Genomic DNA, 54,447 nt, shown 5'->3' on the forward strand with positions numbered 1-54,447 from the left:
AGCTCTACGCCGCGCCGGGTCTTGGCACATGAAGCTCAGCCCGCGCGAGGCTGAGGGGTATTTTGCCCGACCAGACGCCGACAAGGCCGGGCTGCTGATCTACGGCGCGGATGCGATGCGCGTGGCGCTGAAACGGCAACAGGTTCTGGCCGCCCTGCTGGGACCCAACGCCGAAGAGGAAATGCGCCTGACCCGTATGCCGGGCGCGGATTTGCGCGGTGATCCGGCCCTTTTGTTGGACGCGGTCAAGGCGGTCGGATTCTTCCCCGGGCCGCGTGCCGTTTTTGTCGAGGACACCACAGATGTGGCCGCCGCTGCGATTCTCGCTGCGTTCGAAGACTGGGCTCCGGGTGATGCCCAGATCATCGTCACTGCCGGGCAACTGAAGCCCAGCTCGAAAATTCGCAAGGCGTTCGAGGCGCATCCGGCGGCCCATGCGGTCGGCATCTATGATGATCCCCCTTCGCGCGGTGAGATCGAGCGGATTCTGACCGAGGCCGGGTTACAGAGCATTCCCCGTGATTCGATGTCAGCACTTGCAGAGCTGGCCACAGGGATCAGCCCTGGAGATTTCGCGCAAACCATTGAAAAACTGTCCCTCTACAAACGCGGTGACAATTCGGAACTGACCATGGAGGATATCGAAGCCTGTGCCCCCCGCTCGACCGAGGCGGGGTTGGACGATGTTCTGAACGTGGTCGCCGAAGGCCGTGCGGGCGAGATCGGTCCGCTGATCCGGCGTCTGCAGTCGCAGGGCACCAACGCGGTCAGCCTGTGTATCGGTGCGACCCGGCATTTTCGGACTTTATACGCCTGTGCTTCCGACCCGGGCGGGGCAGCGCAGGGCATCGGCAAGCTGCGACCGCCGGTCTATGGCAAACGCCGCGACCGCATTTTGCGGCAGGCGCAGGGTTGGGGCGCACCGAAACTGCAAACCGCTCTGACCGTTCTTACCGATACCGACCTGTCGCTGCGGTCGGCGGGCCAAACCGCCCCCGCAATGGCACTGGTCGAACGCGCCATGATCCGCCTGGCGATGCTGGCGCGGTCACGTTAACCGGCGCGGTTCAGCCAGTCTGCGGCGGAGCGCCCGGCCCATTTCCCGGTCGCCATGCAAGCGGTCAGCAGATACCCACCGGTCGGGGCTTCCCAGTCCAGCATCTCCCCGGCGCAGAACACTCCGGGCAAAGCGGTCAGCATCAGCCCGTCGTCCAATGCGGATCGCCTGACACCGCCTGCCGTTGAAATTGCTTCATCCATCGGACGAAGACCCGCGTGGCGGATCGGAAGATGCTTTAGTGCATCACCCCAGTGCGCTTGAGGCAAAGCACTAGCCTTGGCCATCTCGTGAAACAGCGCAACTTTTTGCGGCGGCAGACGGAGCGACTTTTTCAACCATTGCGACAGCGTGGTTTTTGAACTTTTCGCAGCCAATCGTTCTTGCAAAGATGACGCGTCCAGATCAGGCACCAAATCAACGAAGAAATCAACGCCATCACGCAGGGCCGGCGTTAGAGAGTACAGCCCGCCCCCCTCAAGCCCGGTCGCCGATATCGTGGCTTCACCGCGACTGTCCAGTTCCCCGGCCATCCACCGCACCGATTTCAGCGCCGCACCGAAATGAAGCTGCATGTGAGGGCTCCAATCGACGGACAGGGCCGAGTTCGAAGGCGCAAACGGTTCGAGCTCCACACCTTTTTCTTGCAAGATTTGCGCCCACTGGCCATCAGACCCCAGCCGCGCCCAGCTGGCCCCACCCAGCGCAAGCACGGTGACATCCGGTGTGATCGCCTGCCGTCCTTCCACTGTCTCGAACAACAGCGCATCGCTGTCCCAACCCTGCCAACGCCAGCGGCTTCTGATCTGTACGCCTGCACCTTCAAGCCTCCTCAGCCACGCGCGTAACAAAGGCGAGGCTTTCATCACCGTGGGAAACACCCGCCCTGTCGAACCGGTAAACACGTCCTGCCCCAGCCCCCGCGCCCAGCCCTGCACACCGGCGGCGTCGAACGTGGCAATAATCGGACGCAACCAGTCCGACGCCGCACCATAGGCCTGAAGAAAGATCTCGAACGGCTCATCTTTGGTCAGGTTCAGTCCCGACTTCCCGGCCATCAGAAACTTGCGAGCGACCGAAGGTTTGGCCTCGGCCACCAGCACATCATGACCCGCAGCGGCCAGTTCCTCTGCCGCCATCAGGCCCGCGGGCCCGGCCCCAATTACCACTGCCTGCGCCATTGCCGTCCTCTTGCCTTCCACGCCATCTGGCGCAAATTAGTCCCTGCCATGCCGACCAGTGATCCAATCTGCCCACTTTGTGACCGCCCCATCCCGGATGGGGGTGGCAGCCTGCACCATCTGATCCCAAAACTCAAAGGGGGCAAGGGCGGACCTACGGTTTTGCTGCACATTATCTGCCACAAAGAGGTGCACGCCACCTTGTCTGAGGCCGAACTGGCACGCGAGTTCAATTCGGTTGAGTCCCTGCGCGCCCACCCACGGCTTGAGAAATTTCTGAACTGGGTCCGAAAACGCCCACCCGGGTTTCGGTCGAAAGTGCCGGGTAAGCGGCGCGGTCGGTGATCAGCCGGGCCGCACCGGGTCACCAAAGGCATCGCGGAGAGAACTCGTCAGACCCTGCACCTCCAACCCTCGATAATCCGGTGCCGGAGCAAACTGCGCGCCCGCAAGATGTTGAAATTCCAACGTGGTATAGGGACGTTTCCACAGCCATTCCCGGTTTTCAACCGACCAGAGATCTGCATTCGGCGGCACCTCATCGGTGAAGGCATAGAAATGCAGGTCAAAACCGTACTGGTCCACATCCTGCACCGACAAAAGGCGCATTCCCAGCGCGCGGCAGAACGCATCCTCGGCGGCGATATCGCCGGTGCGCAAGGTGATCTGGCCGATACAGGCTTTGGCGAAAGGCTTGCCCGGGTCGGCGACATTTTCGGGGCGGTTGCCCTTGAAATCATGTTGCAACAGCTCGATCACAAAGCCCTCGGGGTCTTTCAGGTGGCACATATACCCGATGTCGAGGAATTGTTTCGGGTTCGAGACTTCAACTCCTTTTTGGTGCAGATACGCGGTGGCCAGATCGACATCCGGCACGGTGATACCGATCTTCCAATACCTCTGCCCGCCGTCATGGGTATAGCCCCCCCCGCCTGGCATCAGCAGCAGGTCGGCGTCCTGCCCGCCATAGCCAACGCGGCTGTTTGACCCCTGCGCCCGCCCCGTCATACCCAGAACGTCCGCGTAAAACGCGGTCAGCCGGTCCGGATCAGCGACACGTAGCAGCACAGCAGACAATCTCATCGGCACATCCTTGCAATACCGGTGGCAATCCGGGGGTTGGCGGCCAGACTGTCCACCACCAGTTCATGCGCCGTTGGCATCAGCCTGTCAGGCTCAACCACGCGGTCGACCAGACCAAAGGCATAGGCCTCATCCGCGCCTATCTTCTGCCCGCCCATCAAAACCATCTTGGTCCGCGCCGGGCCGATCAATGCGGCCATGCGCACCGGGTCCGACGGTTGCGGCAGAAAACCCAGCTTCATGACCGGATAGAAGAACTTTGCCTGCGGAACCGCGATCCGAATGTCACAGGCCAGCACCATCCCATTAGCCCCGCCCGCAAGCGTTCCGTTCAGGGCTGCGACCGTCAGACACGGCAGGGCGGCGATGGCACCCGAAAGCCTCTCCCACACGTCCGAGGTTGCTAGACCAGCGCGCGCCTCGTCCAAATCGGCCCCGGCGCTGAATACATTGCCCGCACCGGTCAGGATCAAGGCGCGCGCCTCGGTCGCGGACTCGGCAATCTCGGCCAGTTCGGTCAGCATCGCTTCGGTCAAGGCGTTGGCCTTTTGCGGATTGTTGAGCGTGACGGTCCATAACCCGCCTTCCTTGGTCAGTTCGATCACGTCAGCCCAACCCTTTGCCGGATATCCTCGCGCCGAAGCGAGATTTCGGTGCCCAGGAAATCGTCCGCATCCGCCGAGCACATCCACAACAGCGCCCGCGCGGGCCAATCGACGGGGATGTGATCGCTCCAGTCCAGTTGGCTGACCGCGTTGATACCGCTGGCCTTGATGACACGCTGCATATCCGTGGCCACGGTGCCCGGCGACAGCCCCATGGCGCGGATGCCGTGAATAGATTCCTCAAGATGCAGGCATTCGGTTAGCATCTTGGCGCCTGCTTTTGAGGCGCAGTAATGGCTCCACGCCTCAATCGGGTTGGACGCTGCGCCCGAGGACACGGTGATCACTGTGCCCCCACCTGCGGCGCGCATGACGGGCAAGGCCGCGCGCATCCCGTAGAAAACGCCCTTGAGGTTGATGTCGATGGCCGCGCTCCAGGCCGCGACATCGGCGTTGGACAAATGGAAGATCGGATCGATGACGCCTGCATTTCCAATCAGAACGTCCAGCCCGTCGAACCGGTCGACACAATCGGCAACTGCCTGTTCGACCTGCACGAAATCGCTGACATCACATTGCAGCGCGATGGCGTTTTCGCCCAGCGCGTCCGCCAGCGCCCCGATCTGATCCCGGTTCCGCGCCACCAAAGCAACATTTGCCCCGGCTGCGGCAAATACGCGCCCCGCCTCGGCTCCAATGCCGCGGCTGGCCCCTGTTATCAGTACGGTTTTCCCCTGCATACGATCCCTGTAGCTCCGTTGTTTTGAGATTGTGTGAATCTCTACCGCGCCAAAGGGGAACGGGTCCAGCCCTTGCCCCTTGACGCCCGGCCCCACAGACACGACGATGCCCGCAAAATTGATCAAGAAGGGTTCTCAAATGTCCGTTTTCGTTCGCCGCAGCTGCGGCGCAGTCTTGGCTTATGCCATTGTCACTCAGGGCGCGCTTGCCGATGTCACCGCGCAGCAGGTCTGGGATGATTGGAAGGCCTATATGACCCAGATGGGATACACGGTTTCTGCAGAACAATCCGTGTCGGGTAACGTAACCACCATCACTGATATGAAAATGGTAGTGGAAGTTCCGGATACCGAAGGTGGTTTCCAGATGACCATTCCCCAAATGACGCTGACTGAGAACGGCGATGGTACGGTCAATATCGGCGTGCCTGAAAGCTTCCCTATGACTTTCTCCGGCGATGAAGAAGACAGCTCGTTCTCTGTCGATGTCGAATACTATCATGATGGGTTGGAGATGGTCGTTTCGGGTGACCCGAAAGACATGACCTATGATTATTCCGCACCCACTTTGGGCGTGAAGCTGGCGAATCTGACAGTCGATGGCGACACCATGCCAAGTGACGTTCTGGCTTTGGATGTCAAACTGACCGAAGTCGCAGGTAGCTCGCAGATGAAAACTGGCGAAAACCGCGAGGTCGATCAGAAATTCACCGCCGCAGGATTGGTATACGATCTGGCGTTCAAAGACCCGGAAGGATCGGATGACGGCAAAATCGACGGTTCGATGAACGATCTGGCCTTTGAAGGCACCAGCGTGATCCCCTCGGATTTCGATGGCGCTGACCCCGCGAGCTTTTTCCAGGGTGACACATCATTCTCGGGCCTGTTTACCTATGGTTCGGGCAACACGGCCATTGAAGGGACCAGCGAAGGCGAAGCGTTCTCGATGGGTAGTGAATCCCAAGGCGGGCGTTTTGGGGCCAGCCTGGATGAACAGCGCCTTGCTTATGACATTGAGCAGAACAGCGCAAAACTGGCGGTGACTACGGCTGACCTGCCGTTCCCGATCGAAATCGCCATGGCCAAGTCCGGTCTGAGCTTTGAATTTCCGCTGAAGCAATCCGAAGAAGAGCAGCCCTTCGGGTTCGCGTTGAACCTAACGGATTTCACCATGTCGGACGTGTTGTGGAGCATTTTCGACCCGGCCGGTGAATTGCCGCGTGATCCTGCGACCATCGCGCTGGACACCACCGGCACAGCCAAGGTGTTGACCAACTTCTTCGACCCTGCCTCGATCGAAGCGATGGAGGAATCCGGTGAAGCGCCGGGTGAGCTGAACTCGCTGAAGATCAACGAGTTGCTGGTATCTCTGGTCGGCGCGAAACTGACCGGCGACGCAGACTTTACCTTCGACAATTCGAACACGGAAGAGTTTGATGGAATGCCCGCACCGGCGGGCGTGGCGAACCTGAAGCTGGTCGGCGCCAATGCGCTGATCGACAAACTGATCGGTATGGGCCTGGTCGAGGAAAGCGACGCGATGGGCGCCCGGATGATGATGGGTCTGATGGCGGTACCGGGGGATGAGCCTGACACGCTGAACTCGAAAATTGAGTTCACCGAAGACGGTCAGATCTTGGCCAATGGGCAACGCATCAAATAAAACCGGTCGGGAAGGCGGTTTGACTGCCTTCCCACCAAACAAACCTATCGGCGGCCAATGCGGCGGAACAGAACGGACCCGCCCCGGCTGACACGTTGATCATAGGCAAATCCCAGCGCCGACAAATGATCAAAACAGGCTTTTATCCCTCGAAGGCCGATTTTACGTGTGTGGACTTCTAGGTAAACTTTCTGAACCCGCGCCAGGTTGGCCCCATCGAACAGGTTTTTTTCACCACCTTCGATGTCGACGATCAGAACGTTGGCGTCAAACTCGTCCAGTATTTCTGAAAGGTGCCGCTCGGGCACACTGACCTCTTTGACATAATCTGGCTTGGGGTCCAGGGACGAGGACCAGAAGGGGTCTCGAACGTAAAAGGTAGACATGCCCGGGGTCCGGGAATCGCTCAATGCAACCGCATTCAGCACTTCGACGTTTGATATCCCGTTTGCTGCATGCGCGCGCGAAATGAAATCGCACAGGTTGGGGTTCGCCTCCACACACATGACAGATCGAACACCCAATTGAGTGGCTAGAAAGGAGGAGATAAAGCCTATCCCGGCGCCGAGTTCAACCACGCGGTCGTCTGATTCAATAAACTTGGGAAGGCCTTCAACTTCGTCTTTTTCATAGCGTTGCGCCAGAATGGATCGTTTCACCTGTGGCGTGATGATGCGCGGATCATCCGGAAGTTTGACGCCCCGCAGTAAGTGAAAATCATTCATAAAGTATCCTGCCCGTGTACCCCGAAAACCAGCTTTAAGATTATCGCCTTGCAGGGCAACTTAGATCAAGGTTGCAACCACTGCAGTAGGTTTGATTGGAAATCGGCATTTTTTTCCTCGGCAGTGTGTGTTCGACTTAGGCAAAACAGTCGCAGGTCTTGCGGGTCGGGCAGTCCAAGGCTAGGTCCAATGCATAAAGACCGGAGGCCGCATGACCCAAATACCCGAAGAGATCAGCCAATCCCTGTTGGATGCGGCCCGCGCAGCCGGGGCGGATGCGGCGGATGCCATCGTGATCGACGGCTCTTCGGTCTCGGTCGAGGTACGGGGCGGCGCGCTGGAACATGCCGAGCGTTCGGAAGGGACCGACCTGGGCCTGCGGGTGTTTCTGGGCCAGCGGCAGGCGATCGTGTCCAGTTCGGACAGTCGCCCGGAAACCCTGACCGCGATGGCCGAACGCGCCGTGGCCATGGCGCGAGAAGCGCCAGAGGACCCATTTACCGGGTTGGCCGGCGCGGAACAGCTGGCCAAGGGCTGGGACTTGGCCGCGCTGGAATTGTTCGATCCCTCACCGGAACCGGCAGCCGAGGACCTGTTGCACGATGCACTGGCCGCCGAGGCCGCAGCGCTGTCGGTACAGGGGGTCTCGCAGGTTTCCGACGCGGCGGCGGGTTATGGCACGCATCGCGTCCATCTGGCGGCGACCAACGGGTTTTCCGGCGGCTACGTCCGCAGCAGCCGCTCGACCTCTTGCGTGGCGATCTCAGGCCAAGGCACCGGGATGGAGCGCGATTATGACGGTGACAGCCGTACTTTCCAGAACGACCTGCGCAACCCCGAAGAGATTGGCCGTACTGCAGGCAAACGTGCCGTGTCGCTGGTGGGCGCGCAAAAACCCGCTACCGGCACCTTTCCAGTGCTGTTTGACGAACGCATCTCATCCTCGCTGATCGGCCACCTGCTGGCGGCCAGCAACGGGGCCGCCATTGCGCGGGGCGCTTCTTGGCTGAAGGATTGTCTGGGCGAACAGGTCCTGCCCGAGCATCTGTCGCTGATCGAAGACCCGCACCGTCCGCGTATTGCAGGCTCACGTCCTTTCGATGCCGAGGGGCTGGCGACCCGGCGTCGTGCGATTGTTGAAAACGGCATTCTAACCAGCTGGACTTTGGACCTGTCCAGCGCACGCAAGCTGGACATGACATCAACCGGCAATGCAGCACGCGGCGTGTCCGGGCCGCCTTCACCCAGCAACTGGAATCTGAGCCTGACACAAGGCACCCAATCCCGCGAAGACCTGCTGCGTGACATGGGTACCGGGCTGCTGGTGACCTCGATGATCGGTTCTACCATCAACCCCAACACGGGTGACTATTCGCGCGGCGCCTCGGGGTTCTGGGTGGAAAACGGAGAGATCACCCATCCAGTGAATGAATGCACCATCGCCGGGAACCTGCGCGATATGCTGAAACGGATCATCCCGGCAAACGATGCGCGGCCCTACCTGTCGCGAGTAGTGCCCTCGGTGCTGATCGAAGGAATGACACTTGCCGGCAGCTGACCTGCACCTTCTGATCGACGCCGCACTTGAGGCTGGAAAAATCGCCACCCGATTCTCGGGCACTACGGCGCAGCGTTGGGACAAGCCCGGTGGAGCAGGTCCGGTGACCGAGGCCGATCTGGCCGTCAACGCCATGCTGGAACAGCGCCTGCCCTCGGCCCGACCCGGCTATGGCTGGCTGAGCGAAGAGACAGAGGATTCCTCGGATCGGCTGACGCGAGACCGGGTGTTCATCATCGACCCGATCGACGGCACGCGCAGCTTTGCCGAAGGGTCCCGCACCTGGGCACATTCGCTTGCCGTCGCCGAAGGGGGCGAAGTCACTGCCGCAGTGATTTACCTACCGAAGCGTGACCTTCTTTATGCCGCGGCCAAAGGCGAAGGGGCCACCCTGAACGGCGCATCGATCCGGGTGTCCAGAGTCTCGAAAATAGAAACGGCCGAGGTTCTGGCCGCCAAACCCAATCTGGACCCGCGCCATTGGCTGCACGGTCAGGCGCCTGAATTCAAACGGGTCTATCGCCCTTCGCTGGCTTATCGCATGGCCGTTGTCGGCCAAGGGCGGTTTGATGGGATGCTGACGCTCAGACCCAGCTGGGAATGGGATATTGCCGCCGGAGACCTGATCATCCGCGAGGCGGGCGGCATCTGTACGGATCAACTGGGCCAGCCCTTGCGGTTCAACAACGCGCACCCGCGCCTGAACGGCGTAATCGCGGCAGGCCCGGCGCTTCATGATGCCTTGCGGGCTCGGCTAGACCGGGACAGCACTGGTATCCGCCCATGAGCAAGCCGCGCTCTCTTAGCCTGGCTGCGTATCGGGTCCTGTCCTGGGGCGTGCCGAACACGGCAAGCCACCCCGACCTGCCCCGCCCCGAAGGCGAGCTGATCTGGGTCCATATCAGCGTACAGAACCGCCAGCGTGCGGTGATTGATTTCTGCCGCAGACTGCAACAGGCCCGCCCCACGCTGAATGTGTTATTGACGGCACCGCCCGAGGCCGATCTGCAGCGCTGGGATCAGGGTGACTACCCGCTTGTGAACCTGCCTCTGGAACAGACCGGCGCCGCGCGCGCATTTCTGGAACACTGGAATCCCGATATCGGCCTCTGGGTCGGGGGTGGGCTGATGCCCAACGTCATCACCCGCGCCGAGGAACACGGCATTCCCCTGATCCTGATTGAGGCGCAGATCGACATCAAGGTCGCGCGTGGGGCACGATGGCTGCCTGATATCACCCGCTATACGCTGGATTGTTTCCAATCGATCCTTACCAAAACCTCCGAAACAGCCCGAACGATCCGCCGCCTTGGTGTCGCCTCGGACAAGGTCGGTGAGTCCCCGCCCCTGCATGTCAGCCCAAACCCGAGACCCTGGCCCGAAGACGAGTTGATCGAAACAAACCATGCCCTGGCAGGGCGACTGGTTTGGCTTGCGGCCAACGTATTGGACAAGGAATTCATATCGGTGCTCAGCGCCCACCGTCAGGCGATGCGAATCCTGCCCAGACTGACGATGGTGCTGCATGTCGCGGACACAGCTGAAGCCAAGCCATTGCAAAGGCGACTGGAATCCATGGACCTGCGCTGTGCCAACTGGGATACCGACGGGCAGATCGAAGATACCACGCAGGTGATCCTTTCGGCCGAACCCGAAGACCTGGGCCTGTGGTACCGGATATCGCCTGTCACGTTCATGGGCAGCTCGATGGAGCGCGGTGCGGGCGGGTACGATCCGCTTGTCGCCGCGGCCCTCGGCTCGTCCATCATCCACGGGCCGTTTGTTCATGGACATCAGCAGATATACGATCAGCTGGATCGTGCTGACGCTGCGCGCATGGTCAAAACCGCAACCGAGTTGGGTGACGCAGTGGTCGAGATGCTGTCGCCAGATCGCGCTGCGGACATGGCGCTGGCGGGGTGGCAAATTGTTTCCGAAGGCGCACCACAGACGGATCAGCTGATCGATATGGTACAAGACTTTCTGGATCAGCGGGGGACAGATGATGCGCGCACCTGATTTCTGGAACACCGCACCAGACCGGCTGGATTATCGCGCCAGACTGCTGGCGCCGCTGGGGCGCATCTATGCGGCAGCAACCGCCCGCCGGGTAGCGTCAGATACCGGTGTCAGACCCGGGGTACCGGTGATCTGCGTCGGCAACCTGAACGCGGGCGGCACCGGCAAGACCCCCACCGTAATCTGGACGATCGAACAGTTGCGCGACGCCTGGCACCAAACCCATGTGGTCACGCGCGGCCATGGCGGCTCATTGGAAGGGCCCGTGCGCGTTGATCCTGCCAAACACAGCGCCGCTCAAGTCGGAGATGAACCGCTATTGCTGGCCGCATTCGCCGAGGTCTGGGTGGCCAAGGACCGCGCCGCCGGAGCCCGCGCCGCCGCAGAAGACGGGGCAACCGTGATCGTGCTGGACGACGGGTTTCAGAACCCTTCGGTCGCCAAGGACTTCTCGATCATCGTGGTGGACGCGGCGCGCGGCTTTGGCAATGGCCTCTGCCTGCCTGCCGGCCCCCTGCGCGAGCCCGTTGATATCGGACTGCAACGTGCCGATCTGGTGCTTTCACTGGGGGATGCGGAATCTCAGGTGCAATTCTCCAACCGTTGGGACGCGGCCCTGACGGTGCCCCACGCCACCGGTGAGGTCGCACCCTTGCAGACCGGTATGGATTGGGCCGACACGCCCGTTCTGGCCTTTGCAGGCATCGGGCATCCGGAAAAGTTCTTTCGCACGCTGCGCCAGCAAGGCGCAAAGCTGCTGCGGGCCGAGGCGCTGGACGATCACCAACCGCTGCCCCCGGCCCTGATGACGCGACTGGATAACGAGGCGCGGCTATTGGGTGCGCAGATGGTGACAACGGAAAAAGACGCCGTGCGCCTGCCCGCCGCATTCCGCAGCAAGGTTCTTACGTTACCTGTTCGTCTGAAAGTGGATGAAGCCGACAAGATCCGGCAGATGCTGCTGCAGATCGCCCCGTCACCGTGATTGGCGACCGGCCCGAATTGAGCCGGTCGCAGCAGGCAGTTAGCTGCCCAGTTCTTCTTCGATCAGCTTCTTGAAATCGGGATAGGACATGTTGTCGACCTTCTTGCCGTTCACGATGAACGAAGGCGTTGCCTGAATGCCGTCCCGCTCGGCGTTTTCCTGATACCAGGCCACCAGAGTCTGAGCGCGGGTGCCGTCCTGCAGGCAGGCCTCAAGCTGGTCGTTGTCAATACCGGCCAGGCGGCCGATCTTGCGCAGCTCGTCCACGATCTCGGCCGGGCCACCGGCTTTGACCCACTCGGACTGGCCTTCAAAGATCAGATCGGAAATGCCAAAGAACTTTTCGGGGCCGCCACAGCGCGCCACCATCGAGGCCCACAGGCCATAGCGGTCGAAATACACCTCGCGGTAGGTGAATTTGACCTTGCCGGTGTCGATGAAGTCCTTCTTCATCTGCTTGTACGCGCCCAGATGGAAAGTGGCGCAATGGGGGCAGGTGTAGGACGCATATTCGATGATCTCGACCGGCGCATCCTCGGCGCCCTGCACCATCTCGACGATGGTCGAGGTGTCCAGATCAGCCTCTTGCGCCTCGGCACTGCCGACCAGCGGGTAAGACGGAGAGGAATTTGACAGCGACAGCCAATAGCCGCCTGCGGCGATGGCGACCGCCGCGCAGATTCCAGTTGCGATACGGCTCATTTCTTAGCCCTTTCTCAGCGTTTTTGCTTGGATAAAACGTTACGGCCCAGACGTTCAAGGGCCGCGCGCAATTCACCATCGTGAACGTCGCGTGCGGTCCGGCCTGCCTCGGCTGCAATCTCTGGGTCAATCTTGGGTTTCGCCGGTTTCGGTTTATGGTCGAAACTGGCCTGCCCCTCGGCAAATCCGGTCGGAGCGGTCTGGGTGATGCGTACTCGGCTGATGGCGTTATAGCCGTACACCGCGTTCACCTTGCCGCGCAGCTGTTCCTTCTGCATCTCAAGCATCGGGGCCTGCGGGCCAGTGGTCAGAACGGTCAGCGTCGCGCCGATCCCTTCCCTGCCATAGCCCACCTTTACGGGTCGCGCGATAGAGGCCAGGTCCTGACCTACGATTTCGGCCCAGTGGGTCAACAGGCGCGACACAGCAAAGCCCCGGCTTTCCCCGGCGCGCCGAATCTGACCGTTCAGCAATGTCGCGGTGCGTTTGAACCCGCGGGTCGAAGAACGTCTGCGTTGCATCTGGTTTCCAACTCCTGCGCCGCTATTGTAAAGGGCGTGACACCGGGCGCCAGCGAAACCCGACAGGGAGATAGATAAAACTTGCGTGACTCTATTCAACAGGACCTGAGCGGTGCTCTGCTTGACTGGTACGACCGCCACGCCCGCGAAATGCCCTGGCGCATCGGCCCGGCAGATCGGGTCGCAGGGGTGATACCCGACCCTTATCGCATCTGGCTTTCCGAAGTGATGCTGCAGCAGACAACCGTGGCCGCCGTGCGCGACTATTTCAACCGATTCACATCGCGTTGGCCCACGGTTCAGGCACTGGCCGCAGCCCCGGACGACCAAGTCATGGGCGAATGGGCCGGGCTGGGCTACTACGCCCGCGCCCGCAACCTGCTGAAATGCGCACGGGTTTTGACTGACGTTCACGGTGGTGTCTTCCCCGACAGCTATGACGCGCTACTGAAACTGCCCGGCATCGGCCCCTATACCGCCGCGGCCATTTCGGCGATTGCCTTCGACCGACCCGAGACGGTGCTGGACGGCAATGTCGAACGGGTCATGGCCCGCCTTTACGACCTCCACGATCCCCTGCCCGGTTCGAAACCGTTGCTCAGGGAAAAAGCCGCCGCGCTGACGCCAGACACGCGGCCAGGGGACTATGCGCAGGCGGTGATGGATCTGGGGGCCACGATCTGCACGCCGAAATCTCCGGCCTGTGGTATTTGCCCGCTGCGCGATCCCTGTCAGGCCCGCGCAGCTGGAACGCAGTCCGACTTGCCACAGAAAACACCCAAAAAGCCCAAGCCCACGCGGTACGGTCATGTCTATATCGCACAAAGCGACAACGGCGCCGTGCTGCTGGAACGCCGCCCTGACAAAGGGTTACTGGGCGGGATGCTGGGATGGCCCGGCTCGGGCTGGTCTGACACACCGGAGGAAACGCCCCCGTTTGAGGCGGATTGGCAAATGCTGTCTGGTGAGGTGCGACACACATTCACACATTTCCACCTGACCCTTCGTATCTGGACGGCTCCGCTGCCAGCCGGACGCACGCCCGAAGGCCTGATCCTACTGGATAAGCACGCCTTCCGTCCTGGCGACCTGCCGACCGTAATGCGCAAGGCGCACGACCTGTGGCGCAACCGATAGCCCATTGAACGCCCCGTCGGACTGTGCCTAGTCTATGCGCAATCGTTCGGAGCCCCACCATGACCGCAACCCAGTCCCTGTCTCGCTGGCAATCGGCCCTGCCCTTCTGGATCTCGTTCCTGTTGATCCCGATTATCTGGGCAACGGCGACGGCTGGCAGCTGGTGGGTCCTGCTTATCCCGATGTCGACATGGTGGGCCTTTGCCGTGCTGGACCGCCTGACCGGGCTGGACCTGAGTAACGCCGACCCCGACACGCCAGACCGCGCGCTGCGCTGGTATATCCTGCTAACTAAAGCTTGGGTTCCTTTGCAGTTCCTGACCCTGTACGGGCTGATCTGGTACGCTACCCATACCGACCACCTGTCCACGCCGGCCAAGTTCGGGTTGTTCTTCGGCATGGGCACCATCTCGGGCACAATTGGTATCAACTACAGCCACGAATTGATGCACCAAAAGGGTCGGCTCGAGCGTTGGCTGGGCGATATCCTTCTTGCGATGGTGCTGTATTCGCACTTTCGCTCCGAACACCTGCTGGTTCATCACCGCTATGTCGGCACCCCGCGCGACCCGGTTACCGCGCGCTATAACGAAGGCTTCCACCGCTTCTATCCCCGCGTCCTGAAACAATGCCTCGTCTCTGCTTTCCGGGCCGAGCGCGAAAAACTGGCCCGCAAGGATCGCCACTGGACCGACTCTTCCAACCCCTTCTGGCGATATTGGGCTCTGCAAGGCGCGATGCTTGCCCTTGCCCTAGCGATCGGAGGCCTGTCTGGACTCGCCCTGTTTCTGATTCAAGCGGGTACTGCGATCTGGCAGCTGGAACTGGTCAACTATGTCGAACATTACGGTCTGACCCGCAAACATCTGGGTCAGGGCAAATACGAGCATGTCCTGCCGCGCCATTCCTGGAACGCCTCGCAGAAGGCGTCGAACTGGCTGCTGATCAACCTGCAGCGGCACTCGGACCACCACTACAAACCGAACCGCCGGTTTCCGCTGCTGCAGCACCACTCCGAAGATGCCGCGCCGCAACTGCCCTACGGTTATCCGGTGATGACCGTCGCCGCGATGGTCCCGCCTCTCTGGCGCCGGGTCATGAATCCCCGCGTTCGAGCCTGGCGCCTCCAATACTACCCAGAGGTCGCCGACTGGGCACCCTACAACCGCGCAGAAAACCCCTTACCTCAACCCTGACCGCAGCGCGCGCCAGCGCGCTGCCCGGCCCAACGATCCGTCTTGAATCTCTGATGCAGGGTAGATCGGCGGGAGCGCCTACTCTGCCATCACCCACACGTCCATCGGATTCTCCACCCCCCGGACCGCTTGCTTTTCGTGTTCGGCAAACCCGGCCATCACCTCCGGCACGCTGGCGCCTTCCTTCTGCAACTGGCTCCGCACCGAGTCGCTGATGATCACCTTCGCCTTAAAACCACGGGTCAGCGCTTCCAGTTTGGCGGCCACATTCACCGCATCCCCGATCACCGCAAATTCCAGCCGATTGGCCCCGATATCACCCAGAACCACTGCACCAAAATGGACCCCGATCCCGACGCTGATTTCGGGCTCTCCCGCCCGGCGGCGCTCAATGTTCCACCGGTCGATCACCGCAACCATTGCCCGGGCACAGGCCACCGCGTTGCTCGCATCCGATGGCGTTGGCACCGGAGTTCCAAAGGTCGCCATCAGCCCGTCACCCAGATATTTATCCAGCGTACCGTGGTGCCGAAACACCTCAGCCTCCATCCGGGCATGGAAACCGCGCAGAACCTCGATAACCTCATAGGGATCGCGCCCGGCAGCATATTTGGTGAACCCCACAATATCGATGAACAGCACCGCAATATCTTCCTTACGCACCTGCTTGAGCGGCTCGTCATTCTGACTGAGTTCATCCACAACATTCGGTGAGAAGTACCGCGACAGGTTCGCCCTTTCGCGCTCCAACCCCGCATTTGTCATCAGCAACCGGTTGAGCCGCCGCATCGACACGCCCAGCGTCACCGCAACCATCATGAATACGACTACTTCCTGGATGCGTTGGGTGGGCATGAAACTGTTGGGGTCCAACAACTCAGCCACATCCGGATAGCCGGTCAAAGCCTCCGCCACACGTTCGCTGAGCCCAGGCATCGGCATCGCAACCCACCAGGCGATGATCCACCCTGCGGTCCACATCCCCGCTGTCCATGATCCTATCGCAATCACCGTGCGCCAGGAATACGCCAGCGTTCCGGCCGCCAGAATGATGAAGAAATACTGGAAGTTATCGAACCGGTACTGCATTGCCAGCGGCCGCACATCGTCGCTGAACGGATTGGGCACAATCATTGCCGTGGTCATGATCAGCAGGTCTGCAAAAATTAGCAACAACTCGGTCCGCGATTGCCCAACACGGCCCGCCCGACGGATCAACCAACCGTTTGCGCATATCAGCAGCAGGATGAAGTGATACCACATCACATCCCATTGTGGATTGAGGTAAATCAGCAGCACACCGGTGAGTCCCATCGCGATCCAACGGGCGCGGACGGCAAGCTCAAGCCCCTCGCGCTTGTGTCTTTCCAGCGCGGCTTCCGTGTATTTGTTCTCCAGATCAAACCTGTCCGGGCGGGTCACAAAGAACCGGTCAAAGCGGGATTGGCTGGCAATGGTATCAGACATCGCTGAGGCTCCTTCACTGTGCCGCAGGATACAACAGGCGCGGATTGAGACCAGACACCCGGAAAACAAAAGACCCCGCCGAAATCGGCGGGGCAAGGCTTAGTGCCTTGTGTCAGGCCACAGGCACCGGCGGTATTGGTGAAATCAATTCATCTCGGCCCGGATTTGCTGGCGCAGAACGTCGATCGGTACGGTCTTGCCGTCGCGCTTAAAACACCAGTAGGTCCAACCGTTGCAGGACGGAGCATTCTCGAGATGCGCTCCAACCTGATGGATCGAGCCCTTGACGTTGTCGCCCACCAGCGTGCCATCGGCGCGGACCTTGGCCTTGTGGCGCCGGTTCATCGAAAAAAGCTCCTCGCCCGGGCGCAGCATCCCGCGTTCGACCAGTTGGCCAAAGGGGACGCGCGGCTCGGCGCGTTTGCTGGCGCTGACTTCCAGCGCCTCACGGTCGAATTTGCGAACTTTGGAGATGCGTTTTGCAGCCACTTTGCGATAGCTTTCCTCGCGCTCGATCCCGATGAATTCGCGGCCCAGCATTTTGGCAACGGCGCCTGTTGTCCCGGTGCCAAAGAACGGGTCCAGAATAACATCGCCCGGATTGGTCGAACCAATCAACACGCGATGCAGCAGCGACTCCGGCTTCTGCGTCGGATGCGCCTTGTCGCCGTTTTCATCCTTCAGGCGTTCATGCCCGGTGCAGATCGGCAGCACCCAGTCGCTGCGCATCTGAACACCTTCGTTCAGCGCCTTCAACGCTTCGTAGTTGAACGTGTACTTCGCACCTTCGCGTTTCGACGCCCAGATCATCGTCTCATGCGCATTGGTGAATCTCTTACCGCGGAAATTCGGCATCGGGTTCGACTTGCGCCACACGACGTCATTCAAAATCCAGTAGCCCGCATCCTGTAAGGCCGAACCCACACGGAAGATGTTGTGGTATGAGCCGATAACCCAGATCGCACCATTCGGCTTGAGCAGACGATGCGCCGCTTTCAACCACTCGCGGGTGAACTGGTCATACGCGCCAAAGCTGCTGAACTGATCCCAGTGATCATCGACCGCGTCTACCTGGCTGTTATCGGGGCGATGCAACTGGCCTTTCAGCTGCAGGTTATAGGGCGGATCCGCAAAGATCAGGTCCACCGACGCCTCGGGCAGACTGTTCATCACATCGATGCAGTCCCCGGAAAGAATCGTGTTTAAAGGGAGCGCTTTTGCGCCCTTTTTGGTGGTTGTTGTCATTTTACTGCCTCAAGTATCCACGGCGCTTTTGCGCTCATTTGGTTGAGACAAGGATGAGTCAAAGACGATTCGCCGTCAATTTCTTTTTTGAATCAGCAACTTACAATTTACTCTTGATACAAGATATTGTGGACCGGCTTGAACGAACGTCTATGGTGTGGGGTCACACCAAGATTTTGCAGTGCGTCCTTGTGTTGTTTCGACGGATAACCTGCGTTTGTCTCCCATCCATAGCCCGGATGCTGTTGCGCCAAATCCACCATCAGTTGATCGCGCCAATTTTTTGCGACAATCGAAGCAGCTGCGATCGACACCGAATGCGCATCACCTTTCACCACCGCCTGCGCTGGAATCGTTAACCCGTGCGGTATCAGGTTCCCATCGATCAGCAGGTAATCCGGCGGCGGGTCCAATGTCGCGACCGCGCGTTCCATCGCCAAGTGCGAGGCGCGCAAGATGTTGTGTTCGTCGATCTCTGCCACCGTGGCCTCAGCCACCGCGATCTCGGCTCGGCCGCGCAAGCTGGCCTCCAGCGCGGCGCGGCGCTTGGCAGTCAGCTTCTTGGAATCGTTCAACCCTTCGGGGATGTCTTCAGGGTTCAGGATCACGGCGGCCGCCACCACCGGCCCGGCCAGCGGCCCGCGGCCAACCTCATCCACGCCTGCGATCCGAAGGTACCCTTGCCTCGCGGCGGCTTTTTCAATTTCATAATCTGGTTTCGTCATGCCTTCGGAAAACCGCGTTTCACCGCTCATCGCAAGAAAAAAGAGAGGGCAGCTTGCGCCACCCTCTCCCTGCACGGCGCTTCTGTGGCGCCGCTCCTGCTCGAAAATCGTTACTTGTAACTCACCCGGTATCCGTTCTGACGCAGGCAGCCTGGGTGGTACGCCCGCTTGACCTTTTTGCCATTCCAGAACCTGACCTTGCACTGGTCCGGCAGGCTATTGCTGTATTTGTAATACTTGCTCAGGCAGTTCTTGCCCAACAGCGGTTGATCGGGCGAGAACCCATGGAAGGTGCGCAAGCATCGTTGCGGCAAGCTATAGCGCGCAACCCGTTCCGGCAGCGGGCGCACATTATGCGGCCTGTGTTTTGGCTTTGTGTGCACGTGGTTTTGGGGTGCCTTATATATGTGATTGTAGTTATTCGTAACGGTGTTCTTTTTTTTGTTTTCGTCGTTGAAGTGCTTTACCGCGACACCAAGCAGTGCGATGGCCGCCAATCCACCCAGGATATCTTCGACATCGGCTGCCCGCGCCTGCGACGCCGAAATTCCGGTGATGGCAACCGCAGAGGCCACAATCAGGGCTATGAACTTCTTATGCATGGTGCTTGTCCTTCAGTAGTCTCAGGGGCCCGGTGGCGGGCCATGTGCTCGATGCCCTGACACTGGGTCCTCCCTGCCCAGACAAGCAATAACGGCCCCCTGTTATCCGATATCAGGCCGGCCAAACCCCTTGGGTTATTGAATATCGCACCGACCCATGCGCAGGATGCGGCCTATGAAACATATCCTCTCTTCTCTGGCCCTGCTGGCCCTGATATCGCTTGGCTCTGCTGCCGCGGCGGCCGATTGTTATGCCGATTACAAGGCCAAACGGGACAATCCGCTACGCCTGCACTATGGCGTCATGCAGGTTTCGGCCTGCGACAAGGGGCAGGCAAAACGTGAAGTCGCCCAGCGCCTCAAGGGCTCAGGGTGGACCCTGCTGAACGTCATGTCCGTGTTCGGACCGGAAGGATTGGATAAAAGGAAGGCAAATGCCGGACAATTCTATCTCCGTTACTGAGGCCCGCCGATCCGGTGTCAGATTGGTCGGCGCGGGCATCGCGGCGATCGTGTTGATTCTGGTGACGGCGGCGATCTTCCTGTTCTGGACACTGCCCGATGCCAACGCCTTCAACGCGCGGGTCGAGCGGTTGTTCATCGAAAGCGACCTGACCTCGCAGACGGAAATCCGCCTGCTTGAGATTCTGGCGCAATCCGGCACCGCCTTTGCCGACACGCTGTCCAGCTATCGGATGGTGATCTTCGTATTGCTGGTCTTTGCCTCCGCCATGCTGGTGACGGCGCTGGTGTTTCTGGTGATGCTGGTGTTGCTGAACCGGCGCATGGCCCAGATCGAGCGCACCGGTATTCAGGTGACCTCATTGCTGATCAGCCGCGAGGAAAACACCGTCTACCTGAACAATATGGATTTCAAACTGACCCCGGCGGCGATGGAAACCCTGTCTGTGCTGGCTGAATCCCGTCTGGATGACGAGGTCCTCTCGGGCGTACAGATCGAGGCGATGATTTCCGGCAAGGACGCCTCGGAATGTGACGAGGCCGCAGGCGCCACCCGGATCAAACGGCTGCGCGATGCCTTGGGCAACCAGATAGTCAGCGAGTTGCTGGTCAAGAATATCGCCAAAAAGGGCTATATGCTGTCGATCGAAAAAGACGTGATTCAAATGATCTGATACGGCGGCCTCGCACAGGGCACGTGCGGTAAAAAACCGGTTACACCCCTTGGAATGCAACCGTCAAAGCCCCATCCTGTAAAGACTCGCGTCAGGGAGTCTGATGATGAATGTGCACACCACCCCAAAGACCAAAGGTTACGGCATCTCGGTCGAAGAGCTGACCGGGCGGGTTGCGATTTACCGCGATGACACCCTTTTGGCCGAAAGCACCAACGCCAAAGTCATGTATGAAACGCGACTGCCGGCAACGATCTATATTCCGCGCGATGACGTCTGCATCAATCTTGGCGACGAAACCGAATTGCAGACCTTCTGCCCCTTCAAGGGAACCGCGACCTATCACGATGTCATATTGGATGGTCAACGGCTGGCCAATTCCGTCTGGGCCTATGAGGACGCTCTGCCCGAAAGCGCTGCCATTCAAGGCCATATCGGCTTCATGCCCGCAGCCTATACGCGGATCGATCTGGGCGAGAACAATCTGCGCGATCCCGAAGATGGCAATATCAGCGGGCCTTTGATTGACTGGCTGATGCGCGGCGCGTCCGAGAACCAAACCCCTGAAGCCTTTACCAAAGCCCTGGCAGAGAAAATGCTGGAACACGGGATCGCCATCCAGCGGCTCAGCATTCTGGCCTGGTCGCTGCATCCGCTGATCGCAGGCAAACACTATATCTGGGAAAAGGGCGAGGCCGAGATCTCGACCAATGTGCCCACCTATGAAATCCACGACCATCCGGCCTATATCAATAGCCCCCTGCGTCACGTGTCGAACGGGCTGGGCGGGGTACGCCAGCGGCTGAACGACAAAAACCCGCAAAACAGCTTTCCGATCATGGAAGACTTGCGCGCTAAGGGGGCAACCGATTACGTCGCCATGCCGTTACCGTTCTCGGACGGGCGAACCAACGTTCTGACCCTGACTTGCGACCATCCGGAAGGGTTCACCACCGAAAATCTGGGGCTGGTGTTCGAGTGCTCCTCGGTCATTGCCCGGTTTTACGAGGTCTTCATGCAGCGCGAAAATGCGCAGGTTCTGCTGGAGACTTACGTGGGCAAACGCTCAGGCGCGCGCGTTCTGGGGGGTGAAATCCGGCGCGGGGACGGAGACGAGATCGACGCCGCAATCATGTTCTGCGACCTGCGCAATTCCACGAGTCTGGAAGAGCAGCTCGGCCGCGCCGCCTATATCAACCTGTTGAACGAGTTTTTTGAGACCGTGTCTGGCATCGTGCATGACAATGGCGGAGAAGTCCTCAAATTTATCGGCGACGCTGTGCTGGCGGTGTTCCCGGCCGGAGACGACTCGGATTCGGCGCGTTGGAATGCCCAGCGCTCAGCCATCGAAATTGTCGAAAATCTGGGCGAGCTGCGCCTATCCGGGTCTGACACTCATTGCGATTGCTCGATCGGTGTCGCCTATGGTCGGGTCACCTATGGCAATGTCGGATCACGCGAACGGCTGGATTTCACCGTCATCGGACAGGCCGCAAACGTGGCGGCCCGATTGGGAGAATATGGCAAAAAGGTCGGTCACCGTATTGTCGTCTCGGCCGATATTCAGCCGGCTTGTGCCAATGCGTTGCCGCTGGGGGAAGTCAAACTGCACAACGTGTCCCAGCCGGTCACATCCTTTGCCCTGAGAACCTCAGCAGATGCGGTTTTGAGCAGCTAGCGTATTTTTGGACGGGCATTGCGATCGGACGAAGACCGACCGGGTTAGGTGCCGGACCCTTTTTCGCCGTCACGCCCCAAGCAGGATCAACGCGGTTTGAGCGGGTGAAATCGTGCTCTGCAACTGTGCAATCTGGCTGCGGGCAAGATACCGGTCGGTCAGCTGCGCCACCGCCGTCTCATCCGTAAACTGCGACAGATCATCCGACCCGGTCACATCCGACAGCCGGTCTTTGAACACCTTAAGCTGCCGGTCGATATCCAGCTGGGCAAAGCTGGACGGCAGGCCAAGCGCTGTTTCCATCATGCTGCGCAGCGGCGGCAGACTCATCAGATCGAACCACTTGGTGTCCGCACTTCCGCTTTGCCCGGCCAGATCGACCAGAGCGTGCTGCGCATACAGCGCAACACGCATGGTTTCGTCGGACTCGCCCACCGCGATTTCGAACCGCGACACGTCGTTGTCGCGCGCAATATCTTCCATGAACGTCGCCAACCCCGTCCGGCGTATTTCCCCCGGCCCAAGACCGAAGGCTTCGGAAAACTCCCGATACCTGCCGTCCGACAGCCGGTTTGACAGCGCATCATCGGCACTGGTGCCATCGGACAGCACCTTCTGGATGAAGTAGCGATTATTGATATCGTCTTCCAAACCGAAGGCGCCCAGGGCGACCTGCAACAAGCGGCGGTCCGACACCAAATCCTCAGCCGTTTGCACCTTGCCGATATTTTCCAGAAAATACTGCCTCTCCCTCTCATTGACGGATGACGAGGAGAAGCTGTCGAGTTGCGCCTCGTAGGTGCGCTGCAGAAACCGCCAGCCCACCAAACCGCCCGTAGGAATGACAGGCTGGAATGTCATTGCTGATACGCCATCAAGCGTTCTTCGCGCGGCAACAATGCGCGCAGCGATTTCAGACACTTGTAGTATTGCTCGGCCAACAGGGCCTCGGTCGCCTCTGACAGAACGCGGCGGCTGTCCGCGTCGGTGAAGACCTGGCTCAGCTCTTCGACACGGCGCAGCAGCTGCTGACGGGCGCGATCAGGCTCTGCATCGCCGGACAACACAAGCTGCGCGGCGTAACAGACCCGCCTGACCGGGGTGTTTACCTCATCCGGGTGGATGGCGTCCCGCAGACGCAGGACGTTGGCATCGGGCGTCATGATCGAGAACCGGCTGCGACGATCCCCGTTTTCAACAACCACACCGTTGATCAGCACTCTCTCTTTCGGTGCCAGCTTCAAAACCAGCCCACCCATCACGTGGCCCCCATTTGCCGCAGGCCGCGCAATACGGCCATGTTGATCTCAAGCAGAGGCTCCACGGTCGCTTTGTTGCCCAGAACCTGGCTGCTGTGCTGCTCGGTGAACTCGGCCAGATAGAAAATCCGGGCCCGCAACTCGTTGGGCAAGGCATTGTCTGAATCCGTGACACCGCTGGCCAGAACGGTCCAAAGACGGCGATTTTCGTGCAGTGCCTGAACGAACCCGCCAAAATCCGATTTTTGCCGGGCGGCGGCAGCCTTGAGCCGATGCGTGATCTTTGAAATCGCCTCGTACTCGGTGTCGCGCGGTGTGCGTGTGGGCGCGGAGGTCTGCCCATAGGCTCGCTGTGCAAGAGTGTGCGGTGTCACTTGAAATCCTTCCAATAGTCCGTCTTTTGGCGATCAGGGCCGGGGCGCATTTCCACGCCCCAGCCGGGTTCCGAAGGTTAACGGAACAGAGACAGGATGGACTGCGGCGCCTGGTTGGCGATCGACAGCGACTGGGTGGCCAACTGCTGCTGAACCTGCAGGGCCTGCAGACGGGCCGAGGTCTCTTCCATGTCGGCATCAACAAGCGAACCGATACCGGATTTGAACGAGTCAGCCAGGTTTGAGATGAACTCTTTCTGGGTCTCGATCCGGCCCTGCGACGAACCGAATGCAGCCGAAGCGTCAATCGAGGTGTCAATCAGGGTTTCAATCGTTGCCATAGCCGCGGTTGCGCCAGCGCCGGTCGAAACGTCAATGCCGGTCAACGCGCCCAGACCGCCCGAGCCTGCGTTCACATACTGAGCCGAGAATGAGACGTCATTGCCAGTTGCGTTGGCGACCGACAGCGTGCCTGGAGTGCCCGAGTCGTAATCAACGGTCAAACCGGTGATGCCCAGTTCGTCGATCTTTGCCTTCAGGCCCACAGCGACAAGGTCACCTGTGGTTGTCGCAGCAGCGTCCGCAGCCGAGACGGTATATGAAACGACCTGATCGTTAATTGCGACAACAACCTTGTCACCCGCAGCAAAAGCGCCGCTGGATTCATCTGTCACCAGCGCAGTTGCCGAGGTTGCCCCGTTGTCGATGGTCGCGCCCACTCGGTCGTTGCCTGTCGAGGCGCCTGTCGAACCGTCAAACACCTGAGCCGCCGTATAACCGCCAGTCGACAGGTTCTGACCAGCCACAGAGATCGACGAAGCGGTCACCGCGCCTGTGTTGTCACGATCGAGCGAGGCCAGAATCGAAGCGGAACTTGAAGACCCGTCCACCAGATTCAGGCCGTTGAACTGAGCCGCACTAACAACCGAGTTGATCTGATCTTTCAGAGCGGTCACGTCGTCATTGATCTTGCCACGATCCACGTTGTCTTCCTGTGCCGCGACGATCTTACCTTTCATCTGGGTCAGCAGATCGGTCACTGTTTCAGCGGCATTCCGGGCCACTGCAACGGTCGATTCACCCAGCGCCAGGCTGTCCTTGATCGCATTGAATCCATTGACGTCGGATTCCATGACCTTGGAGATCGCCCAGACGGCTGAGTTGTCTTTGGCAGTTGCAACGTCCTTGCCGGTCGAGATCGCGTTCTGGGTTTGTGCCAGGTTCTTGTTGACCGATTTCAGAGTTTGCAGCGCAACCATTGCGCCATTGTTGGTCAGAATGCTGGACATAGCTTTCTTCCTTTTCCGTTCGGGCCTTTTACGCCCATGCTTACCCCGCATCATCCGCGGGCTTTGACGTCTTTCTGATCAGTGCGATCCGCCGCCGGGCTGTTCGCGCCACCTGCTGATTTCAGGTGCCCGACCACCTTTGCCCCTGATCCCCTAACGGAGTGCTAAAGCGCCCAAGCCAGAAAATTCGGATTTGAATCAAACCCGTCGCTATGCCCGTTTTTCCAGCTTCGCATGGTGACGCACGGTGTATCCGTTGCGCTGGCCGTCAGCGCCATAGGTGCTGAACTCCTGCCGCACGCGACGCAATTCAGCCATGCGGCTGGCGACGGCGCGAATCCCCTCTGCCGCGCTGTTCAGCAGAGCCTGATTGCGTTCCACTTTTCCTTGCAGGCGAATCAACTCGGCACTGTCAAAAACCCGAAGCTCATTGATCGCCCCGATAAGCTTTTCCTTTTCCGGCGCCATGTGACTCAGCCAGTCCAGATCACCATCCACAAGCGCAGTACGCTCAAGGTCTAGTACTTCTTCCAAGGACTTGATCAGATCGGCGTCAGCTTTGGTCGGCATTGGTTTTCTCCATCATTGACTGGATCAGTATTTCGGACAGGCCGACGCCACCGGATTCGGCCAGGGCGCGCGCCTGATGCTGCACAAGGAAAGAGGAAAACTGGTCTTCCCCTGCGCCACCGCCGAAGGATTGGCGCGCTTTGCCCATTCCGGTCGCCTTGAGCATTTCTGCGAGAAACGCCGCCTCCAACTCGACGGCGGCGGCCTGAACTTTCTGGGATGTTGTCGGCGGTTGCGGGGCGGGTGGGGTCGCAGAAACCTTCATTGCTTTCTCCGAAATTTGCATCGAACTTTCTCGATCAAAGGCGAAAGCGGTTAAAATAAACGTAACTTCCTGCGGGCAGATTTTCGGTTACACAAAAGGAGCCGGAGCAAAATGCCCAACCCTCTTTCAGCGGCGATGTCCTCACCAACCGCCGCCACGAAACCAGATGCCACCCCGCATGAGGCACGCGAATCCAAAGGCGGCATGTCCTTTCAAACGGTGATGGATCAGGACATCGGCCCGCAGTCCGGTGACGCTGAATCGGCTGACATTCTGGTTCAGGATCCGGATGCGGCGGCAGAGCTGGAGATCGTCTCGGAAGAGAATCAGGCCACAGGCATTGTTGTTGGTGCGGATGACCAGCCCCCTGTCGAAACACAACCTGTCGCAACGGAGGTCGTTCCAATTCCGGTTTTGGAATCGCCTCCAAAAGAGCCCACTTTCACACCTCCGGTCGCCACGGCTGATGCTGAATCGACCGGGGACAAGCAACCGGGTTTCCCGGGGGTAGAAACCCTGCGAACATCCGAAAACCCAGTGCAGCGTTCGGCACCGTCGGCCTTTCAGGCTTTGGTCTCAGGAGCCGACCAACCGAGGCGGCCACATGAAAACGTCCTTAAACCGCAGAGCCTGCCGACGGGTCCGATCATTGCGGACTCTCACTCAAGAGAGACGCCGTTTCCGTCGGCAATTGCAGACCCGGTTCGGAACATACTGCAGGCGCCGCTCACTCCCGGACCGATGCCGAAACATCCAAATACACCCGATCGCGCGCGGTCTTTAGTGCAAACGCAGCTTCTGGCATCCGACACAGCCAGCATTCAGGCCACAACGCAGCCGGTTCCCGAGATCGAGGACATACAGGCCGCCAGAGAGGCCCCGACTTTATCAGTCACACGCGATTCGGGGCCAGCGGTTCAGGCGATGACAGCCACCGCCCGCGCGGAAACAGCGCGCGCCATCGCATCTCAGATGGCAACCGCCATCAACGTAAGGCCGCATTCCGGCGCAATCGAGGTTGCGCTGAACCCCGAGGAACTGGGGCGCGTTTCGATCGTTTTGAATGGCCGCGACGAAGGCCTGCACCTGACGATCACTGCGGAACGCCCCGAGACGCTGGACATGATGCGGCGCCACCTCTCGGTTCTTGAGGGCGAATTCCGGAATTTCGGTATGGGCAACCTGTCCTTTGATCTGGGTACATCTGCCGATGCGCAGCACGATGATTCTGACGGTGGTGCGGGCACCGAGCTCTCGGCCCCTCAACCTGAGCACGTCGCCGAAGTCGGCCCGGCACGCCCACACATCGCCCCCGACGGGCGGATCGATATGAGGCTTTAACCATGATCACCCCAACGCAATCGACGACACAGACCAAAACGCCCGCGCAGACGGCATCCAATTCACAAGCTGCATCCGTGGCATCCGACTTTGATACGTTCCTGTTGCTGATGACCACCCAGGCGCAGAATCAGGACCCGCTGGAGCCGATGGATTCCAGCGAATATGCGTCGCAGCTTGCACAGTTTTCGATGGTCGAGCAGCAGGTGCAAACCAACGAGGCGCTCTCAGAGTTGGTGCTGTCGCTAGGCGGCATCAAGCTGGAGGAGTTGGCCAATTGGGTCGGTATGAATGTCCGGACCACTGCGGCGTTTCACTTCGACGGTGAACCTGTGGCCCTGTCCGCGCAATCTGCAGAGGCGGCTGATGGCGCGGTCATGGTCATCCGTGACAGCAACGGCACCGAGATTGAGCGGATTTCCGTACCAGTAACACAAACCGACTATACCTGGGCTGGCACAAAGAGTGACGGCAACCCCTTGCCGGCGGGCAGCTATACGGCAACACTGGAAAGCTATGACGGGGATGAATTGCTGTCGACCCAACCCATCGCAGCCTACAATCAGGTGGTTGAGGCACAGGTCGGGGACGATACTGTCTTGCTGACGCTGGAAAGCGGTCAGGTGGTACCGGTGGGAATGGTGACAGCAGTCCGAACCGGAACTTGATCTGCAGGGCGCGACAGGCCACACCTGTGCAACTACGACTCGCTTTTGTACCGGTGACCCCTCTGTCTGACCCAATTACCCCTCCGTTGGATCTTGTTGATGACCTGCGCGTTCAGGGCCTGGTTGCAGCGGATGCGCAGTTTCAGACATTGTATGGCGGGCGCACCAACCAGGTCTGGAAGGTGCTGGAAGAAAACGGCGGTAAGGTGCTGAAACTGTATCGCGCCGGGCCGCGCAACCCGCTGTTCCGCAACGATGCCGAGCTGGAGGCGCTGTGCTTGACCGCCTTGGAGCCCACCGGTTTTGTTCCGCGCCTGCGCTCGGCCGGTCAACATAATCATGGCCGATGGGTGTTCTACGATCACGCGCCGGGCTCACCCTGGCGCGAGGGGTCGGCTGAGGTAGGGGAGTTGTTGCGCAAGCTCCATACGCTCGACCTGCACGTTCAGGCGCCGAAAGGCTGTAATGGCAGCGCGGATTTGGCGCGGCACGGGCAGAGAATTCTTGGTGGGTGCATTTCGAAGACGCGGGTTCTTTTGGAAGAGTTAAAGCCCAAGGAGCAGGTACCGCCTACCGCACGCACGTGCCTGATTCACGGTGACCCCGTGGCCGGGAATATTCTAACCGCACCTTCCGGTCTGACACTTATCGACTGGCAATGCCCAGCGCAGGGTGACCCGTGTGAGGACCTGGCTTTGTTCTTGTCCCCGGCGATGCAGTATCTGTACCGGGGCGCGGCTCTGACTCAGGCGGAAGAGCGTCGGTTCCTGTCTGCCTATGGCCATACGGATACAGTGGATCGGTATCAACGGCTTCGCCGCTGGTTCGCGTGGCGCATGGCCGCCTATTGCCTGTGGCGCATCGAAAACGGTGCGGGCGATTACGAGAAAGGGTTAGAGCTGGAGCTGGCAACGCTCTAACCGTCACCAATCTGCAAGCGCCATCACCGCATAGGCTGGTGGCAGCAACGCACGACGCCAGCGCCCCAGCGGAAACCGTTGCGGCGCACGTGCAATAGGCTCCGGGAGTTCGGCACCCTGCTCCAATACCATCTGGGCCAGCGCACGCCCGCAATAGGTGCCCATCGCCACCCCGTTTCCATGATAGGCAAACCCGGCGAACAGCCCCGGCTGGCCGTCCACAGGCCCGACATAAGGCGTTAGACCCCGCGAGAGGCAGACCATGCCTGACCACATATGGGTTACGTCAACACCCGACCAACCCGGAAACATCTTCCTGAAATTCCTTATGACCTTGCGCCTGATGGCAGCTTCTGCCCGCGGTGATGACAGCAATCCTCCGCGCATTCCGAACAGAAACCTTCGGTCGGGCATCAGGCGGAAATAGTGCAGCAGTTGGCGTGTGTCATAGGCCATCTGGTCCGATGTCCAGCCCTGCGCCTGCAATTCGGCCTCGGACAAGGGACGGGTCACCAGTACAGTGGACTGCGCGGGCATGTACCGGCCTGCCATCCAAGATGGGATGTCCTCGCTGGAGTAACCGTTGGTGCAGATCAGCACGTTCCGTGCCCTGATCCGGCCTGAATCGGTCTGAACCTCGAAGCCGGATTTCGTTTTACGGACGGTTTGCGCGGCGCTTTGTTGGAACAGATCAGCGCCGCGCAATCGTGCCGCCTGCGCCAATCCGAAGAGGTACTTTCTGGGGTTCAGCGCAAATCCGACACGGTTGGTGTAGCCGCCGTGGAACTTGCCGCCAAAGCCAAGCCCCGGCAGATCACCCGGTTCATGTAGCGTGCCGGACGCCTCAGCCTGCCGTCGCAGCTTGTCCATCGCGCGTGGGGTATGGGCCAGTTGGGTCTCACCCCGTGAATGCACATCGGCGTCGATGCAATGCGTCCCAAGCAGGTCGGTGACCAGGTGAACAGCGTCTGCTTCGGCCTGGGCATAGTTGCTTGTGGCAGTCTCTCCAAACTGGCGGATCATCGCGTGATGGCTCAGCTTTGATCCGCCCAGACAACAGAACCCACCATTGCGCCCGGATGCGCCCCAGCCCGGTGTTTTGGCCTCAAGTACGGCAACCGACACTCCGGCCTCGGCCAGATGCAGCGCCGCCGAGAGGCCAGTGAAGCCGCCGCCGACAATAGCAACATCCGCATTCAGGTCGCCCTGCAGGACCGGCCATTCGGGGCGGGCAATCGTTTCATCCCACCAGCAGTTGGTCCGGGGGCCGGGACCGTAGGTATAGTCGGGAAACAGCCGTTTCATTCAGTGCGCGCTGCGGCCATTTCATCCTGCTTTTGCCGCACCATCGCCCGTTTCGTGATCAACGACGCGGTGATGACCCCCACCGTCACAATCCCGATCATGATCGTGGACAGCGCATTGATCTCGGGGCTTACGCCCAGACGCACGGCCGAGAAGATCTTGATCGGCAAGGTCGTCGCAGACGGCCCCGATGTGAAGGAGGCAATCACCAGATCGTCCAGCGACAGGGTAAAGGCCAGCAACCAGCCCGAGATCACCGCAGGGGCGATGATCGGCAAGGTCACCAGACGGAACGCCTGCGCAGGCGAGCAGCCCAGATCCAACGCGGCCTCTTCCAGCGATTGATCGAATGTCACTAGACGCGAGGAGACGACCACGGAAACGAAACACATCGAAAAGGTCGTATGCGCCAGAACGATGGTCAGGATGCCCCGGTCCAACCCGATGCCGATGAACAGCAGCAGCAGCGACAGGCCGGTGATCACCTCGGGCATCACCAGCGGCGCGTAGATCATGCCGGAAAACAGCGTGCGGCCAAAGAACCGACCGCCGCGCACCAGCACATAAGCCGCCGCGGTACCCAGAATGGTGGCCAGCGTCGATGAGAACACCGCAACACGTACGGTTACCCAAGCGGCGTCCAGAAACGCTTCGTTCTGCACGACCGATGCATACCATTTGGTCGAAAACCCAGCCCAGACCGTCACCAGTTTGCTTTCGTTGAAGCTGAAGATGATCAGGATGATCATCGGGATATAAAGGAATGCAAACCCCAGGGTCAGCGAAACCGTGTTGAACCAACTCATCCTGTTCATCGGTCTACCTCCGCCTGTTTCTGCTGGTTGCGCTGAAACAGCACGATCGGGATCACAAGGATCAGCAGCAACACCACCGCCACGGCGCTGGCGACTGGCCAGTCACGATTCGAGAAGAATTCCTCCCACAGCACTTTACCGATCATCAATGTGCCCGAGCCGCCCAGCAGCGACGGGATCACGAACTCGCCTATCACCGGGATCATCACCAGAAAACACCCGGCGATGATACCGGGGCGCGACAGTGGGATGGTCACCAGCCAGAAGGCTTGCAGGCGGGAACAACCCAGATCCTCGGCGGCCTCGATCAGGGATTCATCCATCCGTTCCAGAGACGAATAGATCGGCAGGATCATAAAGGGCAGATAAGTGTAGACGATGCCGATATAGACAGCCGTATTGGTGTTCAGAATGGTCAGCGGAGTTGAGATGATACCCGTCCACAGCAGCAACTGGTTCAGGTAGCCTTCGTTCGACAGGATACCCATCCACGCATAAACCCGGATCAGGAACGAGGTCCAGAAAGGCAGGATTACCAGCATCATCAGCGAAGGGCGCCATTCTGCGGGCGCGCGGGCCATGCCATAGGCGATGGGATAGCCTACCAGCAACGTCAGAAAGGTCGAGATTACCGCGATCTTGACGCTGGAGAGATAGGCTTTCCAGTACAGATCATCCTCGGTCAGCCAGACGAAATTCTCAAAGTCCAACTGGCTGAAGAAATCCTTGATCCCGGCCCAACCCTGCGACAGGTCCAGCGTCGGCGTGTAAGGCGGGATCGCCAGTTCGGTATCCGACAGCGAGATTTTCAGGACAATGAAAAACGGCACCAGAAACAGCGCCAGCAGCCAGACATACGGAACGGCAATCAGAAACGCGCGGCGCATCAGCTTGCCAGCAAAACCGCGGCGGTTGCTGTCCAGGACAGCCAAACCGGGTCTTCCCATGTAAACGACCGGCGCGAGATACGGCGAGTGTTGGCCGTCTGCGCCTTGATAATCGTGCCGTTCGGCAGTTCAACGTGATAGGTGGAGAGATTGCCCAGATAGGCGATGTCGTGCACCTTGCCCTGCACCGCATTGATCGCATCCGCCGGGCGGTCTGCCGAGATCGTCACCTTTTCAGGCCGGATCGCAAGGTGACAGGTCTGTCCCTGCGAAAACCCGTTGGCCGAGGTCGCCGTCAAGGGCGACTGCCCCTCGGCCCAGTCGATCTGATAGGTATCTTCGCCATTGGCCGAGGCCCGGCCTTCGATGATGTTCACATCGCCGATAAAATCCGCGACATAGACCGAGTTCGGGTTCTCATAGATGCGATCCGGCGTTGCCACCTGCATCAGCCTGCCCTGATCCATCACCGCAACGCGGCTGGCGACCGTCATCGCCTCTTCCTGATCGTGGGTCACGATCACAAAGGTGGTGCCGGTCTTTTCCTGAATATCCATCAGTTCGAACTGAGTGTCCTGCCGCAATTTCTTGTCCAGCGCGCCCAGCGGTTCGTCCAGCAGCAGCAGCTTGGGCGCCTTGGCCAGAGACCGCGCCAGCGCCACCCGCTGACGTTGCCCGCCCGAGATCTGGTGCGGCTTGCGGCGTGCGAATTGCTCCAACCGGGTCAGGCGCAGCATCTCTTCGACTCGATCCTCAAGGTCATGCTTGGGCATGTTGTCCCGGCGCAGGCCAAAAGCGATGTTGTCCCAAATGCTGAGATGCGGAAACAACGCATAAGACTGGAACATCATGTTCACCGCCCGTTTATTCGGCGGGATCGGGTCGATGTCCTGACCACCCAGCAAGATATGCCCTTCGGTGGGTTTCTCGAACCCGGCCAGCATCCGCATCATGGTGGTCTTGCCGCAGCCCGAAGGCCCCAGCAGCGCAAAGAACTCGCGCTCGAAAATGTCCAGAGACAGGTTGTCGATGGCCGTGAAGTCTCCAAACCGTTTGGTGACATTCCGGAACTGGATCAAAGGTTTCGCCTGTGGATCATTCCACGGCTCAAAGACGTCAGAGTTCAAAACGGCCCCCGTGCATCAATCTGGGAAAAGACGCAGGGCGGACCAGCCCGCCCTGCGCAGATAACCGGTTAGGTGCCCGATTTGATCTTGGTCCACAGACGGGTCACAACCCGTTGTGTTTTCGATGGGTATGGCGTCGTGATGTAGAGATTCTGCATGGTAGCATCATCAGGATAGATCGCCGGATCACCGATCACGTCTTCTGCAAGAAACTCCTGAGACGCCTTGTTGCCGTTGGCATAGTAAACGTAGTTCGATGCAGCGGCCATGTTATTGGCATCCAGAATAAAATCCAGGAACTTGTGTGCACCTTCCGGGTTCGGAGCATCCGCCGGAATTGCCATCTGGTCGAACCACATCAGCGAGCCTTCGGCGAATGGGTGGTATTCAATGTTAACACCGTTGTCCGCCTCTGCTGCGCGATCGCGTGCCTGAAGAATGTCGCCCGACCAGCCAACGGCTACGCATATATCTCCATTGGCCAATGCGTTGATGTATTCCGAACTGTGGAACTTTTGGATGTGAGGGCGGACGCTAGTCAGAACCTCTTCGACTTTCTTGATGACGTCAGGATCGTGGCTATCGGGATCTTCGCCTATGTACTGCAAAGTCATTGGTATCATCTCGGCCGGCGCGTCCAGGAAGTGCACACCACATGAGGCCAGCTTTTCCATGTTCTCAGGCTTCAGCACCAGATCCATGCTATTGAGGGCAACGTCATCACCCAGCGCTTCTTTGACTTTGTCGACATTCACGCCGATCCCAGTGGTGCCCCACATGTAGTTTATCGAATACGCATTGTTGGGATCATAACCCGCAGTGCGTTCTTGAATTACGTCCCACAGGTTGCCCGTGTTGGCCAGTTTGGACGAGTCCAACTCCTGGAACGCGCCAGCCTGAATCTGACGCTGAAGGAAGGTGCCCGACGGCACCACAACGTCGTATCCTGACCCGCCTGCCAGCATCTTGGTCTCCAAAACCTCGTTACTGTCAAACACGTCATAGATCAGTGTCAGCCCGGTTTCTTCCTCGAACTTGGACAGCAGTTCCTCGTCGATATAATCGGACCAGTTGTAAACGCGCACTTCTTCGGCAAAGGCCGCCGAAGTCCCCAATGCGATGACCGCAGTCATCGTCAGCGTTTTGATTGACATTTTTTTCTCCCTGAAAGTGTACGGGTATTTTCCCGTTTTTTTGGATTTGATCAAGTTTTGCGTTTTCCCCCGATCCCGCGTATGGTTTCAAAAGGTCAGGCATCTGGCAAGTCAGCATCATTGGAAACAGGGCAAACTAATTGGATTTGATCAAAAATAAAGCGTCGAGCTCCAAGACAGAGGCCGAAAAACGGCCCGCGCATGAGCAGGTGTATCAAACCCTCAAGGCTCAGATCATGTTCGGTGAATTGGTACCCGGACAGCCCGTCACGATTCAGGGGCTGACTGATTCTCTGGAGGTTGGCATGACCCCCGTTCGCGAGGCGATCCGCCGCCTGATTTCCGACGGTGCACTGGTGTTTCAGGGCAACCGACGGGTCAGTGTCCCGCTGTTGTCCGCGGGTGATGTCGAGCAGATGATTTTCGCTAGACTGTCAATAGAATCAGAGCTTTCCAAACGCGCGACCGTGAATATGAGCAGCGCCGATATCGACCATCTGGAGCATATCGACCGGCGGCTGGACCGCATGATCGCGGATGGAGATGTCAGCGGCTATTTGCATCTGAACCACACTTTCCACGAGACGCTTTATTCCTTTGCGGATGCTCCGATTCTACGTGACTTGGCCGAACGGCTCTGGCTCAGATTCGGGCCGTCTCTGCGCGTGGTTTGCGGACGGTTTGGCACTCAAAGCTTACCGGACCGGCATAAGGACATCATCGCCGCCCTGCGCGCCAAAGATGTCGACGGGGCGGCAAAAGCCACCGCTCAGGACATCGAACAGGGGATGGAGCTGATGGCGGACTCCCTGACCGACGGCTAGACACAGTCGATTCGATTGACAGGAAAAAATTTGATCATATTGTGAATGGCAACCGCTTTTGCAGGAGATTTCCGGATGTCCACCATCACCAATCACATGCCCACCGCTGAGTTGCAGGCGCTGGACGCCGCCCACCACATACACCCGTTTTCGGCCAATGGGTCGCTTGGCCGAGAAGGCGCGCGCGTCATCACCCGCGCCAATGGCGTCTATCTGACCGACAGCGAGGGCGAAGAGATTCTGGACGCCATGGCTGGCCTTTGGTGCGTCAATATCGGCTATGGTCGGGATGAGCTGGCCGAGGTCGCCGCCCGCCAAATGCGTGAACTGCCGTACTATAACACCTTCTTCAAAACGACCCACGTGCCAGCCATTGCGCTGGCCAGGAAACTGGCCGAACTGGCACCGGGCGATTTGAACCATGTGTTCTTTGCTGCGGGCGGATCAGAGGCCAACGATACCAACATCCGTTTGGTGCGCACCTATTGGGCCGAGAAAGGCCAACCCAACAAGAACATCATCATCAGCCGCAAGAATGCCTATCACGGCTCGTCCGTGGGCTCGGCCTCGTTGGGCGGTATGGCCGGGATGCACGCGCAAGGCGGCATTCCGATCCCGAACATCCATCACATCAACCAGCCGAACTGGTGGGCGGAAGGCGGTGACATGACGCCCGAGGATTTCGGTCTGGCCCGCGCGCGTGAGCTGGAAGAGGCCATTCTGGAACTGGGAGAGGACCGCGTCGCTGCCTTCATCGCCGAACCCGTTCAGGGCGCGGGCGGTGTGATCGTGGCACCCGACACCTACTGGCCCGAGGTTCAGCGCATCTGCGACAAATACGATATTCTGCTGATCGCCGATGAGGTGATCTGCGGCTTTGGCCGCACCGGCAACTGGTTCGGTTCGCAAACCGTTGGCATCAAACCGCATATCATGACCATCGCCAAAGGGCTCAGCTCGGGCTATGCGCCCATCGGTGGGTCCATCGTCAACGACGAGATTGCCGAAGTTATCGGCGGCACCGAGTTCAACCACGGCTACACCTATTCCGGCCACCCCGTCGCCGCCGCCGTGGCGCTGGAAAACCTGCGTATCCTCGAAGAAGAAAAAATCGTCGATCACGTCCGCGACGTGGCCGCGCCCTATCTGAAAGAGAAGTGGGAGGCGCTGGTCGATCACCCGCTGGTGGGTGAGGCCAAGATTGTCGGCATGATGGCCTCGATCGCACTGACGCCGGACAAGGTCAGCCGTGCCAAGTTCGCGTCCGAGCCCGGCACCATCGGCTATATCTGCCGCGACCGTTGCTTTGCCAACAACCTGATCATGCGCCATGTGGGCGACCGGATGATCATCTCACCGCCGCTGGTTCTGACGCATGCGGATATCGACGAGATGTTCGTGCGTATCCGCAAGTCGCTGGACGAGGCTCAGGCCGAGATCATCGCCCAAGGGCTGATGAAGGCGGCGGCATAAGAAAGCGCCTGGAAAACGTAAGGACCGCTTGATGACACCGGCTTTTTTGCCGGTGTCCTTCGGGTTCACTTTTTCGGCAGGTACCGGTTTACCGCGTTTCGTAGCTCCGGCTCCAACTGTCTTCGTACTCTCCCAAAACTCTGGACAAATCCAGCAAGGACGCAAAAAGCCTTGCGTAAACGTCCCTCGACATAAGAGGTTCCTTTTCGTCGAGAAGCTGTACCAGTTGGACCACGTTGGTCGCGAAGACATCGTAGACTTCTTTGTCTGCGGATGTTGGGTCTAGGGTCCAGATGCTGCGATCATCGTAATATTGTGCTGGCTTCGGTTCGTCATCAATCATGGAGCGGCCTCATCAATTTGAAGCACACTTGGGACCGGTAAGAACCGACACAATATCCGTGGCAGGAAGTAACAAGAGATTGGCCAACTCGACCAACCCTCTGCAACTAATACGCCGGAACGTTGTCAAAGGTCAGGGTCTTTGCTGCGTCCTTACCGCAACCGCTCCAACAGTCTGAGACTCGCATATCCATCCGGCAACAACCCCTGTGCCAGTTGATAAGCCCGCACCGCGTCGGTCGTATTTGGCCCGGTACGCCCGTCGATGCCCTGCGTATCGAACCCGGCCTCGGTCAGGCGGGATTGCAGTTCCTTTTTCTCGGAAAAGCTCAGCGCCCGGTCGCTGCGGGGCCAGTCGGCCTGAAACGGGTTGCGTCCGGCCAGACGGTCGGACAGATGGCCGATGCCGATCACATAAGCGTCGGCGCCGTTGTAGGTCTCGATCACCCCGAAATTGTCGAAGATCATCAGCGCCACACCCTGCCCTCCAGCGGGCAAAAGGATGGCGGCTTGCCCGTGATCCGGGACCGGGTTGCCGTCGCGCCCGACCACCCCACGCGCGGCCCAGTCAGATGGCATCTGGGTGTAGTCCCGTTTGGCGATGGCATAGTCGAACCCTTCGGGCAGGTGCACCTCAACCCCCCAGGGTTGCCCCTTGGTCCAGCCGTGCCGCGCCAGATAGGCGGCGGCCGAGGCCAGCGCGTCGGTGGGGTCATCCGACCAGATATCCCGCCGCCCGTCGCCGTCAAAATCCACCGCGTGATCCAGGTATGAGGTCGGCATGAACTGCGTGTGCCCCATCGCACCCGCCCAACTGCCAACCATATCACCGGGGCTGACATCCCCGGCCTGAATGATCTGCAACGCAGCAATCAGCTGGGTTTCAAAGAACTGCGACCGCCGCGCGTCAAAGGCCAGCGTCGCCAGTGATCGGATGGTATGGTCACTGCCCCGGAACGTGCCGAACGCGGTCTCAAGGCCCCAGATCGCGGTGACCACCTCTTTCTCGACGCCATATTGCGCCTCGATCCGGGTCAGGATTGCGTGGTGACGCTCAAGCCCTGCCCGGCCGTTGGAGACGCGCGTATCCGAGACGGCAGAATCCAGATACTCCCAGATCGGTTTCGAGAATTCAGCCTGATCGCGGTCGCGTTCGATGATCTTCTTGTCATAGGTCAGCCCGGCCAGCGCCCGATCCAGCGTTGCGGCGGAGATGTCCTGTTCAAGCGCCCGTTCCCGAAACGCCCCCAGCCACGCCTGAAACCGCGCGTTTCCTTCGGTTGACACCCGATACTCCATCGCTGAGGGCCGCAGAACCGGTCGTAACGATACTGTCAGATCGGCCGAGGCCAGCTGAAAGGTCTGAGACCCATCCGCCGAATTGAGGGATTCCGCCTGCACAATGGATGCCCATAATGCAGCGGCAATGACGCCACTTGTGCATTTACGCATTCCGAAATTCCTGATTACTGCTCGGGGCCAGAATAGCGCAAAACGCGGGATTCACAAAGTACTCAGGCCGAAACTTCTGACGTGTCGGATCAAACGGGATAAGCTGCTGAGATGAAGCCATTTGATGACCCAAAAGTAGCCGCTGCTTACGAAGCGCTGCCAAAAAAGGCCCGCGCTGGTGCGCTGGTCCTGCGCGAGTTGATCTTTGAGACGGCCGAGTCCCACCCCCGTGCGCAGCCTCTGGAAGAAGCGCTGCGCTGGGGGCAACCCGCCTATCTGGCGCCAAAAGGATCGACGATCCGGGTCGGAACGCATAAGGCCGCGTCTTTTGCACTGTTCGTGCACTGCCAAAGCCGGTTGATGGGTGATTTCACCTCGGCCTTTCCTGGTGTGGATCGGCTGGATGGCAACAGGGCCGTTCTATTCGACGAACCCGCGCAGATCGACCCGACCCGCCACGGCTGGCTGATTGCGCGTGCGCTGACCTATCACCTCTGACGGCGTTTGCGTTCGACCTTGCGTTTAATCTTGTCTTTCTTGCGCTTGGTGCTGACCGCCTTGCGTCGTGTCGGCCGCCCTTTCGGGCCGCGACCGCGCGGCAGAGCCTGATCATCGATGGACAGCAATTCCAGTTCCAGCCCACCGGTGACGGGTGTGGCCTCAGTCAGGCGCACGGTGACGCGCTGGCCGATGGCAATGATTAGCCCGGTGTCCGAACCCATCAGGGTCCCGGCCTCGCGGTCAAAGTGGAAAAACTCGCGCCCCAGCGATCGTACGGGCACCAACCCATCCGCGCCGGTCTCATCCATCTTCACGAAAGCCCCGAACCGGGCGATACCGCTGATACGGCCCGAGAACTCATTGCCCACCCGCTCGCTGAGATAGGCGGCCAGATAGCGATCGGTCGTGTCGCGTTCCGCCATCATCGAACGCCGCTCGGTGTCCGAGATATGGGTGGCGGTTTCATCGAGCCGCGCGATTTCATCCTCGGTCAGACCATCCTTGCCCCAGCCATGCGCCGAGATCAGCGCCCGGTGCACGATCAGGTCGGCATAACGCCGGATGGGCGAGGTGAAATGCGCATAGTTCCGCAGCGCCAGCCCGAAATGGCCGAAATTCTCGGGGTTATAATAGGCCTGCGCCATCGACCGCAGCGTCGTCAGGTTGATCAGTTCCGCGTCTTCGGTCCCGGCGGCAGCGTTAAGCAGCGCGTTCAAATGACGGGTCTGCAGCACCTGCCCTTTGGCAAGATTCAACCCCGCTGCTTGCGCCGTTTCCCGCAGGCTTTCCAGTTTCTCGGGCGCGGGTTCCTCGTGCACGCGGAACAGCAGCGGGCGGCGTTTGGCGATCAGGGTTTCGGCAGCGGCGACATTGGCGAGGATCATGAACTCTTCGATCAGCTTGTGCGCATCCAGACGCTCGCGAAAAGCCACACTTTCGACCTCTCCTGAATCGCTGAGGACGATCTTGCGTTCTGGCAGGTCCAGCTCCAGCGGCTGCCGCACGGCGCGGGCCTTCTTCAGCGCGGCGTAAGCGGCGTAGAGCGGTTTCAGCACCGGCTCCAATAACGGCCCGGTGCGGTCGTTCGGGTTGCCATCGATGGCCTCCTGCACCTCGGCGTAATGCAGCGACGCGGCAGAGCGCATCAGGCCACGAACGAAACGGTGGCCGATCTTGTTGCCCTCAGCATCGATCTGCATCCGAACGGCGATACAGGCTCGCGGAACGCCCTCGTGCAGGGAACACAAATCACCCGACAGACGGTCGGGCAGCATCGGCACCACGCGGTCGGGGAAATAGCTGGAGTTGCCGCGCTTGCGTGCCTCACGATCCAGCGCGGTGCCGGGCTGCACATAGGCAGCAACGTCGGCAATCGCGACCCAGACCACGTGACCGCCGAGGTTTTTCGGATCGTCATCGGCATGGGCGTAGCAGGCGTCGTCATGATCCCGCGCATCCGAGGGGTCGATGGTGAGCAGCGGCATGTCCCGCAGGTCTTCGCGGCCCTTCAGGCCAGCAGGTTTGGCCTTGTCGGCCTCGGCAATCACCTTGTCGGGGAATTCGTCCGGGATGCCATGTTGATGGATGGCGATCAGGGACACGGCCTTCGGCGCAGACGGGTCGCCCAGACGTTCCACGATCCGTGCGCGGGGCAGGCCCATGCGGTTCTTGGGGCCGGCCTGTTCGGCCTCGACCAATTCGCCGTCTTTCGCGCCCAGAACCGCGCCGTCCTGGACCAGCCATTCGGTCTGGCCGGTCTTGTCGATAGGCACGATCCGCCCGCCCTCGGCCCCTTTGCGGAAAATGCCGACGATCTTGCGCGGGTTGGTCCCGATGCGGCGGATCAGGCGGGCCTCGTAATTGTGGTCTTCCTCATGCACCACGGTCAGGCGGGCCAAGATTCGGTCACCCTCGCCCAGCGCCGGGTCGCTGGCACGGGTGATGATCAGAACGATGGGCTCGACCCCTTCGCCATGCCATTCCAGCGGACGGGCAAACAGATCGCCATCGGCATTCGGAGCCTTCACCTGCAACACGCTGACCGGCGGCAGACGATCCGGGTCGCGATAGCTGCGCTTGCGCTTTTCCAGATGTCCTTCGGCCTCAAGCTCTTTGAGGATTCGTTTCAGGTCGATCCGGTCCGCGCCCTTGATGCCAAAGGCCTTGGCGATATCGCGTTTCGAGGTCAGGGTGGGGTTCGCCGAGATCCAGTCGAGGACCTCTTGCTTGGTGGGGATGCGAGTCATGATTCCGGCCTAGCACGGGGATGCGACCGCGTCATGACTAAAAAGGGTCAGGGCTTCAGATCGGCCAGCGTGTCGACATCGCGCAACTGATCCAGCAAGGCCACGCGCGTGCCGGTGACGGAGGCCAGCGTGTCCGCCAGGGCGTGTTCGGTTGACCAACGAACATCGCGGAACAGGCCCAGCGGCAGCGCACTGTATCGTTGCGCACCGACCAGCCAGTACCCTCCGTCCGGTGCCGGGCCGAAGACCATCTGGTCCTGACCAAGCGCCTTGAACGCCCGTGCGATGTGCCCGCGTGTGATGCCGGGAATATCCGCGCCGATCAGGCAAACGGGTCCTTTCGGCATTCCGCGCAGCATCCGACCCATCCGGTGACCCAGATCCCCCCGCCCTTGTGCCGCGCGCGGCAGATCAGCAGGCCAGATGCGGCTGGTCAGCCCTTCGCGATCCGGGGACACCGCCAGCACGATCTGCCAGCGCGGGTCGCGAAGTCGCCGGATCAGCGACCGGGTCTGCTGCCGAAACCACCACGCCGCACCGACCATGCCGATATCGCGGCCCAGCCGGGTTTTTACCCGCCCGGGGCGTGGCTCTTTGACCATGATGACCAGAGTGCGCTGCATCACTCAGGCGAAATAGTCCCGCAGGATGCGCGTGTAGATCGCCTTCAGCTGATCGATATGCGCCACCTCAACGCATTCATCCACCTGATGCATCGTGCGGCCAACCAGGCCAAACTCGACCACCGGACAGTGGTTTTTCACAAACCGCGCATCCGAGGTGCCGCCCGTCGTGGACATCTCGGGCCGGGTACCGGTTTCCGCCTCGACCGCCTGCGCCACCAGATCGGACAGCGGGCCGGGCGGAGTCAGGAAGCTTTCGCCCGAGATCTTGATCTTGACCGCCACCTCGACCCCATAGGTTTCGGCCACGGTTTGCGCCTCGGTCCGCAGCCATTCGCTGAGGCTTGCCCCTGAGTGCAGATCGTTGAAACGGATATTCACCGCCCCACTGCATTGCGCCGGGATCACGTTGGTCGCTTCGTTGCCCGTGTCGATATTCACAACCGCCAGCGTCGAGGCGTCGAAATGGTCCGAACCGCGATCCAACTCGTGACTGGCCAGCCGGTCCATCAGCCGCGCTATCGCGGGCAGAGGGTTTCTTGCCCGGTGTGGATAGGCCGAATGGCCCTGCACGCCGGTCACGGTGAACCATGCGGTCATCGAACCTCGGCGGCCGATCTTCATCATCTCACCCATCGTGTTTGGGCAGGTCGGTTCGCCCACCAGACAGACCGACATCCGTTCACCGGATTCAGTCATATAGTCCAACAGTGCTGTGGTGCCGTCCAACGCATCGGCCTCTTCATCGCCGGTGATGGTCAGGATAACGGCACCATCGGGCGGCGTTTCGCGCACGAAATCCACCGCTGCTGCCGCAAAGGCCGCCACGCCGGATTTCATGTCGGTGGTCCCGCGCCCATACATCAAACCGTTGCGGATCTCGGCACCAAAGGGCGGCATGGTCCACGCGGCCTCGTCCCCGACGGGCACTACATCGGTGTGACCGTTGAAGCCAAAGCTGCGCCCGTGGCCTTTTTCGCCCCAGCGGGCAAACAGGTTGCTGATGCCTCCGCGGTCCACGCGGGTGCAGTCGAACCCCGCATCGGACAGAAGTTGTTCCAAAAGAACCAGGGCGCCGCCTTCCTCGGGTGTGACCGATGGGCAACGGGTCAGGGCCGCTGTCAATTCTACCGGATCAGTCATGGCGGAGCCCCTCTGGTTCGTTTGCGCGCACAGATTCAACGAATTGGGCCGATTGCCAACCCCTGCCCACGCAAATCTGATCGCTTTTTTGCAAGCGTTTCGCTTTGACACCCCAACAAAACACAGGACTTTACCCCGCGAATACCTTGCTGCACCGTTCAAATCTGCGTTAGAGCCCCGCGAAACAGGTGATTAGAAGATGATACGCGCGCTTTTCGCATTGGTCTGTATGACCTTTGCCGTTCTTGCACAGCAAAGCCAGGCACAGACCCTGAATGTCACCACGGTGACCCGCCCTCCGTTTTCCTATGCTGAAGACGGGGCGCAGACCGGGTTTTCCATGGACTTGCTTGAGGCGCTCGCCGAGTCGCTGAACTGGGAGTATTCGGTCAACCGTGTCGGGTCGTTCGGCGAGATGCTGGGCGCGGTGCAGAACGGATCCGCTGATCTGGCCATCGCCAATATCTCGATCACCGCCGCGCGTGAGACGCAGATGGACTTCAGCCAGCCGATTTTCGAGGCCGGGTTGCAGATTATGGTCCCGTCCGAGGCAACGCGCCAGCCGTCATTGCTGCATGCGCTGCTGTCGCGCGAATTGTTTATCGCCATCGGCCTGGCCTTCGCCCTCTTGTTGGGCGGTGGCATGTTGATGTGGACGTTCGAACGCCGCTCGCAGCCTTATTTCGACCGCAAGTTAAACGAAGCGTGGTTCCCCTCATTCTGGTGGGCGTTGAATCTTGTAGTGAATGGCGGCTTCGAGGAACGGATGCCCCGCACCCCGTTCGGCCGCCTGTTGGGCGTAATTCTGGTGGTCTCGTCCCTGTTCATCGTGTCGGTGTTCACGGCGCGCATCACCTCGGTCATGACGGTGGATGCAATCAGCGGCAGCGTTAATTCCGTCAACGATCTCTATGGCAAACAGGTCGGCACGATCACCGACTCGACCGCCGCCAGTTTCCTGAACCGGCGCGATATCGAGTTTGTCGGGTATTCCGGCCTTGATGAGATGCTGGCCGCCTTCGAGGACAAGGACTTGGACGCTGCGGTCTTTGACGCACCGATCCTGTCCTACTACGCCTCGCACGAAGGCCGCCGGATCGCCACAATGACCGGCGGCGTCTTCCTGCGTGAAAGCTATGGGATCGCGTTTCCGACCGGCTCACCCCTGGTCGAAGAAGTCAACCAGGCCCTGCTGTCGCTGCGCGAAGATGGCACTTATGACGAGATTTACCGCAAGTGGTTCGGGGCGCGGAACTAGGCCTGTTCCTCATCGCCAAAAAACGGCGTCATCTGCGCGACGATCACGGCGTTTTCATCCAAAGCCCGCTGCATCAACGCCCGTTCGTCGGGGTCGATGTCATGGCCCTGTGCCTCGCGCTCGGCCAAGGTGCCGTAGCCGGTGACATCCAGCGGCGCGGTATCGGCCTGTTTAAGTATGGCCACGGTTTCACGCACGGCCTCGGCCTCGTCCACACCGCTGGCGAAACACATCAGCGCCGCCCCGGTCGCGCCTTCGGGCAGGCCGTCGCCGTCCTTGCGGCCGATCTGCACAAGCAGGGTATAAACCTGCTGACGAGAGGGTTTCTTTTGCTTTTCCATGCTGGGGGCCATAGCCGTGCGCCCGCCTACGGTCAAGCGGTCGGGAATTGCAGGACCGCAACTTCGCCGTCATAGTGCGGTGACACATATCGCAAAGGATGCCTCCATGCCCTATCCTGAATTCATCACCGACTTTCCGAGCCTCGACGTGCCTTTTCCCGAGGACGTGGTGCAATCAGCGGTGATCCGGTCGGATACGGGGCTGGTAGCCTTCTTCACTTTCCTGAAGGATTTCGAACTGCCCGCACATTCGCACAAGGCCCAATGGGGCACGGTGATTGAAGGTGAAGTGGAACTGATTATAGGGGATGAGACCAAAATCTACCGCCCCGGCGATAGCTATTCGATCCCGTCCGGTGTCGAACATGGCGGCAAGATCAAGGCCGGAACGCGGGTGATCGACGTATTCGAGGAACCCGACCGCTATCCGGTTAAAGCGTAAACAAAAAAGGCCGCAGCACGATGCCGCGACCCCTGTTTGATCTGCGGTTCGATCAGTCGCGCAGCAGCTCGTTGATACCGGTTTTCGAACGGGTCTTTTCGTCCACCCGCTTCACGATCACGGCGCAGTACAGGCTGACATTGTTCTTGGACGGCATCGAACCGGCAACGACCACCGAATAAGGCGGCACTTCGCCATACATGACCTCACCGGTTTCGCGGTCGACGATCTTCGTCGATTTGCCAATGAACACGCCCATGCCCAGAACCGAGCCCTCACGGACGATACAGCCCTCGACCACTTCGGAGCGCGCGCCGATAAAGCAGTTGTCCTCGATGATAGTGGGGCCGGCCTGCATCGGCTCCAGCACGCCACCGATGCCAACTCCGCCGGACAGGTGAACGTTTTTGCCGATCTGCGCGCAAGAGCCGACGGTGGCCCATGTGTCAACCATGGTACCCTCGTCGACATAGGCGCCCAAGTTCACGAAAGACGGCATCAGCACCACGCCCGGCGCTATATAGGCCGACTTGCGAACCACGCAGTTCGGAACCGCGCGGAAACCGGCGGCTTGCCACTGGTTCTCGCCCCAACCGGCGAACTTGCTGTCCACCTTGTCCCACCAGCCGCCAGCCTGCGGGCCGCCGTTCTGGATTTCCATATCCTTGATGCGAAAGCCCAGCAGAACCGCTTTCTTGGCCCACTGGTTCACGTGCCAGTCACCGCTTTCCAGCTTTTCGGCCACACGCAGCGAACCACTGTCCAATGCGTTCAGCGTATCTTCGATCGCTTCTCGGGTCTCACCGGTGGTGGCGGGGGTAATGGTGTCGCGCGCCTCCCAGGCGGCTTCGATGGCGGCTTCCAGTTGCGCGTTGGACATGTGTGGGCTCCCTGCAGAATCTGTTCACGTTGGTGTTGCCTATACGCAAGCGAAGGACTGGCCGCAATGCGACGCTGAACGCGCGCTTTGCGGCTGTTTGCTGCGGTTTTATGCGCCCAGAGGGTCTGGAGAGATATTGCCGCCGCAGATCAGCACCGCCACCCGCTCGCCCGGTTCCGGCTGGTAGGCCCCCGATAGCAGTGCCGCCAACGCCGTCGCACCTGCCGGTTCCACAAGAATTCGATGGGCTTGCCAAAGCAACTGCTGCGCCTCGGCAATGGCCTCATCCCTCACCAGAACCGAGGTCATCCCTTGCGCCAGACCGAAACAGATCGAGCCAATCCGCCGCGCGCCCAGCGCGTTTGCGGCAATGCCCGAGACGGTGACATCCACCGGTTCACCCGCCTGCAAGGCCGCGTTCAGCGCGCAAGAGGCCTCTGGTTCGACCGCCACGACTTTTCGCGCGCCCTGAAACCAGCCCAGCGCCCCGGCGATCAATCCACCACCGCCGACAGCAATAAGAACCGTATCGGCCTTCAGTCCTTGCGCCTCCCACTCGGCAAAGCAGGTGCCCTGCCCGCCCACGGTGGCGGGTGCATCATAAGCGTGGATCTGCATCGCGCCGGTTGCCTCTTCGTGCTGCTGCGCGCAGGTCAGCGCGTTGGCATATTCACCGGACACCACGCTCAGATCAGCGCCAGTCTGTTGGATCAGGGCAATCTTGGACGGCCCCGCTATTTCCGGCACGAAGATTTTCGCCGGATAGCCCAAGGATCGCGCTGCGTAAGCCGCCGCCGCGCCATGGTTTCCGCCGGATGCAGCAACAACACCCGCCTCGGGCACATCTAGGCTGAGCAACGTATTGAACGCCCCGCGCGCCTTGAAACTGCCGGTATGCTGCAAGTGCTCCAGCTTCATTTCGACCGGATAGCCCAGCCCCAAAGCCTGACTTTCCACCACCGGAGTCACCTGCGCGTACCCGGCAATCCGGGTGGTTGCTTCCGAAATTTCACTCTTCCAATTCATTGTTGTTCTTCCGTGACTGGCGCTCTGGCCGCGAACCCTATAGCTGTTTGAAGAACACGCAAGCAGGGATAGATCACCTATGAGAGAAGACCGCCTGAGCCCCTTCCGCGACGCGCAGACCGACCGCTCGACCGCGAGTGAAGTTCCGGACACGCCGCAGACACGCTCACCCGCCTATCGCCTTGCCTTTGCGGATGACGATTTCCTGTGCCGGGATGAGCTGCGCCCGGTGCGCCTGCAGCTGGAACTGCTGAAACCCGAGATGATCATGACTGAGCGCGAGATCACCTCGACCATCGTCATGTTCGGCGGTGCGCGCATCCCCGAGCCGTCGCAGAAACACACCGCCCGAACCGAGACATTGGCCAACCTATCGCAATATTATGACGAGGCGCGTGAGTTTGCGCGGCTGATGACCGAGAAATCCAATGAAACCGGTTGCCGTGAAAACGTCATCGTCACCGGTGGCGGCCCCGGTGTGATGGAGGCCGGGAACCGGGGTGCGCAGGATGCGGGTGGCTGTTCCATCGGCCTGAACATCGTGCTGCCGCATGAACAAGCGCCGAACCTTTATGTTACGCCCGATCTCAGCTTCAACTTCCATTATTTCGCAATCCGCAAGATGCATTTCCTGATGCGCGCCCGCGCCATCACCATCTTCCCCGGCGGGTTTGGTACGATGGATGAGCTGTTCGAATCCCTCACCCTGATCCAAACCGGCCGGATGGAGCGCGTGCCTTTCCTGCTGTTTGGTCGCGAATTCTGGGAAAAGGTTATCAACTGGGAGGCTCTGGCTGATGCGGGCACGATCTCGGACGAAGACCTCGACCTGTTCCGCTTTGTCGACACCGCGCAAGAGGCAGTCGACATCATCGAGAACTGGGAACCCGCCCCGCCTCGTGACGAAATCCCGGGGCGCTGAGCCATGGCCCCGAAGACCGGAGAAATGCTGCACCTGCGCGGCAACACGCTGAACGCGGGTGAGCCAGTGACCCTGCCGCTGACCCAAAGCAGTATGTACCACCTGCCGGGCGCAACGGCCGGTCTGCCCACGTACGGGCGCGTCGACAACCCCACATGGCAACATCTGGAACACGTGCTGGCCCACCTTGAGGACGCACCTTGTCTGACATTCCCGTCCGGCATGGGGGCGATCTCGGCGGCCTTGTTCGCAACACTGAAAGCGGGGTCGCGCCTGCTGATTCCCTCGGATGGGTACTACGTCACGCGGGTATTGGCCGACCGGTTTTTGTCCGGTCTGGGTGTTTCGGTTACAGAACGCCCGACAACCACCTTCACCGAAGGCGGGTTAGACGGGTTCGATGTGGTCTTTGTCGAGAGCCCCTCGAACCCCGGGTTGGACATGATAGACCTGCCTGCCATCGCCTCGGCCGTTCGTGACGCCGGCGGGATCACAATTGCCGACAATACGACCCTGACCCCCTTGGGCCAGCGCCCGCTGGATATGGGCATCGACGTGGTGGTGGCATCAGACACCAAGGCCATGGGCGGGCATTCCGACCTGCTGATGGGGCATGTAGCCAGCCGCAATGCGCAGATCATGGAGCGGGTTGAGGAATGGCGGCGGGTTTCCGGCGCGATCCCGGGCCCGCATGAGGCATGGCTGCTGCATCGCGGATTGGAAACGCTGGACGTGCGCTTCGACCGCATGTGTTCCTCGGCGCAGGTGCTGGCCGAGCGATTGGCCGTTCACCCGGCGATTCAGCAAATCCGCTATCCCGGCCTGCCAGATGATCCTTCACACGCGCTGGCCAAAACCCAATCCACGCGGTTCGGGTTCCTGATGTCGATCACTCTCGAGACTGAAGAAAAGGCCGAAGCCTTCATCAACGCCTGCCCGATGCTGCGCCCGGCAACATCCTTCGGTGGCGTCCACAGTTCGGCCGAGCGCCGCGCGCGGTGGGGTGACAATGTCGACCCCGCCTTCATCCGCCTGTCTGTCGGGTGTGAACCGGTGGAAGAACTGTGGCAGGCGATCGAGACCAGCCTGAACGCGCTGTAGCTACTTCTTGGGCTCGCGCAGTTCCGTGAACACATAGATCGGCAGCACTATACTGCCGATCAGCGCGCCCAACCATACCAGCAGTGTTGCGGCCAGCAGGTTCGAAATCCCTCCAATCGTCAGCCCGTTGGTCACCAGATCGGTCACCAGCAAACCTACGAATGTCACGATCAACGCGATCCCGCCTTTCAAAGCGGGTGCTTTCTTTTCCCCCAGCTTCAGGATCAGTGGCTCAGCAATCACCTGAACCAGCGTAAAGACGATCACCACCACGATGAACGAGATCGGCCGGATCGCAAATTCTGACAATAGAACCGCCGCCAGCAGCAACCCGATGGCATTCCCGGCCAGCAGAGCCAGAATGGACTTGATTCTGCGCGTCATGGGGATCTCCGTCAAAAAACAATTCGAAACATGCATATGTTAACAGACCTGCGGGAATTTGCGAGCGGTTTCAAAAGTCCCTTCCTTTTGGGCCATTGAAAACGCATGATAAAACCCATCCTGTTCCGCCCGACCTGCGAGAGGTGAGATGAGCGACGATCCCTATTCCGTCCTTGGTGTCGCCAAAGACGCCAGCGATGCCGAGATCAAAAAGGCCTATCGGCGCATCGCCAAGGAATGCCACCCCGACCTGAAACCCGGTGACGCCGAGGCCGAAGCCAAGTTCAAGGCCGCCGCTGCAGCTTATGATCTGCTGAAAGACCCCGAAAAGCGCGCGCAATACGACAATGGCGAGATAGACGCCTCGGGTCAGGAACGCCCGCAGCAGCAGTATTACCGCGACTATGCCGAGGCCGCCGGAAACCCCTATCGCGGGCGCGCCGCAGATCCGGACGACATGTCGGACATCTTTGCCGAGTTCATGCGGGGCCGCGGCGGATACGGTCAGCGCACCCATGAATTCCACGCGCCGGGGCACAATCGCGCCTACAGCCTGCAGATCAGCTTCTTGGACGCGGTGTTCGGCGCCAGCCAGAAACTGACCCTGCCCGATGGCGACCGGATCGAGGTGAAAATCCCCGCCGGCATCACCGACGGCCAGACCATCCGCCTGCGCGGCAAGGGCGATCCGGGCTTTGGTGAGGGTCCTCCGGGCGATGCGCTGGTCACGGTCTCGGTCGCGAAACACCCGGTCTTTGACCGTCAGGGCGACGACATCCACATCACTCTGCCGATCACGATTGATGAGGCCGTTCTGGGCGGCAAGGTTCCAGCGCCAACTATCGACGGTGGCGTCAATGTCAGCGTTCCGGCAGGCACCAGCAGCGGCAAGACCCTGCGCCTGCGCGGCAAGGGGGTCAAGAAACGCGGCTCAACCGAACGCGGCGATCAGCTGATCGAACTGACCATCACGCTGCCTGACCAGATCGACGATGAGTTGAAGCAGTTTATGGAGACATGGCGCGAGAACCACAGCTATGATCCGCGCAAAGGAATGCCGTCATGAGCCTGACCGAAGAGCAGCTGATCGCAACTGTCACCCGCCTGACCTCGGCCCGGCTGACCGAATATCTGGCCGCCGAGATCGTGATCCCCGAACAAACCGATGAGGGTCTGGTCTATCACAGCCTCGATGTCGCCCGCCTGGAACTGGCCTGCGAGCTGCATGACCAGTACGAGATGGAGCCGGACGCGCTGTCGATGATGATTTCTCTGATCGACCAGATGCACGGGTTGCGCGCCGAACTTCGCGAGGTGCTGAACGCCGTCCAGGCGCAGCCCGACCCCGTCCGGCAACAACTGATCGAGGTTATCGGCACAGCGCGGTTCCGTCGCAGATAACGGGCTTTTGGACTCGGGGTGTTTGCCGTAAAAGGCCCCCTTGATCCAAACCCCGGTATGTCCATGACCCAGTCCAGATCCGAATTGCTGATGCCCGCGGGCAATCTACGCAAGCTGAAACTCGCCATCCTCTACGGGGCGGATGCGGTGTATCTTGGTACGCCCGACATGTCGCTGCGCACAAAATCCGAGTTTTCGCTGGAAGAGGTGATCGAAGGGGTCGAGTTCTGTCACCAGCATGGTCGGCGCGCTTACCTGACGCTGAACCTGTTTTCGCACAACAAGGACATCCCGAAGCTGGACGAATATATCGACACGGTCCGCAAGGTAAAGCCCGACGGTTTGATCATCGCCGATCCCGGTGTATTCCAATATGTGCGCGAACGCGCGCCCGAATTGCCGCTGCATATCTCGACCCAAGCCAATATCTGTTCCTGGCTGTCGGTGAAGTTCTGGCAGGATCAGGGGGCCGAACTGGTGGTACTGGCGCGCGAGGTTTCCTACCCTGAACTGGTCGAAATCCGCGAGAAATGCCCTGACATCAAGCTTGAGGCCTTTGTTCACGGCGCCATGTGCATGACTTATTCGGGCCGCTGTCTGCTGTCGAATTTCATGGCCGAGCGTGGTGCTAATCAGGGCAACTGTGCCAATTCCTGCCGCTGGAACTATGGCCTGAAGCTGCGCCTCAAGGATGGCACGCGTGAAGAAATCCGAATTACCGAGGAAAATGCCGACCTGTTCGAATTCCTGCTGGAAGAAGGTTGCCGCCCCGGTGATCTGATGCCCATCGAAGAGGATGATCGCGGCTCGTATATCCTGAACTCCCGCGATCTGTGCATCATGCCCAAGCTGGATGAATACCTGAAGATCGGCGTCGACAGCCTCAAGGTCGAAGGGCGCGGCAAGTCCGAGTATTACGCCGCTATCGTCGCGCGGGCCTATCGTATGGCCATTGATGACTATCACGCCGACCCCGAGAGCTGGGACCCGAAACCTTACATGCGCGAACTCGAAACCGTCGGGAACCGTGGCTATACGCTGGCCTTCCACCAAGGGCGCCTGACCAATTATGCGCATGATTACGAACACACGGCCTCGATCGCACAATGGGAATATGCCGGGATCGTCACCGAGGTCACCGAGGACGCGTTTCTGGTCGAGGTGAAGAACAAGCTGGAACCAGGCGACGTGCTGGATTTCGTCTCACCCATCTCGCGCGACACGGTTCTGCTGCGGGTCTATGATTTCGAACGAGCCCATGATGGCGCGCGGCTGGACGTGATGCATGGCAGCACGAAAACCGTCATCCGCCTGCCCTTCTGCCTGTTCGATCACGAAGACATCGACGACTTGCGTGCCCGGTTCCCTGTCTATTCCGTGCTGCGCAAGGAACGCGCACTGACCGACGAACACTGGAGCCGCATCCGCTTTGACAAGCTGGTGCAAGGGCTGGAAACCTCGGGCCGTGACAACCCCAACGCCTATGCCCGCCGCCGCGACGAACTGGTGGAAAAGATCGGCGAGGATGGCAACGAACGCCGGTTCAAGACCAACCGGATCGGTACCGAAGGCTGTTGCGGCAAAGGCTGCAACGGCTGTCTGATCTTCTGGCAGGATGAGAAATACGCGCTGGCCCGAGAGGTCCTGTCGAAACGAAAACAGGGTGAACAACTCAGCCGCCGCGAAGCCACGGCGCTGAAACTGCCCGACGAGGCCGTCTGACGATCAGTTCCCGACGGCGTATTCTTCGGGAACAAAGAACGTGTAGTCCCGATCCGCGACCGCTTCGTGACAGTCATGGCAATAACCGACCGCTGAGGCGCGGAATCCCATCGTGTCACCGAACAAAGACCCGTCCGGCAATACCATGATATAGCGCCAGTCTGCCGTTTCGGGACTGGCACCCTCGGCCAGTTTCTCCATCACGAACAGGGCGCCGGGATGGATGTTGCCCTCATCCGTGACAGTCACGCTGTCCTTGGCCAGCACCGAGCCCTTGGGCAGTTTTTCACCCTCCTGCAAGGTGCCGTAATTATGTGCCATGCGATTGGCATAGGTGTTCACGAAACGCTGGCCATGTGTGGCCGAAATATAGGGCGCATCATTGAACAGCGGCCAGTTCTGGTAGTTCAGCAACTGGTCCAATTGGGCGGCACGGTACCCGCGCGCCATACGTCGTTGCAGCGACTGGTAGACCTGCAACGCCTCGTCTTTGGTCAAATCCGCCGGGTTTTCGATGGCAATATGCGCATTCTCGCCGGTAGACTGTGCAGCGGCATGGGTGGCAAAAACGCCCGAAATCACCAACGCTGCAAGAGAGATCGAATACATTCGTTTTAATCGTAATAACATAGGGATGGCCCACCTGTTTCAAAAGGTTCGCCTGAACGCCGCTCGTCATGCCTGAAATAAGATAGCGGCCGTGAACAAACACGCCACGACCGGACAGCGGCTTTCACCGCTTTGTGCGCAAGAGTGAAATGCGCCCATCCCGCCTTGACTGCTTAAATATATCAAATTGTGCATTCAAAAAACAGCGGGACAAACATTAATTTATTGTCGCCCATCGCGAGACAATGGTACCAGTCAGTTTTGCAGCCCGGCTTCGGCCTCGATCTGCTTGCGCGATTTGCGGGCGCGCTCGGTGGCCGATTTCAGCTGACCACAGGCCGCCATGATATCCTCGCCGCGGGTTTTGCGGATCGGCGAGGCATAGCCCGCCTGATAGATGATGTTTGCAAAGGCCCGGATACGGTTGTTCGAGCTGCGCTTGTACGGCGCGCCCGGCCATTCGTTGAATGGGATCAGGTTGATCTTGGCCGGAATATTGTGGCGCTTGATGTGGTCGATCAGGCGATGCGCATCCTCGTCGCTGTCATTGACGCCATCCAGCATCACGTACTCAAAGGTGATCCGCTCGGAATTCGAGGCTTTGGGATAGCTGGCCAACGCATCCAGCAGTTCTTCGATATTCCAACGCTTGTTGATCGGCACCAGCACATCGCGGGTTTCATCCGTGGTGGCGTGGAAGGAAATCGCCAGCAGACAGCCAATTTCCTCGGCAGTTCGCGCAATCTCAGGCACCACGCCCGAAGTCGACAGGGTAATGCGGCGGCGCGACAGCGAAATTCCCTCGGGGTCCATCGCGATTTTCATCGCATCGCGGACGTTTTCGAAATTATAGAGCGGTTCACCCATGCCCATCAGAACGATATTCGACAGCAGGCGGGTTTCGTCCTTGGGCGCGCCGGGAACCGGCCATTCCTCAAGATCGTCGCGCGCCATCATCACCTGACCGACAATTTCTGCAGCGGTCAGGTTGCGCACCAGTTTCTGCGTACCGGTATGGCAGAAGGAGCAGGTCAGCGTGCATCCCACTTGGGATGAGATACACAGCGTGCCGCGATCTTCTTCGGGGATGTAAACCACCTCGACCTCATGCCCGCCAGCGATGCGGCACAGGTATTTGCGGGTACCATCCTCGGAGACCTGGCGGGTCACAACCTCGGGGATTTCGATGACGAAGTCTTCGGCCAGTTGCGCGCGATAAGCCTTGGCGAGATTGGTCATCTCGGCAAAGTCACGCACACCCCATTGGTAAATCCATTGCCAGATCTGACCAGTCCGCATTTTGGCCTGTTTCTCGGGCGTGCCATGTTCGATCAGAACTTCACGCAGCTGGTCCCGCGTCAGGCCGACAAGGTTAGTCTTCCCCTCGGGCAATTTGCGGGGGATGGTCATGACGTCTTGAGTGATCGGCGCATTGGGCGACATGTGGCTATCTCAACGGATTCTGGCTTGGGATGCGCCTCTATATAGGAACATGCGCAAAGATCAAAAGGAATCGTACCGATCAATCGGCAAAGCGCAGCAATTCATCCACACGCGCGCGCCCAAGATCGACCCGGCACGACGTGATCGCGATACCGGTTCCGGACCCGCCGCCGTACGAGGCGCCGACGGCCTCGCATTGTGCATCCCGGTAACCTTCCCAGGCCAACTGCGCGGCCTTTAGCGCAGGCTGAGCCACCTCACGTCCCGTGACCTCGTCCAGCTCTTTTGCGGCCTGCATGGCAAAGCCGTAGCTTT

The 54,447-nt window shown here is 59.9% G+C and carries 59 protein-coding genes (2 of these 59 cut by a window edge); 26 read left to right on the forward strand and 33 right to left on the reverse strand.

Annotated elements, in window-relative coordinates:
• Both lptE and holA read left to right on the forward strand, forming a co-directional pair.
• Positions 1–32: the 3' portion of an LPS assembly lipoprotein LptE gene (gene lptE, locus ACR0IK_RS17565; RefSeq protein WP_480642498.1), read on the forward strand. The gene continues 472 nt to the left of window position 1, outside the view; 32 of the gene's 504 nt are visible here — the last part of the coding sequence; its start codon lies off the left edge, out of view; it ends in the stop codon at positions 30–32.
• Positions 29–1,057 carry a DNA polymerase III subunit delta gene (holA, locus tag ACR0IK_RS17570; RefSeq protein WP_480642500.1) on the forward strand — a complete coding sequence of 343 codons (1,029 nt, stop codon included), beginning with the start codon at positions 29–31 and terminating at the stop codon, positions 1,055–1,057. The genes lptE and holA overlap by 4 nt, the downstream gene beginning before the upstream one ends.
• Here holA and ACR0IK_RS17575 read toward each other — a convergent pair.
• Complete coding sequence (locus tag ACR0IK_RS17575) at positions 1,054–2,238, reverse strand: TIGR03862 family flavoprotein (RefSeq protein WP_480642501.1); 1,185 nt, start codon at positions 2,236–2,238, stop codon at positions 1,054–1,056. The two genes, holA and ACR0IK_RS17575, sit on opposite strands and share 4 nt — an antisense overlap.
• Before the next feature lie 48 nt (positions 2,239–2,286).
• Between ACR0IK_RS17575 and ACR0IK_RS17580 the strand changes: the two genes are divergently transcribed.
• Complete coding sequence (locus tag ACR0IK_RS17580) at positions 2,287–2,583, forward strand: HNH endonuclease (protein WP_480594038.1); 297 nt, start codon at positions 2,287–2,289, stop codon at positions 2,581–2,583.
• Here ACR0IK_RS17580 and ACR0IK_RS17585 read toward each other — a convergent pair whose 3' ends face one another.
• Genes ACR0IK_RS17585 through ACR0IK_RS17595 form a run of 3 tightly spaced genes read right to left on the reverse strand, consistent with a single transcriptional unit; the run spans position 2,584 to position 4,666 of the window.
• On the reverse strand, positions 2,584–3,321 hold the full coding sequence (locus tag ACR0IK_RS17585) for a VOC family protein (RefSeq protein WP_480642502.1): 738 nt from the start codon (positions 3,319–3,321) through the stop codon (positions 2,584–2,586).
• Entirely contained in the window at positions 3,318–3,926 is a 609-nt protein-coding gene (locus ACR0IK_RS17590; RefSeq protein WP_480642503.1) for an enoyl-CoA hydratase/isomerase family protein, read from the reverse strand. The genes ACR0IK_RS17585 and ACR0IK_RS17590 overlap by 4 nt, the downstream gene beginning before the upstream one ends.
• The gene (locus ACR0IK_RS17595) at positions 3,923–4,666 is read right to left on the reverse strand and encodes an SDR family oxidoreductase (protein WP_480594257.1); all 744 of its coding nucleotides are present in this window, start codon (positions 4,664–4,666) and stop codon (positions 3,923–3,925) included. Before ACR0IK_RS17595 ends, ACR0IK_RS17590 begins: the two co-directional genes overlap by 4 nt.
• Before the next feature lie 139 nt (positions 4,667–4,805).
• Here ACR0IK_RS17595 and ACR0IK_RS17600 point away from each other — a divergent pair, with 139 nt between their 5' ends.
• Complete coding sequence (locus ACR0IK_RS17600) at positions 4,806–6,329, forward strand: DUF2125 domain-containing protein (protein ID WP_480642504.1); 1,524 nt, start codon at positions 4,806–4,808, stop codon at positions 6,327–6,329.
• Positions 6,330–6,373: 44 nt separating this feature from the next.
• Here the strand turns inward: ACR0IK_RS17600 and ACR0IK_RS17605 are convergent, their stop codons facing one another.
• Positions 6,374–7,054 (reverse strand): FkbM family methyltransferase, encoded by a 681-nt coding sequence (locus ACR0IK_RS17605; RefSeq protein WP_480642505.1) that lies wholly within the window; start codon positions 7,052–7,054, stop codon positions 6,374–6,376.
• A 211-nt stretch (positions 7,055–7,265) separates the two neighbouring features.
• Between ACR0IK_RS17605 and ACR0IK_RS17610 the strand changes: the two genes are divergently transcribed.
• From ACR0IK_RS17610 to lpxK, 4 genes are read left to right on the forward strand one after another with little or no spacing between them, the layout of a single operon-like run.
• Complete coding sequence (locus ACR0IK_RS17610; protein ID WP_480642506.1) at positions 7,266–8,612, forward strand: TldD/PmbA family protein; 1,347 nt, start codon at positions 7,266–7,268, stop codon at positions 8,610–8,612.
• Positions 8,599–9,399 (forward strand): inositol monophosphatase family protein, encoded by an 801-nt coding sequence (locus ACR0IK_RS17615; protein ID WP_480642508.1) that lies wholly within the window; start codon positions 8,599–8,601, stop codon positions 9,397–9,399. Before ACR0IK_RS17610 ends, ACR0IK_RS17615 begins: the two co-directional genes overlap by 14 nt.
• Positions 9,396–10,631 (forward strand): 3-deoxy-D-manno-octulosonic acid transferase, encoded by a 1,236-nt coding sequence (locus ACR0IK_RS17620; RefSeq protein ID WP_480594054.1) that lies wholly within the window; start codon positions 9,396–9,398, stop codon positions 10,629–10,631. Before ACR0IK_RS17615 ends, ACR0IK_RS17620 begins: the two co-directional genes overlap by 4 nt.
• Positions 10,618–11,616, forward strand: coding sequence for a tetraacyldisaccharide 4'-kinase (gene lpxK / locus ACR0IK_RS17625; RefSeq protein ID WP_480642572.1), 999 nt, complete (start codon positions 10,618–10,620; stop codon positions 11,614–11,616). Before ACR0IK_RS17620 ends, lpxK begins: the two co-directional genes overlap by 14 nt.
• 39 nt (positions 11,617–11,655) lie before the next feature.
• Here lpxK and ACR0IK_RS17630 read toward each other — a convergent pair whose 3' ends face one another.
• Together ACR0IK_RS17630 and ACR0IK_RS17635 are read right to left on the reverse strand one after the other, a co-directional pair.
• Positions 11,656–12,318: a DsbA family protein gene (locus ACR0IK_RS17630; RefSeq protein WP_480594055.1), complete on the reverse strand. Its 663-nt coding sequence runs from the start codon at positions 12,316–12,318 to the stop codon at positions 11,656–11,658.
• A 14-nt stretch (positions 12,319–12,332) separates the two neighbouring features.
• Entirely contained in the window at positions 12,333–12,839 is a 507-nt protein-coding gene (locus ACR0IK_RS17635; protein WP_480642509.1) for a DUF721 domain-containing protein, read from the reverse strand.
• A gap of 81 nt (positions 12,840–12,920) precedes the next feature.
• On the opposite strand from ACR0IK_RS17635, the gene mutY reads away from it, so the two are divergent.
• Entirely contained in the window at positions 12,921–13,976 is a 1,056-nt protein-coding gene (gene mutY / locus ACR0IK_RS17640) for an A/G-specific adenine glycosylase (RefSeq protein WP_480642510.1), read from the forward strand.
• Positions 13,977–14,035: 59 nt separating this feature from the next.
• Complete coding sequence (locus ACR0IK_RS17645) at positions 14,036–15,172, forward strand: alkane 1-monooxygenase (RefSeq protein WP_480642511.1); 1,137 nt, start codon at positions 14,036–14,038, stop codon at positions 15,170–15,172.
• A 78-nt stretch (positions 15,173–15,250) separates the two neighbouring features.
• On the opposite strand, the gene ACR0IK_RS17650 is transcribed toward ACR0IK_RS17645, so the two are convergent.
• The 4 genes from ACR0IK_RS17650 to ACR0IK_RS17665 form a co-directional block, all read right to left on the reverse strand.
• On the reverse strand, positions 15,251–16,639 hold the full coding sequence (locus ACR0IK_RS17650; protein WP_480594063.1) for an adenylate/guanylate cyclase domain-containing protein: 1,389 nt from the start codon (positions 16,637–16,639) through the stop codon (positions 15,251–15,253).
• Between the two features lie 144 nt (positions 16,640–16,783).
• On the reverse strand, positions 16,784–17,884 hold the full coding sequence (locus ACR0IK_RS17655; RefSeq protein ID WP_480642512.1) for a DNA methyltransferase: 1,101 nt from the start codon (positions 17,882–17,884) through the stop codon (positions 16,784–16,786).
• 107 nt (positions 17,885–17,991) lie between these two features.
• Positions 17,992–18,609 (reverse strand): ribonuclease HII, encoded by a 618-nt coding sequence (locus ACR0IK_RS17660; protein ID WP_480594067.1) that lies wholly within the window; start codon positions 18,607–18,609, stop codon positions 17,992–17,994.
• A gap of 110 nt (positions 18,610–18,719) precedes the next feature.
• Positions 18,720–19,211, reverse strand: coding sequence for a hypothetical protein (locus ACR0IK_RS17665; protein ID WP_480594069.1), 492 nt, complete (start codon positions 19,209–19,211; stop codon positions 18,720–18,722).
• A gap of 175 nt (positions 19,212–19,386) precedes the next feature.
• On the opposite strand from ACR0IK_RS17665, the gene ACR0IK_RS17670 reads away from it, so the two are divergent.
• The 3 genes from ACR0IK_RS17670 (at position 19,387) to ACR0IK_RS17680 (ending at position 22,025) form a co-directional block, all read left to right on the forward strand.
• Positions 19,387–19,674, forward strand: coding sequence for a hypothetical protein (locus ACR0IK_RS17670; protein WP_480594071.1), 288 nt, complete (start codon positions 19,387–19,389; stop codon positions 19,672–19,674).
• Complete coding sequence (locus tag ACR0IK_RS17675) at positions 19,646–20,347, forward strand: winged helix-turn-helix domain-containing protein (protein ID WP_480594073.1); 702 nt, start codon at positions 19,646–19,648, stop codon at positions 20,345–20,347. Before ACR0IK_RS17670 ends, ACR0IK_RS17675 begins: the two co-directional genes overlap by 29 nt.
• Before the next feature lie 106 nt (positions 20,348–20,453).
• Positions 20,454–22,025 (forward strand): DUF427 domain-containing protein, encoded by a 1,572-nt coding sequence (locus tag ACR0IK_RS17680; protein ID WP_480642573.1) that lies wholly within the window; start codon positions 20,454–20,456, stop codon positions 22,023–22,025.
• Positions 22,026–22,094: 69 nt separating this feature from the next.
• Here the strand turns inward: ACR0IK_RS17680 and ACR0IK_RS17685 are convergent, their stop codons facing one another.
• The 6 genes from ACR0IK_RS17685 to ACR0IK_RS17710 all read right to left on the reverse strand — a co-directional run bounded on the left by ACR0IK_RS17685 (position 22,095) and on the right by ACR0IK_RS17710 (position 25,782).
• Complete coding sequence (locus ACR0IK_RS17685; RefSeq protein WP_480642515.1) at positions 22,095–22,886, reverse strand: DUF1217 domain-containing protein; 792 nt, start codon at positions 22,884–22,886, stop codon at positions 22,095–22,097.
• Complete coding sequence (gene flbT / locus ACR0IK_RS17690; protein ID WP_480642516.1) at positions 22,883–23,284, reverse strand: flagellar biosynthesis repressor FlbT; 402 nt, start codon at positions 23,282–23,284, stop codon at positions 22,883–22,885. The genes ACR0IK_RS17685 and flbT overlap by 4 nt, the downstream gene beginning before the upstream one ends.
• Positions 23,284–23,658: a flagellar biosynthesis regulator FlaF gene (gene flaF / locus ACR0IK_RS17695; RefSeq protein ID WP_480642517.1), complete on the reverse strand. Its 375-nt coding sequence runs from the start codon at positions 23,656–23,658 to the stop codon at positions 23,284–23,286. Before flaF ends, flbT begins: the two co-directional genes overlap by 1 nt.
• A 77-nt stretch (positions 23,659–23,735) precedes the next feature.
• Complete coding sequence (locus ACR0IK_RS17700) at positions 23,736–24,947, reverse strand: flagellin N-terminal helical domain-containing protein (protein WP_480642518.1); 1,212 nt, start codon at positions 24,945–24,947, stop codon at positions 23,736–23,738.
• 210 nt (positions 24,948–25,157) lie between these two features.
• Positions 25,158–25,517, reverse strand: coding sequence for a flagellar biosynthesis protein FlgN (locus tag ACR0IK_RS17705; RefSeq protein ID WP_480642520.1), 360 nt, complete (start codon positions 25,515–25,517; stop codon positions 25,158–25,160).
• A complete protein-coding gene (locus tag ACR0IK_RS17710) occupies positions 25,501–25,782 on the reverse strand; it encodes a rod-binding protein (RefSeq protein ID WP_480642521.1) in 282 nt (93 codons plus the stop codon). The genes ACR0IK_RS17705 and ACR0IK_RS17710 overlap by 17 nt, the downstream gene beginning before the upstream one ends.
• 111 nt (positions 25,783–25,893) lie before the next feature.
• Between ACR0IK_RS17710 and fliK the strand changes: the two genes are divergently transcribed.
• From fliK to ACR0IK_RS17725, 3 genes are read left to right on the forward strand one after another with little or no spacing between them, the layout of a single operon-like run.
• On the forward strand, positions 25,894–27,123 hold the full coding sequence (fliK, locus tag ACR0IK_RS17715) for a flagellar hook-length control protein FliK (protein WP_480642522.1): 1,230 nt from the start codon (positions 25,894–25,896) through the stop codon (positions 27,121–27,123).
• Positions 27,124–27,125: 2 nt separating this feature from the next.
• Positions 27,126–27,791 (forward strand): flagellar hook capping FlgD N-terminal domain-containing protein, encoded by a 666-nt coding sequence (locus ACR0IK_RS17720; protein ID WP_480642524.1) that lies wholly within the window; start codon positions 27,126–27,128, stop codon positions 27,789–27,791.
• A 26-nt stretch (positions 27,792–27,817) separates the two neighbouring features.
• Positions 27,818–28,711 carry a phosphotransferase family protein gene (locus ACR0IK_RS17725; RefSeq protein ID WP_480642525.1) on the forward strand — a complete coding sequence of 298 codons (894 nt, stop codon included), beginning with the start codon at positions 27,818–27,820 and terminating at the stop codon, positions 28,709–28,711.
• A 3-nt stretch (positions 28,712–28,714) separates the two neighbouring features.
• Here ACR0IK_RS17725 and ACR0IK_RS17730 read toward each other — a convergent pair whose 3' ends face one another.
• The 5 genes from ACR0IK_RS17730 to ACR0IK_RS17750 form a co-directional block, all read right to left on the reverse strand.
• Positions 28,715–30,016, reverse strand: a complete 1,302-nt coding sequence (locus ACR0IK_RS17730) for an NAD(P)/FAD-dependent oxidoreductase (protein ID WP_480642526.1) — start codon at positions 30,014–30,016, stop codon at positions 28,715–28,717.
• Positions 30,013–30,831 carry an ABC transporter permease gene (locus tag ACR0IK_RS17735; protein ID WP_480594111.1) on the reverse strand — a complete coding sequence of 273 codons (819 nt, stop codon included), beginning with the start codon at positions 30,829–30,831 and terminating at the stop codon, positions 30,013–30,015. The genes ACR0IK_RS17730 and ACR0IK_RS17735 overlap by 4 nt, the downstream gene beginning before the upstream one ends.
• Positions 30,828–31,718, reverse strand: a complete 891-nt coding sequence (locus ACR0IK_RS17740) for an ABC transporter permease subunit (protein WP_480594262.1) — start codon at positions 31,716–31,718, stop codon at positions 30,828–30,830. The genes ACR0IK_RS17735 and ACR0IK_RS17740 overlap by 4 nt, the downstream gene beginning before the upstream one ends.
• A complete protein-coding gene (locus tag ACR0IK_RS17745) occupies positions 31,718–32,845 on the reverse strand; it encodes an ABC transporter ATP-binding protein (RefSeq protein WP_480642527.1) in 1,128 nt (375 codons plus the stop codon). Before ACR0IK_RS17745 ends, ACR0IK_RS17740 begins: the two co-directional genes overlap by 1 nt.
• A gap of 68 nt (positions 32,846–32,913) precedes the next feature.
• Positions 32,914–33,999, reverse strand: a complete 1,086-nt coding sequence (locus tag ACR0IK_RS17750) for a polyamine ABC transporter substrate-binding protein (RefSeq protein WP_480642528.1) — start codon at positions 33,997–33,999, stop codon at positions 32,914–32,916.
• A gap of 140 nt (positions 34,000–34,139) precedes the next feature.
• On the opposite strand from ACR0IK_RS17750, the gene ACR0IK_RS17755 reads away from it, so the two are divergent.
• Both ACR0IK_RS17755 and ACR0IK_RS17760 read left to right on the forward strand, forming a co-directional pair.
• On the forward strand, positions 34,140–34,823 hold the full coding sequence (locus ACR0IK_RS17755) for a GntR family transcriptional regulator (protein ID WP_480642530.1): 684 nt from the start codon (positions 34,140–34,142) through the stop codon (positions 34,821–34,823).
• A gap of 75 nt (positions 34,824–34,898) precedes the next feature.
• Positions 34,899–36,296 (forward strand): aspartate aminotransferase family protein, encoded by a 1,398-nt coding sequence (locus ACR0IK_RS17760; protein WP_480642531.1) that lies wholly within the window; start codon positions 34,899–34,901, stop codon positions 36,294–36,296.
• A 495-nt stretch (positions 36,297–36,791) separates the two neighbouring features.
• Here the strand turns inward: ACR0IK_RS17760 and ACR0IK_RS17765 are convergent, their stop codons facing one another.
• Positions 36,792–38,090 carry a lytic murein transglycosylase gene (locus ACR0IK_RS17765; protein ID WP_480594130.1) on the reverse strand — a complete coding sequence of 433 codons (1,299 nt, stop codon included), beginning with the start codon at positions 38,088–38,090 and terminating at the stop codon, positions 36,792–36,794.
• Between the two features lie 111 nt (positions 38,091–38,201).
• Between ACR0IK_RS17765 and ACR0IK_RS17770 the strand changes: the two genes are divergently transcribed.
• Entirely contained in the window at positions 38,202–38,588 is a 387-nt protein-coding gene (locus ACR0IK_RS17770) for a DUF1801 domain-containing protein (protein WP_480594133.1), read from the forward strand.
• Here ACR0IK_RS17770 and rnr read toward each other — a convergent pair.
• The 3 genes from rnr to dapE are packed head-to-tail and all read right to left on the reverse strand — an operon-like array spanning position 38,579 to position 42,603.
• Positions 38,579–40,837 carry a ribonuclease R gene (gene rnr / locus ACR0IK_RS17775; RefSeq protein ID WP_480642532.1) on the reverse strand — a complete coding sequence of 753 codons (2,259 nt, stop codon included), beginning with the start codon at positions 40,835–40,837 and terminating at the stop codon, positions 38,579–38,581. The genes ACR0IK_RS17770 and rnr overlap by 10 nt on opposite strands.
• 47 nt (positions 40,838–40,884) lie before the next feature.
• Positions 40,885–41,460: a TIGR04282 family arsenosugar biosynthesis glycosyltransferase gene (locus ACR0IK_RS17780; protein WP_480594138.1), complete on the reverse strand. Its 576-nt coding sequence runs from the start codon at positions 41,458–41,460 to the stop codon at positions 40,885–40,887.
• A 3-nt stretch (positions 41,461–41,463) separates the two neighbouring features.
• Entirely contained in the window at positions 41,464–42,603 is a 1,140-nt protein-coding gene (gene dapE, locus ACR0IK_RS17785; protein WP_480642533.1) for a succinyl-diaminopimelate desuccinylase, read from the reverse strand.
• Positions 42,604–42,802: 199 nt separating this feature from the next.
• Between dapE and ACR0IK_RS17790 the strand changes: the two genes are divergently transcribed.
• Positions 42,803–43,861 (forward strand): transporter substrate-binding domain-containing protein, encoded by a 1,059-nt coding sequence (locus ACR0IK_RS17790; RefSeq protein WP_480642534.1) that lies wholly within the window; start codon positions 42,803–42,805, stop codon positions 43,859–43,861.
• Here the strand turns inward: ACR0IK_RS17790 and ACR0IK_RS17795 are convergent.
• Entirely contained in the window at positions 43,858–44,214 is a 357-nt protein-coding gene (locus ACR0IK_RS17795) for a hypothetical protein (protein ID WP_480642535.1), read from the reverse strand. The two genes, ACR0IK_RS17790 and ACR0IK_RS17795, sit on opposite strands and share 4 nt — an antisense overlap.
• 94 nt (positions 44,215–44,308) lie before the next feature.
• On the opposite strand from ACR0IK_RS17795, the gene ACR0IK_RS17800 reads away from it, so the two are divergent.
• Positions 44,309–44,644 carry a cupin domain-containing protein gene (locus ACR0IK_RS17800; RefSeq protein ID WP_480594147.1) on the forward strand — a complete coding sequence of 112 codons (336 nt, stop codon included), beginning with the start codon at positions 44,309–44,311 and terminating at the stop codon, positions 44,642–44,644.
• Positions 44,645–44,696: 52 nt separating this feature from the next.
• On the opposite strand, the gene dapD is transcribed toward ACR0IK_RS17800, so the two are convergent.
• Both dapD and ACR0IK_RS17810 read right to left on the reverse strand, forming a co-directional pair.
• A complete protein-coding gene (dapD, locus tag ACR0IK_RS17805) occupies positions 44,697–45,524 on the reverse strand; it encodes a 2,3,4,5-tetrahydropyridine-2,6-dicarboxylate N-succinyltransferase (RefSeq protein WP_480642537.1) in 828 nt (275 codons plus the stop codon).
• Between the two features lie 108 nt (positions 45,525–45,632).
• Positions 45,633–46,550 (reverse strand): threonine/serine dehydratase, encoded by a 918-nt coding sequence (locus ACR0IK_RS17810; protein WP_480642538.1) that lies wholly within the window; start codon positions 46,548–46,550, stop codon positions 45,633–45,635.
• 79 nt (positions 46,551–46,629) lie between these two features.
• Here ACR0IK_RS17810 and ACR0IK_RS17815 point away from each other — a divergent pair, with 79 nt between their 5' ends.
• Positions 46,630–47,472 (forward strand): LOG family protein, encoded by an 843-nt coding sequence (locus tag ACR0IK_RS17815; RefSeq protein ID WP_480594155.1) that lies wholly within the window; start codon positions 46,630–46,632, stop codon positions 47,470–47,472.
• A 3-nt stretch (positions 47,473–47,475) separates the two neighbouring features.
• Positions 47,476–48,573, forward strand: a complete 1,098-nt coding sequence (locus ACR0IK_RS17820; protein WP_480642539.1) for a cystathionine gamma-lyase — start codon at positions 47,476–47,478, stop codon at positions 48,571–48,573.
• On the opposite strand, the gene ACR0IK_RS17825 is transcribed toward ACR0IK_RS17820, so the two are convergent.
• A complete protein-coding gene (locus tag ACR0IK_RS17825) occupies positions 48,574–48,957 on the reverse strand; it encodes a hypothetical protein (RefSeq protein WP_480594161.1) in 384 nt (127 codons plus the stop codon).
• 148 nt (positions 48,958–49,105) lie between these two features.
• On the opposite strand from ACR0IK_RS17825, the gene ACR0IK_RS17830 reads away from it, so the two are divergent.
• The 3 genes from ACR0IK_RS17830 to ACR0IK_RS17840 all read left to right on the forward strand — a co-directional run bounded on the left by ACR0IK_RS17830 (position 49,106) and on the right by ACR0IK_RS17840 (position 52,080).
• Positions 49,106–50,023, forward strand: a complete 918-nt coding sequence (locus tag ACR0IK_RS17830; protein WP_480642540.1) for a DnaJ C-terminal domain-containing protein — start codon at positions 49,106–49,108, stop codon at positions 50,021–50,023.
• Positions 50,020–50,358, forward strand: a complete 339-nt coding sequence (locus ACR0IK_RS17835; RefSeq protein WP_480642542.1) for a chaperone modulator CbpM — start codon at positions 50,020–50,022, stop codon at positions 50,356–50,358. Before ACR0IK_RS17830 ends, ACR0IK_RS17835 begins: the two co-directional genes overlap by 4 nt.
• A gap of 63 nt (positions 50,359–50,421) precedes the next feature.
• A complete protein-coding gene (locus ACR0IK_RS17840) occupies positions 50,422–52,080 on the forward strand; it encodes a U32 family peptidase (protein ID WP_480642543.1) in 1,659 nt (552 codons plus the stop codon).
• A gap of 3 nt (positions 52,081–52,083) precedes the next feature.
• Here the strand turns inward: ACR0IK_RS17840 and ACR0IK_RS17845 are convergent, their stop codons facing one another.
• The 3 genes from ACR0IK_RS17845 to ACR0IK_RS17855 form a co-directional block, all read right to left on the reverse strand.
• On the reverse strand, positions 52,084–52,689 hold the full coding sequence (locus tag ACR0IK_RS17845; RefSeq protein WP_480594173.1) for a cytochrome P460 family protein: 606 nt from the start codon (positions 52,687–52,689) through the stop codon (positions 52,084–52,086).
• Between the two features lie 255 nt (positions 52,690–52,944).
• Positions 52,945–54,132, reverse strand: coding sequence for a dual-specificity RNA methyltransferase RlmN (gene rlmN, locus ACR0IK_RS17850; RefSeq protein WP_480642545.1), 1,188 nt, complete (start codon positions 54,130–54,132; stop codon positions 52,945–52,947).
• Positions 54,133–54,211: 79 nt separating this feature from the next.
• On the reverse strand, positions 54,212–54,447 hold the 3' portion of the coding sequence (locus ACR0IK_RS17855; RefSeq protein ID WP_480642546.1) for a lysozyme inhibitor LprI family protein. It continues 142 nt past the right edge of the window; only the last 236 of its 378 coding nucleotides appear in the window; the start codon falls outside the window, past its right edge; it ends in the stop codon at positions 54,212–54,214.

This window comes from Ruegeria sp. BF7, assembly GCF_056538605.1.

Coding starts and splice junctions, on each gene's coding strand:
- ACR0IK_RS17680 (WP_480642573.1), top strand. CDS start 20,454: ATGAATGTGCACACCACCCCAAAGACCAAAGGTTACGGCATCTCGGTC.
- ACR0IK_RS17710 (WP_480642521.1), bottom strand. CDS start 25,782: ATGAAGGTTTCTGCGACCCCACCCGCCCCGCAACCGCCGACAACATCC.
- ACR0IK_RS17650 (WP_480594063.1), bottom strand. CDS start 16,639: ATGTCTGATACCATTGCCAGCCAATCCCGCTTTGACCGGTTCTTTGTG.
- ACR0IK_RS17840 (WP_480642543.1), top strand. CDS start 50,422: ATGACCCAGTCCAGATCCGAATTGCTGATGCCCGCGGGCAATCTACGC.
- ACR0IK_RS17635 (WP_480642509.1), bottom strand. CDS start 12,839: ATGCAACGCAGACGTTCTTCGACCCGCGGGTTCAAACGCACCGCGACA.
- ACR0IK_RS17585 (WP_480642502.1), bottom strand. CDS start 3,321: ATGAGATTGTCTGCTGTGCTGCTACGTGTCGCTGATCCGGACCGGCTG.
- ACR0IK_RS17765 (WP_480594130.1), bottom strand. CDS start 38,090: ATGCGTAAATGCACAAGTGGCGTCATTGCCGCTGCATTATGGGCATCC.
- ACR0IK_RS17795 (WP_480642535.1), bottom strand. CDS start 44,214: ATGGCCCCCAGCATGGAAAAGCAAAAGAAACCCTCTCGTCAGCAGGTT.
- ACR0IK_RS17670 (WP_480594071.1), top strand. CDS start 19,387: ATGAAACATATCCTCTCTTCTCTGGCCCTGCTGGCCCTGATATCGCTT.
- ACR0IK_RS17630 (WP_480594055.1), bottom strand. CDS start 12,318: ATGAGCCGTATCGCAACTGGAATCTGCGCGGCGGTCGCCATCGCCGCA.
- ACR0IK_RS17655 (WP_480642512.1), bottom strand. CDS start 17,884: ATGACAACAACCACCAAAAAGGGCGCAAAAGCGCTCCCTTTAAACACG.
- rlmN (WP_480642545.1), bottom strand. CDS start 54,132: ATGTCGCCCAATGCGCCGATCACTCAAGACGTCATGACCATCCCCCGC.
- ACR0IK_RS17675 (WP_480594073.1), top strand. CDS start 19,646: ATGCCGGACAATTCTATCTCCGTTACTGAGGCCCGCCGATCCGGTGTC.
- fliK (WP_480642522.1), top strand. CDS start 25,894: ATGCCCAACCCTCTTTCAGCGGCGATGTCCTCACCAACCGCCGCCACG.
- ACR0IK_RS17645 (WP_480642511.1), top strand. CDS start 14,036: ATGACCGCAACCCAGTCCCTGTCTCGCTGGCAATCGGCCCTGCCCTTC.
- dapE (WP_480642533.1), bottom strand. CDS start 42,603: ATGACTGATCCGGTAGAATTGACAGCGGCCCTGACCCGTTGCCCATCG.
- dapD (WP_480642537.1), bottom strand. CDS start 45,524: ATGTCCAACGCGCAACTGGAAGCCGCCATCGAAGCCGCCTGGGAGGCG.
- ACR0IK_RS17750 (WP_480642528.1), bottom strand. CDS start 33,999: ATGTCAATCAAAACGCTGACGATGACTGCGGTCATCGCATTGGGGACT.
- ACR0IK_RS17845 (WP_480594173.1), bottom strand. CDS start 52,689: ATGTATTCGATCTCTCTTGCAGCGTTGGTGATTTCGGGCGTTTTTGCC.
- ACR0IK_RS17660 (WP_480594067.1), bottom strand. CDS start 18,609: ATGACGAAACCAGATTATGAAATTGAAAAAGCCGCCGCGAGGCAAGGG.
- ACR0IK_RS17835 (WP_480642542.1), top strand. CDS start 50,020: ATGAGCCTGACCGAAGAGCAGCTGATCGCAACTGTCACCCGCCTGACC.
- ACR0IK_RS17610 (WP_480642506.1), top strand. CDS start 7,266: ATGACCCAAATACCCGAAGAGATCAGCCAATCCCTGTTGGATGCGGCC.
- ACR0IK_RS17810 (WP_480642538.1), bottom strand. CDS start 46,550: ATGAATTGGAAGAGTGAAATTTCGGAAGCAACCACCCGGATTGCCGGG.
- ACR0IK_RS17790 (WP_480642534.1), top strand. CDS start 42,803: ATGATACGCGCGCTTTTCGCATTGGTCTGTATGACCTTTGCCGTTCTT.
- ACR0IK_RS17780 (WP_480594138.1), bottom strand. CDS start 41,460: ATGCAGCGCACTCTGGTCATCATGGTCAAAGAGCCACGCCCCGGGCGG.
- ACR0IK_RS17800 (WP_480594147.1), top strand. CDS start 44,309: ATGCCCTATCCTGAATTCATCACCGACTTTCCGAGCCTCGACGTGCCT.
- ACR0IK_RS17580 (WP_480594038.1), top strand. CDS start 2,287: ATGCCGACCAGTGATCCAATCTGCCCACTTTGTGACCGCCCCATCCCG.
- ACR0IK_RS17705 (WP_480642520.1), bottom strand. CDS start 25,517: ATGCCGACCAAAGCTGACGCCGATCTGATCAAGTCCTTGGAAGAAGTA.
- ACR0IK_RS17685 (WP_480642515.1), bottom strand. CDS start 22,886: ATGACATTCCAGCCTGTCATTCCTACGGGCGGTTTGGTGGGCTGGCGG.
- flbT (WP_480642516.1), bottom strand. CDS start 23,284: ATGGGTGGGCTGGTTTTGAAGCTGGCACCGAAAGAGAGAGTGCTGATC.
- ACR0IK_RS17700 (WP_480642518.1), bottom strand. CDS start 24,947: ATGTCCAGCATTCTGACCAACAATGGCGCAATGGTTGCGCTGCAAACT.
- ACR0IK_RS17665 (WP_480594069.1), bottom strand. CDS start 19,211: ATGCATAAGAAGTTCATAGCCCTGATTGTGGCCTCTGCGGTTGCCATC.
- ACR0IK_RS17820 (WP_480642539.1), top strand. CDS start 47,476: ATGGCCCCGAAGACCGGAGAAATGCTGCACCTGCGCGGCAACACGCTG.
- ACR0IK_RS17770 (WP_480594133.1), top strand. CDS start 38,202: ATGAAGCCATTTGATGACCCAAAAGTAGCCGCTGCTTACGAAGCGCTG.
- ACR0IK_RS17815 (WP_480594155.1), top strand. CDS start 46,630: ATGAGAGAAGACCGCCTGAGCCCCTTCCGCGACGCGCAGACCGACCGC.
- ACR0IK_RS17735 (WP_480594111.1), bottom strand. CDS start 30,831: ATGAACAGGATGAGTTGGTTCAACACGGTTTCGCTGACCCTGGGGTTT.
- ACR0IK_RS17760 (WP_480642531.1), top strand. CDS start 34,899: ATGTCCACCATCACCAATCACATGCCCACCGCTGAGTTGCAGGCGCTG.
- ACR0IK_RS17740 (WP_480594262.1), bottom strand. CDS start 31,718: ATGCGCCGCGCGTTTCTGATTGCCGTTCCGTATGTCTGGCTGCTGGCG.
- ACR0IK_RS17830 (WP_480642540.1), top strand. CDS start 49,106: ATGAGCGACGATCCCTATTCCGTCCTTGGTGTCGCCAAAGACGCCAGC.
- ACR0IK_RS17575 (WP_480642501.1), bottom strand. CDS start 2,238: ATGGCGCAGGCAGTGGTAATTGGGGCCGGGCCCGCGGGCCTGATGGCG.
- rnr (WP_480642532.1), bottom strand. CDS start 40,837: ATGACTCGCATCCCCACCAAGCAAGAGGTCCTCGACTGGATCTCGGCG.
- ACR0IK_RS17605 (WP_480642505.1), bottom strand. CDS start 7,054: ATGAATGATTTTCACTTACTGCGGGGCGTCAAACTTCCGGATGATCCG.
- ACR0IK_RS17730 (WP_480642526.1), bottom strand. CDS start 30,016: ATGAAACGGCTGTTTCCCGACTATACCTACGGTCCCGGCCCCCGGACC.
- ACR0IK_RS17595 (WP_480594257.1), bottom strand. CDS start 4,666: ATGCAGGGGAAAACCGTACTGATAACAGGGGCCAGCCGCGGCATTGGA.
- ACR0IK_RS17825 (WP_480594161.1), bottom strand. CDS start 48,957: ATGACGCGCAGAATCAAGTCCATTCTGGCTCTGCTGGCCGGGAATGCC.
- ACR0IK_RS17600 (WP_480642504.1), top strand. CDS start 4,806: ATGTCCGTTTTCGTTCGCCGCAGCTGCGGCGCAGTCTTGGCTTATGCC.
- ACR0IK_RS17720 (WP_480642524.1), top strand. CDS start 27,126: ATGATCACCCCAACGCAATCGACGACACAGACCAAAACGCCCGCGCAG.
- holA (WP_480642500.1), top strand. CDS start 29: ATGAAGCTCAGCCCGCGCGAGGCTGAGGGGTATTTTGCCCGACCAGAC.
- ACR0IK_RS17620 (WP_480594054.1), top strand. CDS start 9,396: ATGAGCAAGCCGCGCTCTCTTAGCCTGGCTGCGTATCGGGTCCTGTCC.
- lpxK (WP_480642572.1), top strand. CDS start 10,618: ATGCGCGCACCTGATTTCTGGAACACCGCACCAGACCGGCTGGATTAT.